Genomic DNA, 55,995 nt, shown 5'->3' with positions numbered 1-55,995 from the left:
GCTGACGTCAGTCTCGACCAACCTGGTTGCCGGCGATCCTTACCTCTCCATTGCGCTGCCGGGGCGTATGTACGCGCCGACCTATCGGGGGCTCGGCTACTCGACCCTCAACCTGTCGAGGGCCATCGAGGAAGGTGGCACACTGGTATCGCCGCTGGTGCCTTGGAACGCTGGCGGGGCCTTCGTGATCAGCGCGCTGGGCTTGGGTATTGCCGATGGTAACGTCGAGAACCTGCTCTATATTCCGCTGGCCTTTGCCTGCTGGATGTCGCCGGTGATCGGGATTCTCTATGCGCAACTGGGGCTCTTCTCGCCCAAGGCCAGCGAGGAGGAACGTGAGCTATGGGCCTCTCAGAATGAAGCCATTGCGACGACGGATGATCTTGGCGCGGCGGCCAAGGCCAGCGTGGACGCCAGCCCGCAGTCCTCGAGCTGACCGGCACGCGTCACACCGCGTGGTCTCGATGGGTCGCTCCGTCCGGTATCGCCGGGCGGAGCGTTTACTTTTCTGGCCGTGAGTCGTGCCGGCATGTTGTGATCGCTCGTTCGGGCTGTTCGACGGCAGGCGAGCAAGGGATAATCCCCTTCCCGTTACCCACCCTGGTGTTAATGAGAGAGCAGCTCCGGTGACCGATACGTGTTCCCCGCCAACCACCAACGCGCGTAGCTTCCACCTGGGGCTCGCCATGTGGGCCAACGAGGACTGGCGCGGCGGGCTCTATCCGCCGCATGGCAGCCAGGGTGACCGCCTGTCGGACTATGCACGGGTGTTCTCTACGGTGGAGGGCAATACGACCTTCTATAGCGGCACGCCGCGTGCCGATACCGTGGCTGCCTGGGCCCGTCAGGCACCGGCGGATTTCCGTTTCTGTTTCAAGTTGCCCGGCGCCCTGACCCATGAACGGCGCCTGACCGGCATCGAGGCTGAAGTCGAGGAATTTCTCGCCGCACTCTCGCCGCTGCACGATCGCCTCGGGCCGGTGATGATTCAGTTGCCACGGGACTTCGGGCTTGAGGAGTTACCGAGCCTCGAGGCATTACTGGAACGATGGCCCGCCGGCATTCCCGCCTGTGTCGAGGTCCGTGACCCGGAGTTTTTCCACAAGGGGAATGCCGAGGCGGCTCTCAACCGATTGTTGATAACTCATGGGATAGACCGAGTCATGCTTGACGTGCGGCCCTTGTTTGCTACGCCCGCGGGGAATGACGCGCGGCTGGCCAGGGCGCAGAGCGAAAAGCCCAAACGCCCATTACACGTGATCTCAACGGCACAGCAGCCGGTAGTGCGCTTCATCGGTCACTTCGATGCGACTATCAATGAGGCCCGTTTTACGCCCTGGGTTGACAGGCTATGCCTGTGGATAAAACAGGGGAAAACCCCTTTTCTCTTTGTGCATACACCCGACAATCGACAGGCGCCGGCCCTTGCAAGAGCCTGTCATGAACGCCTCGCTGCACGGCTTGCACTAACGCCTTTGGCCCCCTTTCCCGGCGAGCGTCAAACGAGCCTTTTCTAGCAGGGCTTTTCTGAGGTTGCGGCCCTTTCCAAGGGCAATCCGCTCTGGCTATCGGGATCATGATCGGATAGTTTTATGGCCTTCATGCCGTTTACCATTCGATATTGTGGAGTTTTGCGTGAAACCCGCACGAATTCTCGCAATATCACGGCATGAAAGTCGTGCCTTGTGCCCAGATCAGGGACCGAGGCGCGGCGGCTAGCGGCGGAGATCCTGCCCGGATCCTGTCATGCCCTTGATTGGCATCGTGTGATCCATGATGCCGCGGACGTGGCAATAACAAGCACAAGCAGCCGTCATCGCATCTGACCGATCGTTGGCGACACGCAACCTCAAGGTGAATCATGTCCAAACTATCCCACGCACATTGGTCATCAAAGCTGACCTTTATCCTCGCGGCCACCGGTTCCGCGGTCGGCCTTGGTAATATCTGGAAATTTCCCTACATGGTGGGCGAAAGCGGCGGTGCTGCCTTCGTGTTGGTGTACCTGCTGTGTATCGCCCTGATCGGGCTGCCCATTTTGACCGCCGAATGGCTGATCGGGCGTCGCGGTCAGGAGAATCCGGTCAACTCGATGGCCGAGTTGGCCAAGAGCGCGGGGCGCAGCAAAGGCTGGGTGATGGTAGGGGTCAGCGGCGTGCTGGGCGCTTTCCTGATCCTGTCCTTCTATAGCGTCATCGGTGGCTGGTCGCTGTCCTACACCCTGAGCTCGGTCACCGGTGACTTCACTGGCCAGGATGCCGATGCCATCGGTGGACTCTTCTCTGGCATGTTGGGCAACCCGGGACAGCTGCTGCTGTGGCACTCGGTCTTCATGCTGCTGGTGATTGGCATCGTGGCTCGCGGCGTGACCAAGGGGCTCGAGGGCGCGGTGCGCACCCTGATGCCGGCGCTTGGCGTGCTGCTGGTGGTGCTGGTGGGTTACGGCATGACGACGGGCTATTTCGGTCAAGCGGCAAGCTACCTGTTCAATCCCGACTGGACCAAGCTCACTGGAGAAGTAGTGCTGGCGGCGCTGGGCCATGCCTTCTTCACCCTGTCGCTGGGGATGGGCATCATGATGGCCTACGGCTCCTACCTCGGTGAGGAGGTCAACCTGCTCAAGACCGCCCGCACCGTGGTGATCATGGATACCGTCATCGCTCTGGGCGCTGGCCTCGCGATCTTCCCTATCGTCTTCGCCAATGGCCTGGACCTGAACTCTGGGCCGGGGCTAATCTTCGTTACCCTGCCACTCGCCTTCGGCAACATGACCGGCGGCATGCTGCTGGGCCTGATGTTCTTCCTGCTCCTGACCTTCGCCGCTCTGACGTCGGCGATCTCGCTGCTGGAGCCGGTCGTGGAATTCGTCGAGGAGCGCACGCCGCTGTCGCGAGTGAGCGCGACCCTGGTCGCCGGCGTGGCTACCTGGGCGCTGGGCATCGCCGCGCTGCTGTCGTTCAACGTCTGGAGTGAGGTGCTGTTCTTCGGCCTGAATATCTTCGACCTGCTCGACAAGCTGACCAGCAAGTTCCTGCTGCCGCTAACCGGCCTTGGCGTCATCATGTTCGTTGCCTGGGGACTCGACAAGGAAGGCGTACGCAAGGAACTGGGGATGGATATCTACGACTTCAGCCTGTGGAACCTGATCACGCGCTATGTCGCGCCGATTGGCGTGCTGGCGGTGTTCGTTTCCAGCCTCTGAGGGTGTAGGCGTCATGGACCGTCATCGAATGCCGGTCCTGCTCCTGTCACAGACCTAGTTACAGGGCTGGTTAAAGAGCTAGCCTGTGACAGCTCAGCGAGCCCCGGTCCTACCGGGGCTCGCGGCGTTTAGCCTGGACGAACGAGGCTACTGGATCAGATCATCGTCGAGATCGGCGAGGTCCTGCTCCAGCCGCTTGAATTCTTTATGCAACTCGATGCCGCGGCGGGCTCTGAGGTTGCGTAACGCAGCGGATTTCTGGCGCTGCTGATGCTCGGCGACTTCCATGCTCATGAAAATATCGAGGAGTTCGCTTTTGACGGAGGACACCTGTTCGACATTACGCATGATCGACTCTCCTGACGGGCGATGATGGTGCCAGCCGCCCTTTGAGTGCTGTCCTGCGACCGGCACCTTCCTGTTTACTATAACCCACTTGACAGGATGATGACGTTCAACGCTAAAGGAACGCGCAGCCCAAGAATGACATCAGCACCTCCGGCTGGGGCATACTGTGGCTATCGGTTATTTACCCACAGTCGCTTTTACGACGCTCCCTATCCACACTGTTACCCACAGCTATACCCACATTTTTCATCACGTTCTTTATCCACACCCCTGCCAAGGAGCCTTCCGTGAGCCGTGCCCTGTTCGATGAATTGAGAAATCGCATGGAGCACTTTCGCCGCTCCGAGCAGAAGGTGGCGCGCTTCGTGCTGCGCAACCCAGAAGAAGTGATCCACATGCGCATCGTCGATCTGGCCACCGAGGCCAAGGTCAGCGAGCCTACGGTGGTACGTTTCTGCCGGGCGCTGGGCTGCAACGGTTTTCAGGACTTCAAGCTCAAGCTGGCGCAGATGCTGGCCTCGGGCAGCCAGTTCGCCCAGTTCTCGATGAACGACAGCGACAGCGTCGCCGAGTTTTCTCACAGCATCTTCGACTCCACCGTCGGCACCCTGCTGTCGGTGCGCGACCGGCTGGACAACGAGGCGCTGAACCAGGCCATCAATGCGTTGGCCATGGCCAACCGGGTCGAGTTCTACGGCTTCGGCGCCTCCGGTGCGGTGGCCGCGGATGCCCAGCACAAGTTCTTTCGCCTGCAGATATCCACAGCGGCCTATACCGACCCGCACATGCAGAACATGTCCGCTGCGACACTCAAGCAGGGCGATGTGGTGGTGGCGATCTCCCAGACCGGACGCACCCGGGCGCTGGTGGATAGCGTCAGGCGCGCCCGCGCGGTGGGGGCCACGGTGATCGGTCTGTGCCCCAGCCACTCGCCGCTGGCCGACGAGGTCAGCATGCCGCTTTATATCGATGTCCACGAGGACACCGAGATCTATACGCCGATGAGTTCACGCATCGCGCATTTGGTACTGATCGACGTGTTGGCGGTGGGGGTGGCCAAGACCCGTGGGCCCAAGCTTGCCGAGCAGCTCAAGGCGGTCAAGAAGAGCCTCAACCCGCTGCGCTTTCCCGAGCAAGAGGATGCGCCGGGCGAGAGTGACGACCCGCAGGACTAGTGGCATGCCGGCCCGTGTTGGCTCCATGATGACTTCCTGAAAAGCACGGCAGCGGCGCCGGCAGACGGCCCGCCCCGGGGCCTGATTATGCTAAGCTAGGCGTCCATTTTTCGACCCGAAGTGCCCCGCTATGGATGACGTCACGGCGATTCTCGATCACCTCAACGCGGCCCAGCGCGAGGCCGTCAGTGCCCCCCAGGGCAACATGCTGGTGCTGGCGGGTGCCGGCTCGGGCAAGACCCGGGTGCTGGTGCATCGAATCGCCTGGCTGATGCGCACCGAGGGCCTGTCGCCCTATGCCATTCTCGCCGTGACCTTTACCAACAAGGCGGCCCGGGAGATGCGCACCCGGCTGGAAGCCTTGCTGGGTCAGTCGCTGCGCAATGTCTGGGTCGGCACCTTCCACTCCATCGCCCATCGGCTGCTGCGCACCCACTGGCAGGACGCGCGCCTGCCCCAGCACTTCCAGATCCTCGACAGCGATGACCAGCTGCGCCTGGTTAAGCGCCTGCTCAAGGACCACAACATCGACGACGAGCGCTTCCCGCCGCGCCAGGTGCAGTACTTCATCTCCGGCTGCAAGGAAGAAGGCCTGCGCCCCCATCAGGTACAGACCCATGGCGATGCTTATCTCGGCCAGATGGTCGAGCTCTACGAGCGCTATCAGCTGACCTGCGAGCGCGGTGGCCTGGTCGATTTCGGCGAACTGCTGCTGCGAAGCCTGGAGCTTCTGCGCGACAACCCGGCGCTGCTCGCCCACTACCGGGAGCGCTTCGCCCATGTGCTGGTCGACGAGTTCCAGGACACCAACACCCTGCAGTACGCCTGGCTGAAGCTGCTCACCGGCGAACAGGCCGGCATCACGGTGGTCGGCGACGATGACCAGTCGATCTATGGCTGGCGCGGCGCCCGGGTCGAGAATATCCGCCGCTTCGAGCAGGAGTTCACGGACACCAAGACGGTGCGTCTGGAACAGAACTATCGCTCGACCAGCGCTATCCTCGAGGCGGCCAACGCCCTGATCAGCCAGAACACCGGGCGCATGGGCAAGGAGCTGTGGACCGACGGCGAGCGCGGCGCGCCGATCTCGTTGTATGCGGGCTTCAATGATCTGGACGAGGCGCGCTACATCGTCGATACCATCGCCTCCCAGGTGAAGGAAGGCACCGCGCGGCGTGAGATCGCTATCCTGTATCGCTCCAACGCTCAGTCGCGGGTGCTCGAGGAGACCCTGATCCGCCAGGGCATGCCGTACCGCATCTACGGCGGCCAGCGTTTCTATGAGCGCCTGGAGATCAAGAACGCCCTGGCTTACCTGCGGCTGCTCTTGAACCGGGAGGATGACGCCTCTCTTGAGCGGGTGATCAACGTGCCGGCTAGGGGCATTGGCACCCGCACCGTGGAGATTCTGCGCGAGCGGGCGCGGATCACCGACGTTTCCCTGTGGCAGGCGCTGCACGACTGCCTCGCTGACGCCACCCTCAAGGGCCGCGCCGGCAATGCGGTGCGGGCCTTCGCGGAGCTGATCGAACGCTTCGACAACGACACCGCCGGCATGGCGCTGCACGAGATCATCACCCACGTCACCCAGCAGTCGGGCCTGGTCGAGCATCACCGCAGCGAGAAGGGCGAGAAAGGTCAGGCTCGGGTCGAGAACCTTGATGAACTGGTCAATGCCGCCCGCGCCTTCACCCAGGGCGATGCCCTGAACGGTCAGGAGGTCGGCGAGGGCGCCGCCGCCATGGAGCCCTTCCTTGCCGAGGCGGCGCTCAATGCCGGCGACCACGAGGCCGACGACTTCGAGGACTGCGTGCAGCTGATGACCCTGCACTCGGCCAAGGGGCTCGAGTTTCCGGTGGTATTCATCGCCGGCGTCGAGGAGGGCCTCTTCCCGCACAAGATGTCGATGGAGGAGCCGGGCCGCCTCGAAGAGGAGCGCCGGCTGTGCTACGTGGGCCTGACGCGGGCCATGACCAAACTCTACCTGACTCATGCCGAGCTGCGCCGCCTGCACGGCAAGGAGACCTTCCAGCGGCCGTCGCGCTTCCTGCGCGAAATTCCGGCGGAGTATCTCGAGGAAGTGCGCCTGCGCGGCCAGATCTCGCGGCCGGTGACCGCTGGCCATGCCCCGTCCCAGTCCTCTGTTGACGGCGGCGACGACCTGCCTTCGCTGTCGCTTGGGCAGCGGGTCAGCCACCCGGTGTTCGGCGAAGGGGTGATCCTCAACGCCGAGGGCGCAGGTGAGCGCGCCCGGGTGCAGGTCAGCTTCGAGGGCGAAGGCGACAAGTGGCTGGTGCTGGGGTTTGCCAAGCTGACGCCGCTATAGGCTAGCGGTGGACGCCAGGCGGGCAATGGAAGTCAGGCAGGCAAGACACAGGTGAAGCGGGCAAGAAAGGCGGGCCATGACAGGTAGACGAGCAGCGGGCTTGCCGGACAATTCGGGCTTCGCGCATACTTTGTGGCGGACACCAGCAACACCATACCGATAATCCGCTAACCGGAGCCGCATTCTTCATGTCACGCCCCCTTCACCGCCGTCACTTCCTTACCGCCCTGGGCGCCGGCGCTGCCGGCATTGCCGCGGCGCCCTTCGTCAACACCGCCAGCGCCCAGGAGACCATTACCTGGAAGATGGTCACCTCCTGGCCCAAGAACTTCCCGGCCCTGGGGACCGGCGCCAACGATTTCGCCAAGCGCATCGAGCAGCTATCCGGCGGGCGCATGCGCGTCGACGTCTACGGGGCCGGCGAGCTGGTCCCGGCGCTGGAAGTGTTCGATGCGGTCTCGTCGGGCACTGCCCAGATGGGCCACTCGGCCTCCTATTACTGGCGTGGCAAGGTACCGGCGGCGCAGATGTTCACCGCCGTGCCCTTCGGCATGACCGCCCAGGAAACCAACTCCTGGCTTTACCAGGGAGAAGGGCAAGCGCTTTGGGATGCGCTCTATGCCAAGTACAACCTCAAGCCCTTCGCCGTGGGTAACACCGGCACCCAGATGGCGGGCTGGTTCAAGCGCGAAATCAATTCGCTGGAGGACATGCAGGGGCTCAAGCTGCGCCTGCCGGGGCTTGCCGGCGAGGCCATGAACGGCATCGGCGTGACCACGCTCAACATGCCGGGGAGCGAGATCTTCACCTCGATGCAGACCGGTGTACTGGATGCCGCGGACTGGGTGGGGCCCTACAACGACCTGGCCTTCGGCCTGCATCAGGTCGCCGACTACTACTACACCTCGGCCTGGAACGAGCCCAGTGCGATTCTCGAGGGCACTGTCAATCTGGATGCCTGGCAGGCGCTGCCGGATGATCTCAAGGTAGTGGTCATGGAAGCGGCGCGTTCCGCCAACCTGGCGATGATCGACGAATTCACGCTGCGCAATGCCGAGGCGCTGAAAACGCTGGTCGAGGATCATGGCGTCAAGCTGCGTCAGTTCCCCGACGAGGTGATCAAGGCGCTTTATACGTCGTCACAGGACGTGCTGGCGAAACAGACCGAGTCCGACGAAGACTCCCGGCAGATCCTCGAGTCTTACCGCGCCTTCCAGTCGCTGGTGCGGCCGTTCAGCGATATCGGCGAGTTTGCCTATCTGAAAACGCGGGAACTGGTCAGCGGCTGATCCATTGTCGATATTGATCAAGCGAGGCTGTTGCTCAATGGCGCTGTGGTGGATCAACGGCCGTCGGGCACGGCGCGTATGCGGCCGTTATCGTCCATTGCCACCATCACGAAGCGCGCCTCGGTCACCTTGTGAAGCTCATCGGGGTTGCGCTCGTGGGGTGGACGGCTCCATACCTCGACGTTGATCTTGATCGAGCTGCGGCCGATTTCGCGGAGTTCGGTGAAGATATTGACCACCGAGCCCTCGCGTACCGGACACAGGAAGTCCATGGCCTCGATGGCCACCGTAGCGGTGCGGCCATGGGCGATGCGGCCCGCGGCCAGCTCGGCGGCCTGATCCATGTGGCTGACCAGCCAGCCGCCGGGAATGTCGCCATAGAGGTTGGTGTCCTGGCGGGTGGCCAGCAGTTTTAGGGTCAGTTGGCCCTGAGGCGTGGGAACGTCATCGATATCGGTCATGGCGGCGTTTCCAGTGGGCTTGTTGTTGTCGAAGGTGTAGTAACATGAAGGCAAGGATGGCCCACGCTGGGCGCGGCCGACGCTGTCATCATATACGCCGGCCCTAGGCGTCACCACCCACGGTCAGGGAGCTCACCGTCATCGTATTGCAACCTGGTTGCGTCATACTCCCAAGGCACGCTATGACACCCTGACGCATTCGCCAGTGACAGGGCTTTCAGTACCGCGGCTCGCGCGGATCCAAGCATACGAACTCGGGCGCAAGGATATGCCGCGCGTCCTCAAGGAGTGTCACCATGGATATCACCAGCGATACCCACAGCCAGCATATTTCCCGCCAGTTCAATCATGAGCTCGAGGATCTCAAGAATCACTTGATGGCCATGGGTGGCCTGGTCGAGAAACAGGTTCAGGATGCCGTCATTGCCCTGCTCGAGGGCGACTCGAGCCTAGCAAGGCAGGTCTCCGAGCAGGACCGGACCGTCAACGACATGCAGATCAAGATCGACGAAGAGTGCACTCGGGTGCTGGCGCGGCGTCAGCCGGCGGCTTCCGACCTGCGCCTGGTGCTGGCGGTCACCCGTGCCGTGTCCGATCTTGAGCGGATCGGTGATGAGGCCACCAAGATCGCCCGCAACGCTCTGTCGCTGAGTGAGTCCGACAATGGCAAGAAGGGCTTCGTCGAAGTGCGGCATATCAGCGAGCGCGTACGCAACATGGTGCGCGACTCGCTGACCAGCTTTGCCCGCTTCGATATCGATCTGGCGCTCAAGGTGGTCCACGAAGACGAGGCCGTCGACAGCGAATACACGACCGCGATGCGCTCGCTGATGACCTTCATGATGGAAGATCCGCGCTCCATCACCTCGGTACTCAGCGTGATGTGGGTGCTGCGCGCCCTGGAACGCATCGGCGATCATGCCAACAACCTGGCCGAGTACGTCATCTACCTGGTTAAAGGGCTGGATATCCGCCATATCAATCCGGACGACCTCGACGAGGAAGCGCTCAAGCAGCGCAAGTGACGATAGCCGCCATGGCGGCATCAAGCAGCCGAAATCGCCGCCGCTTCGTGCGGCGGCGTTGTTTTATCCAGGATGTACACGTCTAGTGACCTGTATATCGAGAGAAGGAGTCGCGAGAGGATGCTCAACGCCCTGACGGCGCTGACCCGAGGAACCCGGCTGGTCTTCAGTCCGGGTCTGAGACGCTATGTGTTTCTGCCGATGCTGGTCAATCTGGTGGTCTATGTCGCCGGGCTTCAGTTCGTACTGAGCCATTTCGGCGGCTGGCTGGATGGCTGGATGACGATGGTCCCGGGCTGGCTTAATTGGCTCGAGTGGCTGATCTGGCCGCTCTTCGTGGTGACTCTGGTGCTGGTGGTGTTCTTCAGTTTCACCCTGGTCACGCACCTGATCGCGGCCCCCTTCTATGGCTTCCTGGCGGCCAAGGTCGAGGCGCAGCAGACCGGCCGACCTCCGCAGGACGAGCGTGGCCTGGTGCGCACCGGCGTCGATGCCCTGGGCCGCGAGCTGGTGAAGCTTGCCTACATTGTGCCGCGCATGGCGCTGTTGTTTGTGCTGAGCTGGGTGCCGGTGGCCAACCTGCTGGCGCCGCCGCTGTGGTTGCTGTTCTCGGCCTGGGTGATGGCGATCACCTATCTTGACTACCCGATGGACAACAACGCCGTCAGCTTCGCCGATATGCGCCGCCGGCTGCGCCGTCGCTGGTGGCCGACCCTGACCTTCGGCGGCTGGGTCACGTTGCTGACCTGGATTCCGCTGGCCAACCTCTTTCTGCTGCCCGGCGCCGTGGCGGGCTCGGTGCTGATGTGGGATCGCCACTATCGCGAGCTTGGCGCTTCAGGAGAGGCGGTAGCGACCCGCCGCTGAGCCCCATGGTGTGGCCCGGCGTGCATGGTTTCCTTGTTTCGCCTTCTTTCCTTGCTGTCGCCTGGCCGTGACGAAAAAAGCCCTGCTATCCGCTAGCGGGGCTTTTTTCGTTCTCAGAGCGACTACTGTCATAGCTACTCATGCCATGGCGACTATTGCCATGGCTATCGTTTGAGGGTGGGGCCTGTCGTGAATGCGGCTAAAGCTGGGGTGTCGCGTCAGGCGTGGGCCGCTTGATCCTCGACCAGGCGCTTGCTGGGGAAAACGCAGCGAAACACTGACCCCTGATCGGGGTAGGAGGAGATTTCCAGGCGGGCGTCGTGGCGCAGCAGTACGTGCTTGACGATGGCCAGTCCCAGGCCGGTACCGCCGGTTGCCGTGCTGCGACCCTTGTCGACCCGATAGAAGCGCTCGGTGAGGCGGGGGATATGCACCGGGTCGATGCCCTCGCCGTCGTCCTCGATTTCCAGGGCGGCGCCCGCCGGGTGATCGCGCCAACGCAGGACAATATGACAGCCTTCGCCGCTATAGCGTACGGCGTTGAAGGCCAGGTTGGAGATGGCGCTGCGCAGCTCCTTGGGGTCGCCGCGCAGTGCCTGGTTCGACTCGATGTCGAGGCTGATCTGGTGACGGCCACCCGACAGGGATTCGGCGTCGTGCTGGATCGCTTCCAGCAGGGGCGGCACGGAGACGCGCTCGCTGTGCGCATTGGGCTGGTCGATCTCCAGGCGCGACAGCATCAGCAGGTCATCGACCAGGTTCTGCATGCGCTTGGCCTGGTCTTGCATCTGGCCAAGGCTCCTGGCCAGGCGCGGCGGCATCAGCTCGGCATGGTCGGCATAGGTCTCCAGGTAGCCGGTCAGCACCGTCAGCGGGGTGCGCAGCTCATGGGAGACGTTGGCCACGAAGTCGCGGCGCATCTGCTCCAGACGATGCAGGCGAGTGATGTCGCGGGCCATCAACAGGCGCTCGTCGTCGCCATACAGCGTCAGCTGGAACTGCAGGACGCGTCGATCGTCGATCGGCGAGGTCAGCGTCAGTGGCTCTCGGTAGGCCCGCTTGTCGAAGTACTCAACGAAGCGCGGGGCACGGATCAGGTTGGTGATGTGCTGGCCGCGATCCTGATGAGTCTTCAGCCCCAGCATGGTTTCGGCGGCGCTGTTCCACCATTCCAGGTCGCCACGGCGGTCGAGCATCACCACGCTGTCGCTCATCGCCTCCGAGGAATCCTGAATGCGTTGCAGGGTGTTACGCAGGCGTCGCTGGGTCTTGGCCTGCGCCTTCTGGTGATGGTGCAGGCGATCGAAGAGCTCACCCCAGATACCGCTGGCCTCGGGTGGGTCACTGTGTCGCGACTGGGTCAGCCAGCGATGCAGGGCGCGCAGCTGGCGCAGATGGAAGAGCAGGTAGATACCGAACCCCAATGCCAGACCCAGACCTGGAGCGCCGAAGATCAGGCCCGCCAGGGTCAGAACGCCGGCCAGCCAAGCCAGGCGCCAGAATTCCAGGGACCAGAGGTTCATAGGTAACTCAGCCCTTGGCAGAGAAGCGGTAGCCCGTGCCGCGCACGGTCTGAATCAGGTGCTGGTGTGCCTCGCCGAGGGCCTTGCGCAGGCGGCGGATGTGCACATCGACGGTGCGCTCCTCGACATAGACGTTGCCGCCCCACACCTGATCGAGCAGCTGACTGCGCGTATAGGCGCGCTCCTGATGGGTCATGAAGAACTGCAGCAGGCGATACTCGGTGGGGCCGATATCCAGCGGAGCGCCGTGGGTGCTGACGCGATGGCTGGCAGGGTCGAGCAGCAGCCCCTCGACCTCGACCGCCTGCTCGACGCCTTTGGGCGTGGCGCGGCGCAGCACCGCCTTGAGGCGGGCCACCAGCTCGCGGGGTGAGAAGGGCTTGGTGATGTAGTCATCCGCCCCGGCTTCGAGCCCCTGAATCTTGTTGTCTTCTTCGCCCTTGGCGGTGAGCAGGATGATCGGCAGCTCGGCGGTAGCTTCGTCGCGCTTCAGGCGGCGGGCCAGCTCGATACCGCTGATGCCCGGCATCATCCAGTCGAGGACCAGCAGGTCGGGTTGATGGTCGACGACCATGGCATGCGCGGTCTGGGCGTTGTCGGCCTCGAGGACCTGGTAGTCGGCCATCTCCAGGGCGATGGCGATCATCTCGCGGATAGAGGCTTCGTCATCGACGATCAGGACGGTCTTGGTGCTCATCTGGCTGGCCTCCTGGCCTTACAAAGATAAGGACAATGACAAGATGATGACGATTCCACCACGCTAACATGACATTGCCATGACAGGCGGCTCTCACCAAGGGGGCTCACCAAGGCCCTTGATCAGGGGCTTAGATCAAGGGCTCTGACCCGGGCGTATCCCTCTTCTTGCTCCGCCCCTTTCTTGGCCCCGACCTCAGGGGGCGCACCTTTCGTCCGGCAGTTGCTTCAGGGCGCCGGCCACAGCGACAGGGCCAGGCCGGCGAACAGGATCAGCCCCGCCCAGTGATTGTTGAGGAAGGCCTGGAAGCAGCGATCCCGGTCGCGGCCGCGAATCAGCGTGTACTGATAGACGAAGATCGCGGCCATGGCGCCAAGCCCCAGCCAGAAGAAGCCGCTTAGTGCCAGGCGGGTACCGATCAGTCCCAGCAACCCAAGGGTCAAGAGCTGCAGCAGCCCGATCATCAGGATATCGGCGCGCCCGAACAGCACCGCCGTGGACTTGATGCCGATCTTGAGGTCATCGTCCCGGTCGACCATCGCGTATTGCGTATCATAGGCCACCGTCCAGCACAGGTTGGCCGCGAACAAGAGCCAGGCCTCCAGCGGTACCGCGCCGGTCACGGCCGAGAAGGCCATCGGAATGGCCATCGAGAAGGCCGCCCCCAGCACGACCTGGGGCAGGTGCGTATAGCGTTTCATGAAGGGATAGACCGCGGCCAGGGCCACGGCGGCCACCGACAGCAGCACGGTCAGGCCGTTGGTGAAGCACACCAGCACGAAGGAGGCAGCGACGAGGACCGCGAACAGCATCTTGGCTTCGCGCTCCGCAATGCGGCCGGTGGCCAGCGGCCGTGCCTTGGTGCGCTTGACGTGACCATCCAGGTGGCGGTCGGCGTAGTCGTTGACCACACAGCCCGCGGCCCGCATCAGGTAGACCCCAGCGATGAAGATCAGCAGCAGGGTGCGGGTGGGCAGGCCCTCGGCGGCGAGCCACAGCGCCCAGAGCGTCGGCCACATCAATAGCCAGGTACCGATGGGACGATTGAGGCGCATCAGTGCCAGAAAGTCGGGCAGGCGAGCCAGGCCACGGGGGCGCTCGACGTGATCCATCTTGGTCTCCAGGTTGTCTCTTCAGGCCCTGCCGCTACGCCCATTCTCCAGGGCCAGGGCACTCTTTTATCGCGCCGGCTCATTTAATGCCATGGCCCATTTATCGTCACGACTCATTTAACGCCATGGGCTAGCTGCGATGGTTTAGGCGCGGCGGCCGGTCAGCGTGGCGGCAGGCCCAGCTCATCGCTCATGGTATCGAGGAAGAACTCCTGAACCAGTACCGCGAAGCGACCGTGGCGAAACACCGAGCGTCGCCCCCATGGGCCGAGGCCGCCGTGAAAGCCTGCTGCGGCTTGGGTGACCTCAATCGGCCCGCGCTCGAGGTCCGGTTGACGAAACAGCCAGTGGCCCAGCGAACGCTCACCAAGGCGATCCAGGCGCTGGCCGTGGAGCCGAGCGAGTGGCACCACCGAGCGAGCCACCACCCAGGGCTGCTCCTCGATGCACAGCGCCACCTCGCGCAGCCAGGCGCGCTCTCGGGGCCTGAGCCCCAGTGCCCGGGCTTCGTCGTGTCCGGGGCGGCCGATGCGCTGGTCCAGCAGGCGCACCCGAAAGGGACGACCGTCGGCGGCAGCGATCAGCCTCGCCGTCAGCGAGTCGCGGCTGGCGACCCAGGTCCACCAGGCGGGGCTCATGGTCGGCCGGGCCACGGCAGCGGGGTACCAGCGGCGCCAGGTGGTGCTCAGAGAGGGAGATGTCGGGCGATCGCGCACCGGGCGCCTCCAGGCCAATATCGGGGCGCATAGTGTACCATGCGGCGTTCACGTTATTGCTCGTCGGGAGCGCCATGACTGCACCCTTGACCATCCTCGGCACCGGCATGGCCGGTATTCAGCTGGCCCGCCAGGTGCGTGCCCGTGACGCCGCGCGGCCGATCACCCTGATCACTGCCGACAGCGGTGACGATTACTCCAAGCCGATGCTCTCCACCGGCTTCGCCAAGGGGCTGCCCCCGTCGCGGCTGGCCAGCCGCGATGCGCTTTCGCTGGCCGAGGGCCTCGACGCCGTGGTGCGCACCCACACCCGGGTCACGTCGATCGATCCGCTGACGAAGTGCCTCGAGATCGGCGCCGAGACGTTGCCCTATGGCGAGCTGGTGTTGGCGACCGGCGCCGCGCCGGTGGCGCCCTTCGCGATTCCGCCCGCGCTGGCATCCAGGGTCTTTGCGATCAATGACCTCGACGACTACCGCGTCTTCCACGCGGCGCTGGCGAGGCTCGCTCGCCCGGCGCGAGTGGCGATCATCGGCAGCGGCCTGGTGGGTTGCGAGTATGCCAATGACCTGGTCGCCGGCGGCCATGGCGTGACGCTGATCACCCCTGAGCCCACGCCGCTGGCGCGGCTGCTGCCCGAGACGCTGGGGGCGGCCTTGAATGATGCCTTCCGGGAGGCCGGCATCGCGCTGCAGACGGGCCGGACCCTGGCGGCGCTTGGCGAGGACGGTGAGCAGCTGGCGCTGACCCTCGACGATGGCCGGTCGCTCGAGGCGGATCTGGTGCTGGTCGCTACCGGCCTATCGCCGCGCACGTCGCTCGCCGAGGCTGCCGGCCTGGCCGTGGGCCCTGAGGGCGTGCATACCGACCGCTACCTGGCCACCTCACAGCCGGGCATCCATGCGCTGGGCGATGTGGCCTGCGTCGACGGCATCAACGCCATGTACGTGCAGCCCCTGCAGGCCGGTGCCAAGGCACTGGCGGCGACCCTCACTGGCACCCCGACGCCGGTGACGTATGGCCCCTGGCCGATACTGGTCAAGACACCGCTGCTGCCGGTGGTGGCGCTGCCGCCGCGTCAGGTGCCGGCCCACTGGCGGATCGATGGGGAAGGGCGTGATTGGAGTGCTCGGGCAGAAGACGAAAACGGACGTATGATTGGTTTTGCGTTGACAGGCGCCTGCGTGCGTCGGAAAGTCGAACTGGCACGAGTCGCCCCAGCATTGCTAATCTAGATTGGTTGCTGCCGGCGTGGTGATTCCGACCACCTCGGCATCTTGGCCAATACCGGCTTGGACTCGACCACCGCGACTCCACCAGAAACCGGCCTCACAACGATCTGAGGCGGCGGATGCCGCCTTGAACCGCACACCAGGAGGGCTATATGCGCAAACCAGAACTCGCCTCGGCGATCGCCGAGCGTGCCGACCTATCCAAGGACAAGGCCAGCCAGGTACTCAACGTTATCCTCGATGAAATTACCGGCAGTGTCGCCAAGGGGCAGGATGTGTCCCTGATCGGCTTCGGCTCTTTCACCGTTCGCGAGCGTGCCGCCCGCACTGGCAAGAACCCCCAGACCGGTCAGCCGTTGACCATCCCCGCCAGCAAGACCGTGGCGTTCAAGCCCGGCAAGGCGCTGAAAGACGCCGTCACCAAGTAAGCGTGGCCGTCACTCGCGCGTTCCCTGTGTGACGCGCTCCACCGGTCGCAGTCCGGCCGGTGGAATGAATTTCCTTCCCTGAGGCATGCCCATGACGCTTCGTTTGATGCTCTGGCTGTTGAGCGTGATGCTCAAGCGCGCCCGGCGTCGCAAGCCACGCTTTCGTGAAGCCCTGTCCGAGCTGGGTCATCTGGACTGGGGGATCGCCACCGAGGATCTCTCGATTGCCCGCCACTACCGAATGACTCCCGACGGCATCACCTCCGGGCCCAGCCTGCCGGTGGATCTTGATCTCGAACTGCGCTTCGACGATCCGGCCACGGCCGTCAAGGTGCTGCGTAAGCCGACGTCTCGTGCCTTCCGCGAGAGCCTGATGGCCGGCAAGCTGCGCCTGGTTGGCGACAGCGGCGATCTCGCCAAGCTGCAGCGTCTGTTCAAGCACCTCTAGCTCTCGACGATAGCAGGTCACGTCGACCCCTCGCCCTGTTGCCCGATGTGCTGACCCGCCTGCTCCCTTCGCAACGTTTCTCTCCATGTAAGTCGCCATGCAAATCGCCATGCAGGAGGCGATGCCTGAGGTGGCGAATGGTGTGGCGAATAGGACATCAAATAGAGTGGCGAGTGGTGTGCATGCGTGGTTAGTCGGGCAGATGGCGTTATACTAAAGTCGAATCATTCGGCCGCTGGGCGTGATCGCCTCGCCGTCGGCTGATCCTGCCGCCAAGTGTGTGCCGTTGCTACCGCCATCATCGATGCCCGCCAGGAGTTATTGAGATTTCCGATTCGTTCTCTCATTCGCTGCGTCGACTGTGGACGCTCGACAAGTTCGCCTACAGCTTCCGCGTCTTCATCGCCTTGAGCGGTGCCATGGCGCTGAGCTGGTATCAGGACCATATGGCGCTGGCCATCCCGCTGTTTCTCGGCATCATCGCCAGTGCGCTGGCGGAGACCGACGATAACTGGGAGGGTCGCGTCAGGGCCCTGTTGGTCACCCTGGCCTGTTTTTTCGTGGCCTCGGTGGCGGTGGAGCTGCTCTTTCCCTGGCCTCTGTTGTTCGCCACGGGGCTGACACTCGCCGCGTTCACCCTGATCATGCTGGGCGCTGTCGAGCAGCGTTACGCGACGATCGCCACGGCGACGCTGATTCTGTCGGTCTACTCGATGATCAATATCGAGCAGCACGGCGGGACCACAGAAGGCAGCTTCTGGTATCAGCCGATGCTGCTGGTCGGCGGCGCTGCCTGGTATGGTTTGATCTCGGTCTTTTGGTGCGCGCTGTTCTCGCGTCAGCCGGTCAAGCAGAGCATGGCGCAGCTATACCGTGAGCTGGGCGAATACCTGGTTATCAAGGCGACGTTCTTCGAGCCGGTCAGAGAGGTGGATGTCGAGAGCCGTCGTTTGGCGTTGGCGCGACAGAATGGACGCGTGGTGATGGCCCTCAACCAAGCCAAGGAGATGATTTTCCGGCGCCTTGAAGGCCAGCGCGGTAACCGTAAGCTCAACCGCTATCTGCGGCTTTATTTCATCGCCCAGGACATCCACGAACGAGTCAGCGCCTCTCACTATCCCTATTCGGCCCTTGCCGAGACGTTTTTTCATTATGACGTGCTGTTCCGCTGCCAGCGGCTGCTTGACCAGCAGGGGCGGGCCTGCAAGCGGCTATCCAAGGCGCTACTGCTGCGTCAGCCGTTCGATCACGGTCCGAGTGAGCAGGCGCTGGATGACCTGCGCGCGTCGATCGGCTACCTGCAGGACCAGGACCATCCCGAATGGGCGCCGCTGCTGCGCTCATTACAGGCGCTCGGGCGCAACCTGACGACCCTCGAGGATCAGTTGGCAAGTGCTTACAATCCTGATGCCAGCGCCGATCAGAAAGACCCCAGCCTGTTCAATCGCTCTCCGCGTAGCGTCAAGGATGCCTGGGAGCGCATTCGCCTCAACCTGACGCCCGGTTCGCCGACCTTTCGTCACGCGCTACGCCTATCGCTTGCCCTGCTGGCGGGCTATGGGGTGCAACATCTTATCCATCCCACCCAGGGCTACTGGATATTGCTGACCACCTTGTTCGTGTGTCGGCCTAATTTCGGCGCCACTCGGCGTTTTCTACGCCAGCGTATTCTGGGCACCATGATCGGACTCTGCTTGGGCTGGGCGTCGATCAGTCTCTTCCCTAGCGCCCTTGTGCAGTGTCTGCTCTCGGTCGTGGCCGGCGTGGTCTTCTTCGCCAATCGCGAAAAACACTATGTCATTGCCACTGTCGCCATCACCATTCTGGTGCTGACCAGCTTCAATCAGGTCGGCGACGGCTTCGATCTTATCCTGCCGCGCCTTATCGATACGCTGATCGGCGGCCTGATCTCGGGGCTGGCGGTCTTCTTGATCTTGCCCGACTGGCAGGGGCGGCGGCTCAACAAGGTGGCGGCGACGGCACTATCGCGCAACAGCGATTATCTGCGCGAGATCATCCATCAATATGAGACCGGCAAGCAGGATGACCTCGCTTACCGCTTGGCGCGACGCAACGCCCACAACGCGGATGCCGCGCTCTCCACGGTGCTCGCCAACATGCTGCAGGAACCAGGGCATTATCGTAAGAAGGATGCCGACGACGGTTTTCGCTTTCTGGTCGTCTCGAATACGCTGCTGGGCTATCTCTCTGCCCTGGGGGCTCACCGCGGCACCCTGGCGGCGAGCGCGGACGACGCGCCTATTTATGCGGCGGCGCGCCGCGTGGCCGATGGCTTCGAGGCGATTGCCGCCAGCCTGATGTCGCGCCAGCAGATCCCGGACCTCAAGGATGAACAGCGCGCGCTGCTGGCGCTCTTCGAGCAAGAGCCCTCCATAGCGCAGGATGACAGCGATGATGCGCGCCGTGTGATTCAGACTCAGCTGTTGCACATCGCGCGACAGCTTGTGCCGATGAGCGAGGCGGCAGAGCGGGTGCTGACCCATCCCAGCGGTGAGTCGAGCGATGCGCCATGCGCCGGTCAGGCCTGAGTCGCCTCAGACTGATTCGGCTCAGGCTGATTCGACTCAGACTTGGCCGTAGCGTCCGGCTTCTTCACCCAGCCAGCGGCGGATCAAGGGCGCGCTTGATTCGGGAGACTCCTCGAGCAGGGCCCTGGCCAGCGGGCCGACCCGTTCGAGCAGATCGCGGTCACGTTCCAGGTCGGCAATCTTCATTGCCGCAAGTCCCGTCTGACGCGTGCCCAGCACCTCGCCGGGCCCGCGAAGCTCCAGGTCTTTCTCGGCGATGCGAAAGCCGTCGGTGGTCTCGCGCATGACGCCCAGCCGCTCCCGTGAGTGGGCCGACAGCGGCGGATGGTAGAGCAGCACGCAGAAGCTCTCGGTGGCACCACGCCCGACCCGGCCGCGCAGCTGATGCAACTGCGAGAGGCCCAGCCGCTCCGGGTTCTCGATGATCATCAGGCTGGCGTTGGGCACGTCGACCCCGACCTCGATCACCGTGGTGGCGATCAGCAGGTCCAGCTCGCCGTCCTTGAAAGCCGCCATTACCTCGGCCTTCTCGCCGGCCTTCATGCGCCCGTGCACCAGCCCGATGGCGAGATCCGGCAGCGCCTCGGTGAGGCTCTCGTGGGTGGCCTCGGCGGCCTGGCACTGCAGGGCCTCGGATTCCTCGATCAGGGTGCAGACCCAGTAGGCCTGGCGGCCCTCGGCGCAGGCGCGCTCGATGCGCGCGACCACCTCGGGACGGCGCTCATCGGGGACGGCCACGGTCTGCACCGGAGTGCGCCCCGGCGGCAGCTCGTCGATCACCGAGACGTCCAGGTCGGCATAGGCGCTCATCGCCAGGGTGCGCGGAATCGGGGTGGCCGTCATCACCAGCTGATGGGGTGTCAGGCCTGCGGCCTCGCCCTTCTCGCGCAATGCCAGGCGCTGGTGAACGCCGAAGCGGTGCTGCTCGTCGATGATGGCAAGCCCCAGGCACTTGAAGTGCACGTCGGCCTGGAAGAGCGCATGGGTACCCACCACCAGCTGCACGCGGCCGTCGGCCAGCGCCGCCTTGGTATCGAGCCGCGCCTTGCCCTTGAGCTTGCCGGCGAGCCAGGCCACCTCGATGCCCAGTGGTTCGAACCAGTCGCGAAAGGTGCGGTAGTGCTGTTCGGCGAGCAGCTCGGTTGGTGCCATCATGGCGACCTGGCAGCCGCCGGCGATGGCGGTGAGCGCCGCCATCGCCGCGACCACCGTCTTGCCCGAGCCCACGTCGCCCTGCACGAGACGCAGCATCGGCACCGCGCGCTCGAGATCCCGGCCGATCTCGTCGAGTACCCGGCGCTGGGCGCCGGTCAGCGAGAACGGCAGTTTCGAGACGAAGCGCGCCTGCAGGCTGCGGCCTGAGGGGAGGGGCGGTGCGCCGTCGGCCTGGATGCGCTGACGCACCACCCGCAGACTGAGCTGGTGGGCCAGCAGCTCTTCCAGCGCCAGACGGCGCTGGGTCGGGTGAGTGCCTTCCCGCAGTTGGTCCAGGTTGGCCTCGGGCGGCGGGTGGTGCAGGTAGTTAAGTGCCGCATGCAGCTCGGGCAGCCGGAAACGCTGGCGCAGGCCTTCCGGAATCCAGTCCGGCAGCGCCGCCGGCGCCTCTTGGAGCAGGCGCATGGCTTGATCGATCAGGCCGCGCAGGCGCGCCTGGTTGAGGCCCTCGGTGGTGGGGTAGAGCGGGGTCAGGTGTTCGTCGACCACCGCCTCACCGGCCTTGAGCAGGCGATATTCCGGATGATAGATCTCGAGCCCGGTGGCGCCGGCCCGGGCCTCGCCGAAGGCGTGGACCCGTGTGCCGGGCTGGAACTGCTGCTGCTGCGCGGGCGAGAAGTGGAAGAAGCGCAGGCTCAGGATGCCGGAACCATCGGTGAGTCGCACCAGCAGGCTGCGTCGGCGACCCTTGATCACGTCGCAGGCCGCCACCTCGCCCTGCACCACCGCCTCGTGACCGGCGCGCAGGGTGCCGACCGGCGTCACCCGGGTGCGGTCCTGGTAGCGCAGCGGCAGGTGGAACAGCAGGTCGGCGATGCTCGCCACCCCGAGCCGGCCAAGCTTGCCCGCGAGCGCCTCGCCGACCCCCTTGAGGGCACTGACGTCCTGGGTCAGCTCGCTCATGAGGTCTCGAGCTGACGGGCCCGGCAGCGCCGGATCGCCTCGGTGAGGGTGTCGATGGCCTTGGGCCGCGGGAAGCTCGCCCGCCAGGCGATCGCGACAGTGCGCGAGGGCACATCACTGGCAAAGGGCCGGGAGGTGAGCACGCCGGCTTCGTAGTGGCCGGTGCCGATCGCCGAATGGGGTAGTACCGTGATGCCGAGCTTCGAGGCCACCATATGACGAATGGTCTCAAGCGAGCCGCCCTCGGCGGTCAGGGTGTTATTGGGGCTGTTGAGCTTGGCGCTGATCGCCGGGCAGGCTTCGAGGATCTGATCGCGGAAACAGTGCCCCTCGCCGAGCAACAGCAGCCGTTCCTGGAGCAGGTCTTCCTTGGCGATGCTGTCCCGCGAACTCCAGGGGTGATCGGCGGGCATCAGCACCTCGAACTCCTCATCGTAGACCGGCTTGGTCAGCACGTCGGTCTCGGTGAAGGGCAGCGCAACGATGATGGCGTCGAGCTCGCCGCTTCTCAGCTTGCGCCGCAGGTCGGCGGTGAAGCCTTCCTCGATGTACAGCGACATCTGCGGCGCGGTGCGGGTCAGTTCCGGGATCAGGTAGGGAAACAGGTAGGGCCCGATGGTATAGATGGCGCCGATGCGCAGCGGGCTCGCCAGTTGGTCCTTGCCGGCGTTGGCCAGCTCGCGGATGACGCTCGACTGCTCGAGTACCCGCTGCGCCTGCTCGACGATTTGCTCGCCCAGGGGCGTGACCTGTACCGTCGACTTGGAGCGCTCGAACAGCGCTACCCCGAGCTCTTCCTCGAGCTTCTTGACCGCCACCGACAGGGTCGGCTGGGAGACGAAACAGCGCTCGGCGGCACGCCCGAAATGGCGCTCCTGCGCCAAGGTTACGATGTAGCGGAGTTCTGTTAGAGTCATGTGATGCCTGGCTGCGCTCTCGCAGTAAATGAACAGGATGGTTCTGATAGCTACTTTTTATCAAGGGGCAGGGCAAAGGTGAAGAAGACGACACTGATTATTGGCTGTGGCGACATCGGCACGACCCTTGGCAAGCGTCTCATCGAGGCCGGCCAGCGGGTGGTGGGCGTGCGCCGCAAGGCCGCGACGCTCGAAGATAGCGGCATCGAACCGCTGTCTCTCGACATTCACGCCGAGGGCGCGGTGGCCGAGCTGCCCGATGCCGACACCCTGGTCTATGTGCTGAGCGCCGACCGCTTCGAGGAAGACGCCTATCGCGCCGCCTATCCGGCCGGTCTCAAGGCGGTGCTCGCCGAGTTCGCCGGTCGCGAGGCACCGCCGCGTCACGTGTTCTTTGTCTCCTCCACCAGCGTCTATGCGCAGCGCGAAGGCGAGCAGGTCGATGAGGATAGCCCCATCGAGCCCAGCGGCTTCTCCGGCCAACTGATGCAGGAGGCCGAAGAGGCGCTGATCGCGCATGAGTTGCCGGGCACCGTGGTGCGTTTCTCGGGCATCTACGGTCCGGGACGCGACCGGCTGATCCGCCAGGCCGGCGAGGGGCGCATCGCCGCCTCCAATCCCCCCATGTATTCCAACCGCATTCACCGCGATGACTGTGCCGGGGTGCTTGAGCACCTGATTCAGCGCGTGCTGGACAAGGCGCCGGTGGAGCCGCTCTATCTTGCCACCGACTGCGAGCCGGCGCCGCTGCACGAGGTGATGACCTGGCTTGCCACCAAACTTAAGGTCGAGTCCACCCAGGTCATCCAGTCGCCGCTGCGCCGCCGGGCCAGCAAGCGCTGCAATAACGCTCGCCTGCTGGCCTCCGGCTATGTCTTCCGCTACCCGAGCTACCGTGAGGGCTATGCCCAGGTGCTCGAGGCTGGCGGCTTCCTGCCCGAGGCCTCACGCTAGCGCCGAGGGCGTTACAGCCGCCAGCGATAGCCCAGTGATAGCACCTCCAGCCCGTTGTTGGGCGGTTTGATGCTGGCATTCGAGTAGTGGGCGATGGCCAGATGGAATGCGCCGCGCCCCCACGGCCAGCCGATGGCCAGGCGGTCCTCGAACTGGCCGGCAGTGCCAAGCTCGCTGTCGCGCAGGTGGGTCTTGAGGAAGATCGCAGCGCCGACGCCACCCTCGACGAAGGTGCCTCCGGCGAAGGTGTAGCGCATCGCGGGGGCCAGGATCAGCGCCGCATTCGACTTCTCGCTGTTGCGCCCGGGCATCAACAGCAAGCGCCCGGATAACTGCAGCGACCACGGCTGCCACTCGCTAGGCAGCCAAGGCGGGGCGGTGAAGCCGTGATGCAGACCAAGCGTCAGCGTCGGGCTCTCCTCACTGCTGACGCCGCCTTCCAGCCCGGGGTCCAGCGACCAGGCGTGTACCTCGACCGTGCTCCACCCGAGTATGAGGGCGATCACCGCCCCTTGGCATTGCCTTGCTATCCTTCGCTTGTCTGCTTGCATGGCTGCCCCTCCCGCAAACTCGCTACTCGCCAGGTGAAGTCGCCAGGCTGTCGAAGCGTGGCCCCTCGTCGGTGGTCACGGACTCGATGAGTATTAGCTGATTATAGCGCCAGCCGAGGGATACGCTGAGGAGCGCGCTCGGACATAGGGGGCTTGGCATGGCGAACGAGGATGGCACGAGGGAGGATTGAATGAGGCAGCGAAGGGTCGGCTTGGGGCCGTCTCTCACTGGCAAGGAGGGAGTGCTAGTGCGAGATAAAAGGACCACCGATCATTCCTCGCGCATGGCCGCTTGGGCCTTGGCGCGAGGAACAGGCGATGGCGTTCGCCATCGGTTCAGTCGCCGATCACCATCACCGCTTCGGCTTCGAACTGGCTGCCCTTGGGCAAGGCCTTGATGCCGACGGCGGCGCGGGCCGGGTAAGGGGTCGCGAAGAACTCTTCCATCACCCGGTTCACGATCGCGAAGTTGTCGAGATCGACCAGGTAAAGGTTGATCTTGACGATGTCCTGCAGTGAACCGGCAGCTTCCTCGCACACCGCGGACAGGTTCTTGAAGACCTGGCGGGCCTGTGCCTCGAAGTCGTCGGAGACCAGCTCCATGGTGGCCGGGTCTAGCGGGATCTGGCCTGAGATATAGACGGTGTTGCCCGCCTTGATGGCCTGGGAATAGGGGCCGATGGCAGCCGGTGCCTTCTCGGTGTTGATGACGGCCTTGTTGCTCATAACAATGCTCCTGTTGTGAATGTGGCGTGGAATAAAACGACAGATATCCCCGCCCGATCTCATCGGACGGGGGGAAAGAAACGGCGTTAATTTCGGACGCGGGTGATCTTGCCGACGTGGGACAGGTTGCGGATCCGCTTCATGATGCTCGCCAGGTGGACGCGGTCATGGACCGACAGGGTCAGGTTGACGATCGACAGTCGGGCGTCGCGCTCTTCGATACCGATGCGCTCGATGTTGGCATCGGCGTCGGTCACCAGACTCGCCAGCTCGGCGACCAGGCCGCGGCGGCTTTCCATGTGGATGCGCAGCGCCACCGGGAAGTCTTCCTGAATGTTCTCCGACCAGGAGAGGCTGAAGAGCTTGTCCGGATCGCTCCTCAGTTCCACCAGATTGCGGCATTCGGTGCGGTGCACGACGATACCCTTGCCCACCGAAAGGTGGCCGATCACCGGATCACCGGGTAACGGGTGGCAGCAGCGGGCGAAGTTGATCACCATGCCGTCGGCGCCACTGATGACGATCGAGCCTTCGGCATTGCCGGGGCCGATGTCACCGCCACTGGCCGGCTGGTCGTCGGGCAGCCTGCTGGCGAGCCGGTGGGCGACGGCGTGGGCCATGCGGTTGCCAAGGCCAATCGATTCCAGCAGTTCATCGCTGCGCTTGAGCGACAGCTCCTCGAGCAGCGACGGCAGCGCGTCCTGGGGCAGTTCCTCGAGGCTGAGTTCGTAATCGGCAAGCGCTTTGTTGAGCAGGCGATGGCCGAGCTGGACGGACTCGGTATGCTGCTGATGCTTGAGCGCATGGCGGATCGCCGAGCGTGCCTTGGCGGTCATCACGAACGACAGCCAGGCGGTGTTGGGCCGGGCCCCGGGCGCGGTGATGATCTCAAGGGTCTGGCCGCTTTCCAGGCGGCTCGAAAGCGGCGCCAGGTGGCGGTCGATGCGACAGGCGATGCAGCTGTTGCCGATGTCGGTATGCACGCTGTAGGCGAAGTCGATCACCGTGGCGCCCTGGGGCAGCTCCATGATGTCGCCTTTTGGCGTGAATACATAAATATCGTCAGGGAACAGGTCGTTCTTGACGTGCTCGATGAACTCCAGCGAATTGCCCGCCTGGCGCTGCATCTCGAGCAGGCCGCGCACCCATTCCCGCGCCCTGGCGTGGCTGCCGGCGGCGATTGGCCGCTCGGTCTGGCCGGCCTTGTAGAGCCAGTGGGCGGCGATGCCGTTGTTGGCCATGGCCTCCATCTCGCGGGTGCGGATCTGCACCTCGATGGGCATGCCGCCGGTGCCGAACAGGGTGGTATGCAGGCTCTGGTAGCCGTTGGCCTTAGGGATGGCGATGTAGTCTTTGAAGCGCCCCGGTACCGGCTTGTAGAGATTGTGTACCGCACCGAGGATGCGATAACAGCTGTCGACATCGTCGGTGATGATGCGAAACCCGAACACGTCCATGATCTCGGCAAACGGCTTACGCTGGTCGCGCATCTTGCGATAGATCGACAGCAGGTGCTTCTGGCGCCCGACCACCGTGCCCGGCAGACCGTCGTCGTCGAGGCATTTCTGCAGGCTCGACTGGACCTGGCGGATGGTGGTGCGACGGTTGCCGCGGGCCTTGCCCACCGCGCGCTTGATGCGCTCGGCGCGCATCGGGTGCAGGGCCTGGAAGGACAGGTCCTCGAGCTCGACGCGAATGGTGTTGATGCCTAGCCGCCCGGCGATGCGGGCGTAGATTTCAAGGGTCTCGCGGGCGATGCGGCGCTTCTTGTCCGGGCGCAGAGCGCCCAGGGTGCGCATGTTGTGCAGGCGGTCGGCGAGCTTGACGATGATCACCCGGATGTCCCGGGACATCGCCAGCACCATCTTCTGAAAATTCTCGGCCTGGGCGACGGCCTTGTCTTCGAAGGTGATCTGGGTCAGCTTCGAGACGCCGTCGACCAGCTCCGCTACCGGTTCGCCGAACTGTTCGGCGAGGGCCTTCTTGGAGACGCCGGTATCTTCGATCACATCATGCAGCATGGCCGCCATCAGGGCCTGATGGTCCATGTGCATGTTGGCGAGAATGTTGGCGACCGCCAGCGGATGGGTCACATAGGGCTCGCCTGAGCGGCGGCGCTGGCCGTCATGGGCCTGCTCGGCGTAGTAGAAGGCGCGCTTGACCTGGCGGATTTCCTCCGAGGGAAGATAGCCGCCTAGGCGGTCGGCCAGGTCATCGATGGTGAACATGCAGCACGCCTATACCCTGAACGCAAAGGAAAGGTTGACGATATCAGAATTCAGCGCGGTTGCGTCATTCCTCGCCCATTTCGGGCTCGCGACGGGGGCGTACCGCTGCCTCGATCGGCTCGTTGAGCACGTTTTCGTTGATCTTCTGGGCGGCGATCTCACGCAGCGCCATGACGGTGGGCTTGTCGTTTTCCCAGGGCAGCAGGGCATCGCGGGAGCCGCGGGCCAGCTGACGCGCACGCTGGGTGGAGATCATCACCAGCTTGAAACGGTTTTCGACGTGTTCCAGACAATCTTCGACGGTGACTCGCGCCATGATCAGGTACCTGAGTTCGAGGGATGGGAAAGATAAATCGTTCGAAGGCCCCGCCGACGGGCACGCTGCGGGACCGTGCAGTCTACTGTAGCCCTTCGTCCTGTGACAAGAGTGACGCCAGCAGCAGGCCCTGGCGCTCGCGTACCCGGGCAAGCCGAGTGCGCTGACCGCGCACCAGCGCTTCGAGCTCGGCCAGGGCGGTGGCGAAGTCGTCGTTGATGATCACGTGGGCATATTCGTCAAAGTGCGACATCTCGCTGATGGCGTCGCGCATGCGCCGCTCGATGATCGCCTCGTCGTCGGTGCCGCGGCCGGCCAGCCGTGCACGCAGCGCGGCCCGGGACGGCGGCAGGATGAACACGGATTCGGCCTCGGGCATCTGGGCGCGGACCTGACGGGCGCCCTGCCAGTCGATCTCCAGGATCACGTCTTCGCCGGCTGCCAGGCGGGCTTCCACCGCCGGACGCGAGGTGCCGTAGTAGTTGTCGAAGACGCGGGCATGCTCGAAGAACTCGCCGCGCTCGATCATCTCCTCGAAGCGTTCGCGGTCGACGAAGTGGTAGTTGACGCCGTCGACCTCGCCCGGGCGCTTCTCGCGGGTGGTGTGCGAGACCGAGACGCCGATGCCGTCTAGATGCTCGAGCAGGGCCTTGACCAGGCTGGTCTTGCCGGCTCCGGAGGGAGCGGAAACGATATAGAGAGTGCCTTGGGGCATGAGCGAGGTCCCTGACGTTGACGGCTGAAGAGCGAGCGGCTCGGAAAGGCGCGAAGTATCGCATAGATTGGCCTTCGCTCTACAGCATCCAGGTTCGGCCATCCTGCCTCAGGTGGCGAGGGACCCCGGCCCCGTGGCCCATATCATCGGCGAGGAGTTCGAGGACGTACTGAGCGGCCACCGAGTTGCCGCGCTCATCCAGCGCCGGTGACCAGGCGCAGACCGAGAAGCAGCCCGGGACGATGGCGATGATTCCGCCGCCGACCCCACTCTTGGCCGGTAGGCCGGCCCGGTAGGCGAAGTCGCCCGCCGCGTCGTACATGCCGCAGGTGAACAGCAGCGAATTGATCCGCCGTGACAGGTCGGGCGCGATGAACTGCTCGCCCAGGGATCGGGCGTATCCCCCGGCGGCCAGGAAATTGAAAGTCCGGGCGAGGTCGACGCAGCTCATGGACAGCGCACAGCAGGAGAAATAGGCCTGCAGGACGGCGTCCACGTCGTTGTCCAGATGGCCGAAGGCCTGCATCAGGTAGGCCATGGCGGCGTTGCGGGCTCGATGCTGCCACTCGGAGGCCTGCACGCCTTCGTCGATGTGGATCGTCGGGTTGGCGGACAGTCGGCGGGCGACGTCGCGAAGATGTTTCGACGGCGTGGCGAAGGCGCTGACCAGGCGATCGGTGACCGCGATGGCGCCGGCGTTGATGAAGGGGTTACGGGGCTTGCCGCCCTCCACCTCAAGTTGAGTCAGGGAATTGAAGGGCATTCCCGAGGGATTGCGGCCCACCCGTGTCCACAGGGCATCGCCGTGCACGCGCAAGGCCAGGGTCAGCAGCAGCGTCTTGGCGATGCTCTGAATCGAGAACGGCTCCTGTGCCTCGCCGGCGTGGTAGATCTCCCCGTCATTGGTGCAGATGGCGATGCCGAAGCGGTCGGCCCGCCGTTGCGCCAGCGCGGGAATATAGTTGGCGACGCGGCCGCTGCCCAGCCGGGTTCTGGCGCGTCGTTCCAGGCTTTCCACCCATTCCTGCATCGTTTCCATGAGAACTCTCTGGCTGGTCGTCGCGAAGGGAGCCAGGACGCGACGGCCCGGCGGCGGCAGATGCCGCGGCCGGGCCGATGACGTCTGGAAGCAGAAACCCGGCTAGGGAGTGGTCGGCGATGCCGCCTGGGCGCGGCGCACGCGCTCACGATCCTCGGGTTCGATCTCCCAGGCTGCTGGGTCGACGTTGAGGTCGCTGAACTTGTCGGCCTCGAAGATCGGTTGCCCGACGCCGGCCTGGATCTGGTCGTCGAAGTCGCGCAAGATGCGCCGCCCCGGCTTGAAGAGCAGGATCAGTGCGACCAGGTTGGCCAGAGCCAGGAAGCCCATGGTGGTGTCGGCGAAGGCGAAGACGGTGCCCAGGTCGGTCATCGCCCCCCAGATGCACAGGCCGATGATGGCGAGGCGAAAGACGTTGAACAGGGTACGATTGCCGCGGCTGAAGAAGTCGAGGCTGTTCTCGCCCAGGTAGTAGTTGTAGAGGATGGTGCTGAAGCCGAACAGCAGCAGCGCAACGCTGACGAAGCTACGGCCCCACTCCCCGACATGATCGGCCAGGGAGGCCTGAGTCAGGGCGATGCCGTCGATGCCGGCGCCGAGGGCCGGATCATAGGCCCCGCCGAGCAGGATGATGAAGGCAGTGGCGGAGCAGATGATCAGGGTGTCGATGAACACCGAGAAGGCCTGCACGATGCCCTGGTTGACCGGGTGCGGCACGTAGGCGACGGCGGCGACGTTGGGTGCGCTGCCCAGCCCCGCCTCATTGGAGAACAGGCCGCGCTTGACGCCCATCAGGATCGCCGCGCCGATGCCGCCGCCGATGGCCGGCTCGAGGCCGAAGGCGCTCTTGACGATCAGCGCGATCACGTCCGGGATCTGGGTGATGTTCAGGCCCAGCACCACCAGGGCGATCAGCAGGTAGCCGCCCGCCATCACCGGAACCAGCACCTCGGTGACCCGGGCGATGCGCTTGACGCCACCGAACACGATCAGCCCCACCACCAGGGCTAGGCCGAGGCCGGTGATGTGAGCCGGGATGCCGAAGGCATCGTCGAAGGAGGTGGCCACGGCGTAGGACTGCAGGGCGGTGAAGGCGAAGCCGAAGGTGGCCAGCAGCAGCACCGAGTAGAGGCCGGCCAGCCAGGTCCAGCGGCGCCCGAGCCCGCGGGCGATGTAGCGGGCCGGGCCGCCGCGGTAGGTGCCGTCGGGCTCGGCGGTCTTGTAGGCCTGGGCCAGGGTGCACTCGAGGAAGCTGGTGGCCATGCCCATCAGGCCGACCACCCACATCCAGAACACCGCGCCCGGACCACCCAGGGTGATGGCCACGGCGACGCCGGCGATGTTGCCGCCGCCGACTCGCCCGGCCACCGACAGCAGCAACGCCTGGAAGGAACTCAGGTGGCCGTGTTGGTCCTTCTTGAAGGCCTGGCTGGCGCTGAGGATGCGGAACATGCGGCCGAAATAGCGGAACTGTACGCAGCGCGAGGCCAGGGTGAAGCCGACCCCGACGGCGATCAGCAGGGCGATCAGAACCTTGCCCCACAGCAGGTCGTTGATCAACGCGAGCATGCGGCACCTCCCTCGTGGATCGTCGACTCGGTAGGGGAGACGCTTGCGGCGGGTAAGGCCGCCTTGATTATGGTGGGCATCGGTCGTTGAACCTCTTGTTCTTGGAATGTCGCGGCTCTCGTCATGGAGCCACCTCATCAAGAGCAAGGGGCATGCCAGGTGGTGATATATCGGTTACATGATTGTTTTTTCTTGCGTTTCTGTCGGGGCTTGGCCTCGGTGGCGAGGGTTAAGGGGTATAACCTCCAGACGCCCTGGGGCGTCGATGATCTGTAAGCAATTGAAATTAATAGACTATGTGGCGCTATAACCCTAGTTATCCCGTCGCCGGGGTTATAGGGGTTCCGCGCCGGACGCGCGCAGCTTCTTCACCCGCTTGCTCAGTGCCGGCTGGGAGATGCCCAGCAACTTTGAGGCAATCGACTGGTTGCCCTCGGCCCGTTGCATGGCCTCGCGGACCAGCAGGTCGGCGACCTCATGCAGCGTCGGCAGGGGCTCGTCCGGGGCGAAGACGTGGCGTTCGATGGACGCCTCGGCCGACGGCTCGGGGCCGGCAAGGCCTGGATCGATGGCGCGCCTGAAGGCCGCCATGGACAGCGTTCGCGAGCGGTGGACGCTCATGGCATCGTAGGCCATGGCGCGCAGCTCGCGCACGTTGCCGGGAAAGGCGTAGGTGCCCAGCAGCACCGGCAGCTCGGGCGGGTAGGTCGGGCGTGGCTTGCCGAGCTCGTCGGCGGCCTCGGCGAGGAAGTGGTCCAGTAGCAGCGGGATGTCGCCACGGCGACGGCGCAGCGGGGGAATCTGAACCTGATGGGTACGCAGCCGGTAGTAGAGATCCTTGCGAAAGCCGCCTTCTCGCTGACACGCCTCGAGGTCGTGATGGGTCGCCACCACGATACGCGCCCTTGCCCGCTTGGGACGATCGCTGCCCAGCGGATAGTACTCGCCGTCCTGCAGCAGGCGCAGCAGCTTCACCTGGGACGCCGGGTTCAGGTCGCCGATCTCGTCGAGAAACAGGGTGCCGTCCGCGGCCTGTTCGACCATGCCGGCACGGGGGCGATCGGCCCCGGTGAAGGCCCCTCGCTCATGCCCGAATAGGGTGTCGGCGAAGACGCCCTCGTCGAGCCCCGCCGCGTTGACGCAGACCAGTGGGCCGCGGCGGCCGCTCAGATCATGGGCGGCCCGAGCGATCAGTTCCTTGCCGACCCCGCTCTCGCCGCCGATCAGCAAGGGCTGACTGGAGGGCGCCACCGACTCGAGGTACTGGAAGACCGAGCGCATGCCCTTGTCGTCGGTGATGATGTCGGCGAAGGCTTCGGGGTGCTCCAGGGTGTCGTCGAGGAAGCGTTGACGCAGCGCCAGGTTCTCCTGGCGCAGTTCCTGCAGGCGGATGGCGCGCTTGATGCCTTCGATCAGCCGGCTCTGCTCGTCGGTCTTGACGAAGTAGTCGAAGGCGCCTCGCTTGATGCACTCGACGGCGGTCTCCACCTGGTTCAGGCCGCTGATCACGATCACCCCGACATCGGGATGTTCCTCGACGATACGCCGCAGCAACTCCTCGCCCGACAGGTGGGGCATGGTCAGGTCCAGGGTGACCAGGCCGATGTTCTCGCGCGCCAGGATGTCCATCACCTGGCGGCTGTCCTGGCAGTGGTGGAGATGGTTGATGCCGCCACTGCGCTCCAGGGCGATGCTCAGGCTGCGCAGGTAGGAGGGTTCGTCATCGACCAGCAGCAGGCCGAAGGCGGGATAGAGGTTCATGCTCATCGATCATCCTGGTGGGAGGTGGCAGCGTCGTCGGCCGAGGCCACGGGCAGCGTCAGGGTGACGGTGGTGCCGCGGCCGGGGTGAGACGCGAAGTCCAGCTGGCCGTGGTGCTCGCGGACGATGCCGGCGGAGACCGACAGCCCCAGACCGGTGCCGCCGCACTCGCGCCGGGTGGTGAAGAAGGGGTCGGTCAGCCGGGTGAGCGCCGCCGGGTCGATGCCGCGTCCCTCGTCGTGTACCTCCAGGATCACGGCCTGGTCGTCGGCAAGGTGCCGGGTGGTCAGGCGGATGCCCTGGTCGCGCCCCTCCAGGGCCTGGCAGGCGTTGAGCACCAGGTTGATGACCACCTGCTCGATGCGCTGAGCGTTGCCCCACACGGCGGGTAGGTCGCCGGCGTAGTCGGTCTCGAAGCGGCCGGTGGCCTGGCGGATCGAGTTGTCGACCAGACGCACCGCGGTCTTGACCACCTCGTCGAGGTCGAGGCGCTCGCCGAGCTCGGGGCTGCCCTGGCGGGCGAAGTCCTTGAGATCGCCGACGATCCGCTTGATGCGCTGGGTACCCTCCAGCATTTCGTCGAGCATCGAGGGCACCTCGTCGCGCATGCGCGAGTAGGGCAGGCCGCCGAACGGGAAGTCGCCGTGGTCGCGATAGTAGGCCTCGAGGATCGGGCGGGCATCGTCGTGGGCATCCCGCAGCACCGGCAGGTTCAGCAGCAGCAGGCCGCTGGGGTTATTGATCTCGTGGGCGACGCCGGAGACCAGCACGCCCAGCGAGGACATCTTGTCGGCCTGGATCAGCTGCTGCTGCTGGCGGCGTAGCTCCTCGGTGCGGCTCGCTACCTCGCGCTTGAGCAGGCGGTTCCAGACCACGATGCCGCCGAGGATCAGCAGCAGCAGCCCCGAGGCGAGGGCGCCAATCAGTCCGAGCCGTTTCCAGGGCAGGCCCTGCCCCTGCTCCAGGGGCCCCAGCCACTTGTCGTAGATGGCCTGATGGCGGCCGGTGTTCTTGAGGATCGCCAGGCCCTCGCTGAACTGGGCCAGCACGTCGGCGTTGCCCTCCTTGACGGCATAGCCGTAGCGCAGCGAGAACGGGCGGGCGACCGGCACCAGGTTAGTCAGCCCCAGCTCGCGGCTGAGGTACAGCGCCGGCAGGTTGGCCACCAGGGCATAGTCATGCTGGCCGGCGGCAAGGGCGCGCAGGGCGTCGGCATGGGTGTCGGTGGTGAACAGCTTGGCCCCCAGATCCCGCTCGATCAGCATGTCCTGCATGATATCGCCGCGCTGGACGATGACCTCCTGGCCGCGAAGATCCTCCAGGCGCTCCACGGGTGGGGTGCCGCGGCGGGCGAAGATGGACTGGTGGACGATGGCGTGGGGTGGAGCGAAGTCGAAGGTGGCGTCGCGGGCCTCGGAGTACGACATGCCTTCCAGGACATCGATCTCACCGCTTTCCAGCTTGCGGCGCATCTCGCTCCAGGGGCCCAGTTCGATGCGCACCTTGATGCCCATCACCTCGGCGATGGCTCGGGACAGCTCGACGTCATAGCCGGCGGGACGGCCGTCTTCGTCGAGGAACTCGTAGGGGGGATGGTAGTGGTCGCCGCCGACCACGATGACCCGGTCGTCGCCGGCGGAGGGCGGCGCGGCTCGGCCGATGGCCGGCAGCGCGACCAGGCAGGCCACGAACAGCAGGAGCAACCACCGACGTGCGGCGATGATGCGGATGGGGCGAAGTGTGTCGGTCGGCGTCACGGGCATCACCGGAGTCTACGTGATTTGTTGGCTCAACTCGCGGTTCTACTTTGCTGGTGCCGGCGGCAATGCCGCTGGGAGTGCCAGGGGCATCAAAAACCCTTCGATGCGCCGGGGGCGCCCCGATGATCCGTCGCACAATAAAAGACCGATTATCGCATACCGTGCCGGCCTCTGGGATAATAGCCTGCTAATTTCGCGCCGCCTGACGGTTGCGTCACCACTGTCTCAGGGAGCGTGATATGACAATGGACTCGACTCGTCCATCTTCGAACCCCCACCTGGCCGAGAAGGCCCTGGCGCTGGGGGGCTTTGCCATCGGCACCACCGAATTCGTGATCATGGGCCTGATGCAGCGCATCGCCACCGATTACGGCATCGCGGTCCAGGACGTGGGCCTGGCGATCAGTGCCTATGCGCTGGGCGTGGTGGTCGGTGCACCGTTGATCTCAGCGATCGGCGCACGCATTCCCCGTCGTCGGCTGCTGATCGGCCTGATGGTAATGTTCGCCGCCAGTAATCTCCTGACCCTGCTGGCCCCTTCCTTCTATGGCTTTGTTGCCTTGCGCTTCTTTGCCGGGTTGCCACACGGGGTCTACCTGGGAGTGGCGGCGCTGGTGGCCGCCAATGTCGCCGAACCCCACGAGCGGGGCCGTGCCGTCGGCCGGGTGCTGGTGGGGCTGACCCTGGCGATCCTCGCCGGGGCGCCGCTGGCTACCTGGGTCGGCAGCCTGTTGGGCTGGAAGGCCGCCTTCGTGATGGTGGGGGCGCTGGGGCTTTGCACGGCGCTGCTGGTGAGGCTGTGGGTGCCGGTTCAGCCTGCGAATGAGGGCGCGTCGCTGCGCTCCGAGCTTTCGGCCATCACCAAGCCGCGAGTGCTCTATACCCTGGCTGTCGCCTGCGTCGGCTTTGCGGGCATGTTCAGCGTGTTCAGCTATGCGATGCCGACCCTGACTCACCAGGCCGGCATGCCCGAGGCGCTGGGCCCGCTGGTGCTGGCGGTATTTGGAGTGGGCGCCGTCATCGGCAACTATGCGGGCGGGCGGCTGGCCGACGCTAACCAGAGCCTTGCCATCGGGGGGGCCCTGGTCTGGGCTGCGCTTTGCCAACTGGGCTTCTTCCTGGCCGCCGATCAGATCTGGAGCGGCATGCTGTTCGTCGGCCTGGTGGGCACCTGCGGTGCCCTGGTGCCGCCGCTCCAGACTCGGCTGATGGATGTCGCTGGAGAGGCCCAGACCATGGCCGCGACCCTCAATCACGCCGCCTTCAACATCGCCAATGGCCTCGGCGCCTGGCTGGGCGGCATGGCGGTGACGGTGGGTCTGGGCTGGTCGGCCACTGGGCTGGTGGGTATGGCCATGGCGTTGGGCGGTCTAGTGATCTTCCTTGTTGCCCTGGCGCGGGAGCGCGCCACACAGGTGCCGGCCTGATCTGGCGCGAATCTTTTTATTACGAGGAGAGACCATGACGACTGCTGGCGATAGCCGCACCCAGGCATCGGCGCTGCCTTTCCTGGGTGTGGCGCTTGCGTTTCTGATCACCATGCTGGGTACCACCCTGCCCACGCCTCTGTACCCAGTTTATCAGGCGCGCTTCGATTTCTCGCAGCTGACCATCACGGTGATCTTCGCCGTCTATGCACTGGGTGTGATGGGCGCCCTGGTGGCCACCGGACGCTGGTCGGATCAGCTCGGGCGGCGCCCCATGCTGGGCGCCGGTCTGGCGGCGGCGGCCATCAGTGACCTGGTTTTCCTGTCCAGCGATGGCCTTGCAAGCCTGTTGGTCGGCCGCTTCATCTCGGGGGTGTCGGCCGGCATTTTTACGGCGACCGCCACCGTGGCGGTGATGGAGCTGGCGCCGGCGGCCTGGCCGCGTCGGGCGGCTTTCCTGGCGACCGCCGTCAACATGGGCGGCCTGGGACTGGGGCCGATCGTGGCCGGCCTGCTGGTGGAATATCTGCCCTGGCCGCTGCGTCTTGCCTATGGGGTGCACCTGGTGCTGGCCGCCCTGGCGGCGCTGGCGGTGCTCAAGGCGCCGGAGACCGTGACCCGTCCGGCTCGGCCGACTCTCACGCTACAGCGGCTGCAGGTGCCGGAGGAGGTTCGCGATATCTTCCTGCCCGCGGCGATCGCCGGCTTCGCAGGTTTTGCGCTGCTGGGGTTCTTCACCGCCACGGCACCGGCCTTCATGATCGGTGTGCTCGGCTATGACAACCTGGCGCTCAGCGGGCTTACCGCGGGCTCAGTATTCTTCGCCTCGACCCTCGGCCAGCTTCTGCAGGAACGCTTCTCTCCATCCTGGCGACTGCCGCTGGGCTGCGCCGGAGTGATTCTCGGCGCCTCGCTGGTCGGTGTCGGCATCGGGCTCGCCTCGCTTGCGTTCTTTCTGTTCGGCGCCCTGGTGGCGGGCATTGGTCAGGGCATGGCCTTTCGTGCCGGCCTGGGGGCCGTCGTGCAGGCAAGCCCCGGCAGTCAGCGCGGCGGAGTCGCCGCCACCTTCTTCATCGTGGCCTATATCGCCCTGTCGATCCCGGTGGTGGGTATCGGGCTTGCGGTCCGCGCCTTCGGTCTGGCACCCGCCGGCATGGCGTTCGCCGGCGGCGTCGCACTGCTGGCGGGCACTTCGCTGGTGAGCCTCTTGTGGATGAGGCAGCGCAAGGCGCAGGGCTAACCCCCTCCACACCTCCCTTCTTATGAACCAACAACGCCGGTCGATTGGCCCGGCGTTGATGCGTGACGTCGTGTGCTGCTGTCCGCAGACAGCCCGTCGCGATAAGCATCACCGCACCCCGTTGTCCTCGATCAGACCTCGACGTTGAGGGTCACATCGATGTTGCCGCGGGTAGCGTTGGAGTAGGGGCAGACCTGATGGGCCGCGTCGACCAGTGCCTGGGCTGCAGCCTGATCCATGCCCGGCAGCGAGACGTTGAGGGCGACTTCAATGCCGAAGCCGGCGGGAATCTGGCCGATGCCGACCTGGCCGACCACCTGAGTCGCCTCGGGCAGCTTGACCTGCTGCTGACTGGCGGCGTGCTTCATGGCGCCGATGAAACAGGCGGAATAACCGGCGGCGAACAGCTGTTCGGGGTTGGTGCCGTTCCCGCCGGCGCCACCGAGTTCTTTCGGCGTACTCAGTGGCACTGACAGGGCGCCATCGGATGTCTGGGAGGCGCCGTCGCGGCCGCCCGTCGTGGTGGCTTCGGCTCGGTAGAGGACCTTTTCGATCGACATGGCAATTCTCCAGGTGGTGGGGTCTTTGCAGTGAATGATTGATTGCTATTTAATAGCGCACGATATAAATGAACAAAAAAACTTAGCCGTCGGCCTCGAGCTTCTTGCGCAGGGCATTGAGCTCATCGCGCAGCTTTCCCAGCTCCTGCGGTTCGCAGTGGGTGGCACAGATAGCGGCCTTGGGCACGTCGCGGGCGCGGTCTTTAAGTGCTTCGCCGGCAGTACTTAGGCTGACATCGACCCGGCGCTCATCCTCGCTTGAGCGCTGGCGCTTGACCAGACCGTGCGCCTCGAGCCGCTTGAGCAGTGGCGTCAGGGTCGCTGAGTCGAGGCCCAGGTGCTCACCGATCTTCGACACCGACAACTGACCATGCTGCCAAAGCACCAACATGACTAGGTACTGCGGGTAGGTCAGGCCAAGTTCGTTGAGCAGCCGCCGATAGAGCTTGTTCATCGCCAACTGAGTCGAATACAGCGCGAAACAAAGCTGGTTGTCGAGTGTCAGCAGGCTGTCGTCATCGGCGGCGTGATCAGTCATGTCCAAGCTCAATTTAGATAGTGTGCGATTATTTAGCAAGCGATAGCTTCAGGCATAGCGTAAGTTGCTGCCGATCCGCTCTACTGGAAAGGGTAACAGAAAAGCATGGCTAGTCATTCTATAACAAGGTGTTACGCCGAACCGACGAGCTCTGGGAGGCTACCGTCAATACTGGCACATGTAAGATGATTCAGAGGCGGCCAATGATCAAAAAAAGCGATGATATGGGCGTTACTCAAGCCTCATCACTATACGCAAGAGCCCAGTCCGTTGCGACGAGCGGGCCAAGGTGTTGATTTTTTTCGGCACTGCCACGCCAACCACTCATGCCAAGAGCATGTCATGTCTGCTTGCCACTTTTCGTGCCGTGATCGGGTCACGCAGCACGGCAGCACGGTTAGATCTATAGGGCAGCGCTACCAGGCCGATATTGCTGTGTCGGAACGTCTTTATCGCTAGGGATGGTCCGGGCGTGGTCCGTCAGGCCATGGTCACGACAGGGTAGTTGTTTTGTCGGTATAGCCTGTGATTAGCGGGGCTTGGCCGTGACGGCGTGGCGTTGTGAGGCAGCGAGAATCACTCGATATTCTGGATCTGTTCGCGCATTTGCTCGATCAGGACCTTGAGCTCCACGGCGCTGCGGGTCGTCTCGGCGACCACCGACTTGGAGGACAGGGTGTTGGCCTCGCGGTTGAGCTCTTGCATCAGGAAATCCAGGCGCCTCCCCACCGGCCCCTTGAGGGTGAGCTGGCGCTCGACCTCGTCCACATGCGTTGCCAGGCGGTCGAGTTCTTCGTCGACGTCGGCCTTCTGGGCCATCAGGGTCAGTTCGGCTTCCAGCCGCTGCGGCTCGAGTTCGGCACGCACCGTGTCCAATCGTGCAAGCAGCTGGTCCCGCTGGCGCTTGAGGATGTCGGGCAGTTGCGCTTTCACCTCGCTGACCTGCTGGCGAACGGCGGCCAGGCGGCTTCTGATGAGCGTGGCGAGCTCGGCGCCCTCTCTGGCGCGCGCCTCTAGCAGGGCATCCAGCGCCTCTTTGAACAGCGTCTGAGCGCTGTCTGTCACTACGTCGATGTCCGGGCCGCTGGATTCGAGCACTCCGGGATGGTCGAGCAGCGACAGGGCATCGGGCATGGCGGCCTCGGGCACTGTGCGACGCAGCTCGCCGAGGGCAGCGGCCAGGCCGGCCAGACGCTCGGCGTTGATGCTCAGGGTCTCGCCACTGGTCGGCACGAAGCGCAGGGTGCATTCGACCTTGCCTCGGTTCAGCCGCTGGCGCAGGGCGTCGCGGTAGCCGGGCTCCAGGCTGCGCAGGGTCTCGGGCAGGCGGAAATGCAGATCGAGATAGCGCTGATTGACCGAGCGCAACTCGAGCTCGAGGCTGCCCCAGTCGGCTTCCTGGCTGGCCCGCGCGAAGGCGGTCATGCTGTGCACCATGTCGACTCCTGACGATATACCTGAGATGTAATAAGGCGAGTCTAGCGTAACCGATTCCCGCTGGGGAGCGTGTAGAATGGCGACCAGGTGTCGGCGCTTGCCGGCCTTTGTTCTGATTTCCCGCAACGAGAGATGTCATGTCCACCACACCCCTGCGCCCCAGCGGCCGCCAGCCCGATCAGCCCCGCGATATTCGTCTGACTCGCGACTACACGCGCCATGCCGAAGGCTCGGTGCTCGTCGAGTTCGGCGATACCAAGGTGCTGTGCAATGCCAGCGTCGAAGCCGGCGTGCCGCGCTGGCTGCGTGGCAAGAACCAGGGCTGGGTGACCGCCGAGTACGGCATGCTGCCGCGGGCCACGCATTCCCGCAGTGGCCGTGAGGCGACTCGCGGCAAGCAGGGCGGTCGTACGCTGGAAATTCAGCGTCTGATCGGCCGTTCACTGCGCGCGGCGGTGGATCTCAAGCAGCTTGGCGAGTTCACCATCACCGTCGACTGCGACGTGATCCAGGCCGATGGCGGCACCCGCACCGCTTCGATCACCGGCGGCTGCGTGGCGCTGGTCGATGCCATCCGCTACCTGCAGCGTGAGAAGAAGCTCAAGAAAGACCCGCTCAAGCAGCTGGTCAGCTCGGTCTCGGTGGGGCTCTTCAAGGGCACTCCGGTGGTCGATCTCGATTACCCGGAGGACAGCCGTGCCGACACCGACATGAATGTGGTGATGACCGAGCAGGGTGGGCTGATCGAGGTGCAGGGCACCGCCGAGGCGGGTGCCTTCTCCCGCGCCGAGCTCAACGCCATGCTGGACCTGGCGGAAGACGCGGGCTCGACGCTCTTCGATCATCAGCGCGAGGCGCTGGGCATTCGCAAGTAGCGGTGTCGATCAGGGCATGATGGCCCCAACACGCAAGACGCCGGCTCAGGGCCGGCGTCTTGCGTTGCGGGGGCATGAGCGCCTGGCGCGACAGGCGCGAGCGACGGGCATACTAAGGGCGTACTAAGGGATCGAGGCGCTCAGATCTCCAGGTCGTACTCGACGATCAGTGGCGCAAACTCCGAGAAGGTCGCGTCACGGTCAATCCAGGCGTCGACCACATTGCGGCGGAGGTTGGGGCCGACCAACTGATAGTCGAGGCGCCAGCCTTCCTGCCGGGAGCGCGGCTGGTGTTGGTCGAGGGCCGGCCACCAGGTGTACTCGCCTGCGTCGCGGTTGACCTCGCGGAAGGTGTCGATAAAGCCGATCGGCCCGAACACCTGATCCATCCAGGCCCGTTCCTCGGGCTTGAAGCCCGGCGTGGTCTGGTTGTCGGCCCAGTTGGCCAGATCGATGGTCTTGTGAGCCACGTGCCAGGTACCGCAGATGATGTACTCGCGACGCTTGCGCGCCATTTTGCCAAGGTAATCCTGGTACTGGCTCATGAAGTCCTGCTTGGCGGTCGGATCACTGCCGTCCGGCATCAGGAAGCTGGCGATGCTGAAACGATCGTAGTCGGCCTGCAGGAAGCGGCCCTCATTGTCGCACTGGGGGAAGCCCAGCCCGTACATGATGGCCTTGGGAATCTTGCGGCAATAAAGCCCCACGCCGGAAAAGCCGTCTTCCTCGGCGTCGAGGAAATAGCCTTCATAGCCTTCCGGGTAAAGAATGCTGTCGTCCAGTTCGAAGCTCTTTGCCTTGAGATTCTGGACGCAGACGACATCGGCATCCTGACCGGCCAGCCAGTCGAGAAAGCCTCGCTCGACCGCTTCGCGGATACCGTTGACGTTGATGCTGGCGATTTTCATTACGTGGTCCCTTTTCCGTCGCGCGTGTATGATACCCGACGTTTCGACGTTTGGGTAAATGGCCGTGCGGCCAGGGCAGTCAGGAGATCCGAAGATGGCAGCGAGCGGGACGGTAAGCATGCAGGACTATCAGCGCGAGTTCATTGAATTCGCCATCGAACAGGGCGTGCTCAAGTTCGGTGAGTTCACCCTCAAGTCCGGCCGTGTCAGCCCCTACTTCTTCAATGCTGGCCTCTTCAAGAGCGGCTCGGCGCTGGCCCGGCTCGGTCGCTTCTACGCCCAGGCCATCGCCGACAGCGGCCTTGAGATAGATGTGCTGTTCGGCCCCGCCTACAAGGGCATTCCGCTGGCGGCCAGCACCGCCGTGGCGCTCGCCGACCACCATCAGCGCGACCTGCCGTTCTCCTTCAACCGCAAGGAAGCCAAGGCCCATGGCGAGGGCGGCAACATCGTCGGCGCCGCCCTCGAGGGCCGGGTGCTGATCATCGATGACGTGATCACCGCCGGCACCGCGATCCGCGAAGTAATGACCCTGATCGACGACGCTGGCGCCCAGGCGGCCGGCGTGGTGATCGCCCTGGATCGCCAGGAGTGCGGCAGCGTCGAGCAGGGCACTGAACGGCGCAGCGCCATCCAGGAAGTCGAGGCTCGCTATGATATGCCGGTCGTCAGTATCGTGACGCTGGACATGGTGCTGGCCTACCTGGAAGAGTACGCCTCCGAGGCCATGCAGGGCCATGCCCAGGCCATTCGCGACTACCGCGCCCGCTACGGCGTAAGCGCAGCCGGTGCCGTCGCTGAGTGACGTTTTGACCTTGAAACACGCGCTGGATACACAATCTGGACACACGATCTAGACCTAGGGATTTTCCGATGAAACTGACTCCTCTGCTCATCAGCGGTACCGCTCTGCTGGCAGCCACCCTGACCTGCCAGGCAGGCAGCCTGGATCTGAACTTAAGCAATGAGGCCGTGCAGTTCGAGGGGGCTGCTGAAATTGCTCCGGGCATCGCCCTGGGTGGCGGCGTGCTGGACAGCGATGACCATGGCGACACCACCGAAGGCCATGTCCAGGTCTTGGGCGTGGATCGCAACAGCCGCTACGACATGGGTATCGGCGCCCGCTGGACGCAGCTCGACACCGACGTCGGTGACGGTGGTGGCCTGGGGCTGGGTGGCTACGGCTACGCCTACGTCCCGAGCCTGCCGGCCATGTCAGTGGGCGGCTACGCCTTCTATACCCCGGATGTGGTCACCGCCGGCGATCTCGAGGATAACGCCGAGTATGGCGTGCGGGCGCGCTATGCCTTCGCCCCGAACGTCGACGGCTATGTCGGCTATCGTCGCCTGCGCGGCGACTTCGACGGCACCGGTGGTGCCCGCACCCTGGACAGCGGCGCCAACATCGGCGTGCGGTTGAACTTCTAAGGCGGTCTCGTACCGTCTGCGTCGTCGGGCCCCGCATGGGGCCCGACTGCGTTATGGCCCTTATTCGATCAGGATGTTCGCATGCTCGACGTGGTGCTCTTTGAACCCGAGATTCCGCCCAATACCGGCAACCTGATCCGACTGTGCGCCAACACCGGCTTCCGGCTACATCTGATCGAGCCGCTGGGCTTCGTGCTCGACGACAAGCGCCTGCGCCGCGCCGGGCTCGACTACCATGAATGGGCGCGTGTTCGGGTGCATGCGAATTGGCAGGCCTATCTCGAGGCCTGTCGCCCGGCCCGGGTGTTCGCCGTCTCGACCCGTGGACGCACCGGCTATCACGAGCCCGCCTACCGGGAAGGTGACGCTCTGGTGTTTGGCCCCGAGACCCGCGGCTTGCCTCAGGCGTTGCTCGATGCCTTGCCCGCCGAGCAGCGCCTGCGCATTCCCATGCTGCCCGAGAGCCGCAGCCTCAACCTGTCCAACGCCGGTGCCGTGCTGGTCTTCGAGGCCTGGCGACAGCTGGGCTTTGTTGGGGCCGGCCTTCCGGGGGCCGGGCTTCCGGGGGCCGGCCTTCCTGGAACCGGCGATCCGGAGAGCAGCCCGATGGGCGAAAGCCAGCCCACCGATCCCTCCGCCGCGCCGCGTGCCGATCAGGAGTAAACCATGTCGATCCAGCAACGCCTCACCAAGTTGAACCCGCGTCAGCAGGAAGCGGTGCGCTTCATCGACGGCCCCTGCCTGGTGCTGGCCGGCGCCGGTTCTGGCAAGACCAGCGTGATCACCACCAAGATCGCCTATCTGGTCCAGGAATGCGGTATGAGCGCGCGCAAGATCGCCGCGGTGACCTTCACCAACAAGGCCGCTCGCGAGATGAAGGAGCGTGTCGGGCAGCTGCTCAAGGGCCGCGAGGGCCACGGCCTGACCGTCTCGACCTTCCACACCCTGGGGCTCAACATCATCCGCGGCGAGCTCAAGACGCTCGGCTACAAGCCGGGCTTCTCGTTGTTCGACCCGGAAGATGCCAAGGCGCTGCTGCGCGACCTGATGCAGAAGGACGCCCAGATCGATGCCGATCAGATCAACCGGGTGCAGGGCCAGATCTCGACCTGGAAGAACGACCTGGTGCTGCCGGGCGATGCCCTCTCGCATGCCGCCGATGACGACGAGCAGTTCGCCGCTCGGGTCTACGAGGCCTACAACCGTCACCTCAAGGCCTACAACGCGGTGGACTTCGATGACCTGATCCTGCTGCCGGTGGTATTGCTGCGCGACGACCCGGAAGTGCTGGCGCGCTGGCGGCGCAAGATCCACTACATGCTGGTCGACGAATATCAGGACACCAACGTGTCCCAGTATCTGCTGGTCAAGCTGCTGATGGCCGAGCGCGCCACCTTTACCGTGGTGGGTGACGACGACCAGTCGATCTACGCCTGGCGCGGCGCGCGGCCAGAGAACCTGGTGACGCTCGGCGAAGATTTCCCACGCCTCAATGTCATCAAGCTCGAGCAGAACTATCGCTCGACCGGCACTATTCTGCGCGCCGCCAACACCCTGATCGCCAACAACCCCCACGTCTACGAGAAGGCGCTTTGGTCGGAGCTCGGCCCGGGGGATGCGATCCGGGTGGTGGTCAATCGCCACGAGGAAGCCGAGGCGGATCGGGTGGCCAGCGAGATCCTGACCCGGCGCATCAAGGAGCGCGCCGAGTGGCGCGACTTCGCGGTGCTCTATCGCGGCAACTTCCAGGCCCGCCTGCTGGAGCTCAAGCTGCAGCACTACCAGATTCCCTACAAGCTCTCCGGCGGCACCTCCTTCTTCTCGCGCAACGAGATCAAGGACGCCATGGCCTACCTGCGGCTGCTGATCAACCCGGCCGACGACAATGCCTTCCTGCGTATCGTCAACGTGCCGCGCCGGGAGATCGGCCCCGGGACGCTTGAGAAGCTCGCCAACTATGCCAACGACCAGGCCACCGGGCGCGGCATCTCGCTGTTCGCCGCCTGCCATGAAATCGGCCTCGAGCAGGTGCTGCCGGCGCGCGCGGTCGACCGCCTGGGCCGCTTCACCCACTTTATCGACGGCGTGCGCCGGCGCATGGACGGGGGCGATGCCATCGCCGCGATTCGCGACATGCTGCGCGAGATGGACTACGAGGCCTGGCTGCACCAGAACGCCAGCGCGCCCACCGTCGCCGAGCGGCGCATGGCCAACGTCTGGACGCTGATCGACCAGCTCGAGAAGTCGATGGAGCGCAGCGCCGAGGATAGCGCCACGGAGGACAGCGACAGCCTCGAGACCGAGACCGACGGCGTCGAGGCCGCCATCTCAAGGCTGGTACTGCGCGACATCCTCGAGCAGCAGGCCGAGGAGGACGACTCCGACCGGGTGCAGCTCTTGACCATGCATGCCTCCAAGGGCCTGGAGTTTCCCCACGTCTACCTGATGGGCCTGGAAGAAGACCTGCTGCCGCACCGCAACGCCGTCGAGGCCGGTACCGTCGAGGAGGAGCGCCGACTCGCCTATGTCGGCATCACCCGGGCCCGGCGGACCCTGACGCTGACCCTGGCCCGCCAGCGCAAGGCCTATGGCGAGCTGCTCGACTGCACGCCGAGTCGCTTTCTCGACGAGCTGCCGCCGGACGATCTCGACTGGGAAGGTCGCGCCGACAAGGAAGACCCCGAGAAGAAGCAGGCCCGGGGCAAGGACGCCATCGCCGGCCTGCGCTCGTTATTGGGCTGAAGGTTCTTATTGGGCTGAGGGGCTTTGTTTTATTGAGCGGAGGGCGCTTTACCGGGCTGATCGCGGATAGGGCGAGCGTCGTCACGCGCGCAGAGGCAACGCAAAAAAGGAGGGGGCGCCATTGGCGCCCCCTCTTTTATTTTTATGCTGCGTGCCGTTGTTGCGACGTTGTTGCGACGTTGTTGCGACGTAGTTGCGACGTTGTTGCGAGCAGCTATTGTGAACAGTTGCCGCGAGCAAAAGTAGCGAGCAGTCGTTGCAAGTCTGGACCATGCCCCATCCGCGCCAGCACTGCCTACTGGCTGGCGTCCACCAGATGATCGACGGCGGCCTTGACCTCATCATCGGACAGGCTCGGGTTGCCGCCCTTGGCCGGCATCGCATTGAAGCCGTTGATGGCGTGGCTGTAGAGGGTCTCGGTGCCCTGCTCAAGGCGCGGCGCCCAGGCGCCGGCATCGCCCTTCTTGGGGGCACCGGCAGCGCCGGTATCGTGACAGGCGGTGCAGACCTGACCGTAGATGGCGGCGCCGTCGATCTCGGCGCCCTGGCTATCACCGCCGCTGCTGGCAGTTGTGGAGGCCATGGCGGCCGTGCCGCAGTCCTCACCGGCCATACATAGCTTGCCGACCGGTTCGAGGCGCTCGGCGATGGCATCGTGGCTCATGTCGCTTTGGGCCGACGCGGCGCTGGTCGCGGCCAGACTAAGGGCGGTCAGGCCGCCCATGATCAGTTTGCTGACGTTCACTCTCACCACCTCTTACGTTCTTGTCATCGAACGCCCGCATCGGCGCCTGAAAATCAGTATAACGGCAACCTCTGAAGTGGGAAACGCTGTGGCGCGAGTGGCCCCTTCCATCAGGCTGGACAGCCGCGCAGTGGGCGGGTAGGATTGTGGCCGCCCGATCGGGCACTGCTGATAAGGCAGTCGCGCGCCCATAGCTCAGCTGGATAGAGTACTGCCCTCCGAAGGCAGGGGTCGAAGGTTCGAATCCTTCTGGGCGCGCCAAGAACATCGAAAAAGGGCCTGCGAGCAATCGCAGGCCTTTTTTTGTGCCCCCTTTCCTTTGTCACCTGCTTTTGTTTGTAACTCCTCCTGTTCCTGCTTCTTCCGTGGCACCCTGCGACCGCATCATGCGACGCCTCCTCAGATGCTGGTCACCCCGGGGACATAGGTTCGGCGCTCGAGCCACCCCAGCAGGCTTGCCACCGTGGAGGTCAGTGCCAGATAGATCAGCCCCGCCCAGAGGAAGATCAGGAAGAAGTCCAGGGTCCGTGAGCCGACATCGTAGGCGATGGCGGTGATCTCCACCACGCCGATGGTATAGGCGATGGAGGTGAACTTGAGCTCGATGATCGCCTCGTTGGACCACTGCGGGATCACCCGTCGCAGTGCCTGGGGAAGCATGATGTGGCGAATCGCCTGCCACTGGGTCATGCCGCAGGCGCGGGCGGCCACTATCTGACCCTTTGGCACCGACAGTACCGAGCCACGGAAGTACTCGGCCTGGTAGGCGGCACTGTTGAGGGTGATGGCGATCACCGCCGCTGTGAAGGCGTCGAAGACGATGCCTACCTGGGGAAGCCCCAAATAGATGAAGAACATCTGAACCAGCATCGGCGTGCCGCGAAAAAGCTCCACATAGACGGTGCTGAGCCAGTAGAAGAGCCGGTTGCCGTAGACCCTTGCCCAGCACAGCGCCAGGCCGAGAAAGAAGCCCAGGGTGATCGCGACGATCCATAGCGACAGGGTGATCGGAACGCCCTTGAGCAGCTCAGGCAGCCACTTGATACCGAAGGAGATAAATTCCTGCATGGCTTACCCGTGCTCCGCGATAACGTTGAGGAAGGCCCTTGTCCGCTCGTGTACGGAGTCAGTGAACATCGCGTCCGGTGTCCCCTGCTCGACGATATGGCCGTTCTCCATGAAGATGATCTCGTCGGCGGCCTGGCGGGCAAAGCTCATTTCGTGGGTCACCACCACCATGGTCATGCCCTCGGTGGCCAGCTGCTGCATCACGCGCACGACCTCGCCGGTCAGCTCGGGGTCCAGCGCCGAGGTCGGTTCATCGAACAGCAGCACATCGGGGTCCATGGCCAGGGCGCGGGCGATGGAGACGCGCTGCTGCTGGCCGCCGGAGAGCTCTGCCGGGTAGGCGTCGGCCTTGTCACCAAGGCCGACCCGTTCCAGCTCGCGCTTGGCGCGCTGGGTAGCGGTCTCCTTATCGGTGCCGTTGACCTTGATCTGGCAGATGCGCACGTTGTCGAGCACGGACAGATGCGAGAAGAGGTTGAAGTCCTGGAAGACGAAGCCCATTCGCGCCCGCATCGCGTCGATGTTGTTATCCAGCACTTCATGGCCGTTGAGATAGATGCGCCCGGCATCCGGCACCGTGAGGTGGTTAATGCAACGTAGCAGGGTGCTTTTCCCCGAGCCGGAGGGCCCGATCAACACCTTGGTCTCGCCCTTGCGTAGCCCGAAGCTGATGCCCTTGAGCACCTCCAGGCCGTCGTAGGCTTTCTTCACATCCTGCACGTCCAGAATCAGATCGTCGGCCATTCTTGGCGTTCCTCTCGCGTTATTCTCGCGTTATTTTTCGAAGCCCGGCACGGCCAGCTTGCGTTCAAAGGCATACAGCAGGCTGTTGCCCGCTCGATTGAGGATGAAATACAAAAGCGCCACGACGGCAAATACGGTCAGCACGTTGCCCTGGGTGCTGGTGATGATGTAATGCGCCTGGCGAGTCAGCTCGACCACCCCGATGACATAGGCCAGGGAGGTCTCCTTGATTTCCGAGGAGAACTCGTTGGTCCAGGGCCCAATCGCATGCCTTGCTGCTTGGGGGAAGATGATATGGCGAATCGTCTTGGCCTTGGACATGCCCATGGCTCTGGCCGCCATCATCTGACCGGCTGGCACGGACTGGAAGGCGCTGCGAAATATCTGTGACTGGTAGGCCGCGGAACGCAGGCCCATGGCCAATATCGCGGCAGTAAAGGCCGAGATATCAAGGATGCCGGAGAGACCGTAGAAGAAGATGAACAACATGATAATGACAGGAACGCCTCGGAAGACGCGCTCGTACACGACCAGCGGCCATTGCACCAAACGTGTCCTGGGGCCATAGAGTTTTACTAGGCAGATGGCCATGCCCAGCAGGAAACCAATCGCCAAGAGGGCGGCCAACAGCACGATGGCTACGCCCAACCCCTTCAATAGGAAGGGGAAGTCGCGAAGTAGTACGTCGTAGATATTCATGCCGATTTCCCTTGCGTGACGGGCACCTTCCCTTGGCTGGAAGGTGCCCGCCGTCAGATCGGTTTATTCGTTGCCGAGCTCGGGAAGGCCAGCGACCGGTTTCTGGTAGGTGTCGACGAAATCAGGCATATGGCCCGGGATGGAAGGCACGGTGACGCCAGGAATGTACTCCCCGACAATTTTTTCCCATTCCCCGGATTCGTAGATGGCCAGAATGCCCTGGTTTAGGTCGCCCAGGATGTTCTGAGGGTCGTCCTTGGCCACGGCCAGCGCCAGCGGAGCGCGAATGTAAATCTTGCCAGCCATCTTCACCGCCTTGCCGGCGTTGATGTACTCCTGGGCGGACGTATCGTCGACGATGACCGAGGAGATGCGGCCGATTGCCATATCGTCCACTGCCGTGACGTAGTTATCGTATTTGGCCAATTCAACGTCAATGTCGCTGGAGTTCAGCACGTTTTCTTCCATCCACGCCTGCTGAGAGGAGCCACCCTGCACGCCGACCTTGGCGCCACAGCACACGGCGGTAAAGACGTTGAGGTCGGAGTCCTCGGGTACCAGCACGACGTCGTTGGTTTCCCACCAAGGGATGGTGAAGTCGATGTTTTGGCTACGCTCTTCGGTGACGGTAAGGCCGGTGGCGAGTATGTCGATCTTCTCCGCTGCCAGAGCGGGGATCAGCGAGGGGAAGGGCATATCCTGGAATTCAATCTCGATGCCCGCTTGCTCGGCAATCGCTTCCATTGCGTCAATAGCGATACCCTTGAATTCGCCACCTTCTACGTAGGCCCAGGGGGGGAAAGAGGCCTCGACGCCAACGGTGTAAGGGTCTTGTGCATATGCAGTGGTCGCCAGACCGCTGCCGAGTACCATGGTGCCCATCATGACGGCAGGCAGGATTGATGCTGTTATTCCTTTCATGATCATCTCGCTTGGTGGTGTGTTTTTATTATTCCGCTGAACCAATATGGGCGCCTCGTTTCTAGGCTGTCAAATGAATATGGGCCGCCCTTTGCGTGACTTTATCGTGGAATTTTCCCGTTCCCATTCATGAGGGGATAACAAGGCATATCGTTAAATGCGTTTTGTTCTAAGGGCGGTATTTTTGCTTCATGTTGGTGAATGTATTGTTCAACGCCTTTTTTATAAGATGTTTTTAATATCACTTTCAGTTGGCGTTGTGCCTGAACGCCCGGTGTTGCATGTCTCTCGCCTATTGATACTGATGTATCAGTCAGCGGACGTTTTAGACATCATCATGCGTTGCAATATCGTCAGCGCTTTTGCTTTATTAATTCTTCATTACTCGCCGTTAAGGACCTGGCATGCTCCCTGAATACTCCCCTATCGCCTGGCTGTTGATCGTTTTTTCCGTTTATCTGACGGGCGTCTCGAAAGGGGGATTTGCAGGGGGCTTCGGTACGCTCTCGGTGCCGCTGATGGCACTCGCCATTAGCCCTACCCATGCGGCAGGCCTGCTGCTACCGCTGCTGCTGGTCATGGATGTCTTTGCGGTGAAGGCATGGTGGGGAAAGCAGGCAACTGCGGAAGTGTGGCGCTTCGTGCCGGGGCTGTTTGTCGGTGTGGGAGTAGGAACGGTGCTGTTTGGTAGCTTGAGTGAACAGGGCGTGCGCCTGGTGCTCGGCGTAATCACCCTGCTGTTCGCCGCTTATATGCTGTTGAAGCCCGTTGCCAGAAAGCCCATTTCAACTCGCTGGGCCCTGCCTGCCGCCAGTGTCTGCGGCTTTACCAGCTTTATGGCTCATTCTGGTGCGCCGCCGATAAACGTGTACCTGCTTCCGCGCAAATATCCTAAAAAGACCTTTATTGCCACCTGCGCCGTGTCGTTCGCGGTGGTCAACGTAATCAAACTAGGCCCCTACATATGGCTTGGCGAGGTGAATGTGACCAGCGCCTGGGCATCGCTGTTGCTGGTGCCTATCGCCTGGGCCGGCGTGCGCAGTGGCCTGTGGCTCCAGAGCCGCGTCAACGAAACACTTTTCTTCCGGCTGGTGATTCTGGCGATGTTCGTCGTCGGCTTTAATCTGATGTGGCAGGCGCTGACCTAGTCGTTGTCGCCCGCCTCGTGATTAGCCGAACCGCGACTGCGTCGCTAGGCCGGTCTATTTAGCCATCCAGTTAGCCATCCAGCGCGTGGCGGCGCAGTTCCTCGATTGTTACCACGTCCAGCGCTCGCTGATCGGTCGAGGCCAGAATGACCGGCGGTGCAAGGCCGACGGCAAGTGCCTCCTGCCAGCGGCCAGTGCACAGACACCAGCGATCGCCGGGGGCGAGGCCGGGAAAGCCGAAGTCCGGGCGCGGCGTGACCAGATCGTTGCCCCGGGCGCGGCTGAAGACCAGAAATTGCTCGGTGACCTCGGCGCAGATGGCGTGTACGCCGATGTCTTCGGGGCCCACCCGGCAGAAGCCGTCACGGTAAAAGCCGCTGGCGTTCTCGTGGCAGCAGGGGGCCAGCGGCTCACCCAGCACGTTGCGCGGGCGCTGAGGCGTAGTAGTCGACTCGGTCATGGCGTGTTCTCGGCGGATCGCTATCTGAGGAGGCTCGCCCAAGAGGCTCGCGGAGTAGCCTCGTGGGCAACGGGATATCTTGTGCAACCTTACGGCATATTCGGTCGAGGCGTCACACCGCCCTTATACCTCCACCCACATCCGCAGCAGGTTGGCGTAGCTCTTGGAGAGTGCCTTGAAGGCATCGGTGTTGCCGCTCTCGTCGAACAGCTGGCGACGAGTGGTGTCCAGGTCGAACAACACCTCGCGCTGGCCTGGATCGCGCACCTGACTCTGAGCCCAGCCTACCGCGGCGAGTCGCTCCCCGCGGGTGACTTCCTCGACCCTATGCAGGCTCGAAGAGGGATAAAGCACCAGCGAGCCCGCCGGCAGCTTGAAGGTCTGCTCGCCGGCGGTGGACTCGATCAGCAGCTCACCGCCGTCATAGCTCGCGGGATCTCCCAGAAACAGGGTGTAGGAGATATCCGTGCGCAGCGCGCCCTGGGGGCTGCCCATCACGGCGTCATCGACGTGGTTGCCGTAGGCCATACCGACATCATAGCGGCTGAACATCAGCGGCTTCATACGTGCCGGACGCACCGCCATCTGGAACAGCGGGTGGCGAGTGAGCGCCTGAGTGAGCTCCTCGCGCAGCGTCGCTACCTCCGGGTCGCGCCCATCGGCCTGTTGGTTGCGCTTGACCGTGCGGGCATGCCAGCCGGCGGTCTCGCGCCCGTCCTTGAAGGGCACCCCGGCCAGGGTGGCGCGGGCCCGCTCAAGCAGCTCGGGAGGGATGATGTCGGCGATGCAGAGGATCACGGCGGGCTCCTGTGAGATGAGAAATCAGGATCAAATGTTAATCGTTTGTATTTCGGCGTAATAGCCGGCATCCTACCAGCATCGGCAAGGCAGGCGCACGTCACTCGTCGCTGCGAGCTGGCTGCCGCTTCTCACACAAGACAATAGCGCAACAGCATGGAGATCATCATGTCCACCACGCGTACGAAGGTTTGGGTCGGGATCGGAGCCAGTGTCTTTCTGGGCGCTAGCAGCGCCGCTTGGGCGAGCGGTGACGAAGAGGCCGTCGGCAGCAGCGACGCCCAACAGATGGAAAGCGCGGGCGAAGGTGGCGAAGGACACGGCAGCCATCATGGCGGCGAGCCGGGAGAAGGCGGTGAGTCCGGTGCCCATCACGGCGATGAGTCGGGAGAAGGCGGTGAATCCGGCGCGCATCACGGTGGTGAAAGCGGCGAAGGTGGCGAAGGCGGCGAAGGCGGCGGCAATAGCGCCTTTAGCGTCTTCGATTACCTGAGCGCTGATGCCGGAGGCGAAGGCGGTGAAGGTGGTGAAAGCGGCAGCAGCTACTCGTCCACCAACCCGGGCGTCTACGTCACTACCCTGGCGCTGATGGAAGGCCACCTGCGGGTGGCAAGCGAGCTGTACCGCGAAGGCGCCAAGGACAATGCTCTGGCGCACTTCTATCACCCCGTCGCCGAGTACTACACCTCGCTGGAAGCGGGGCTGGATGCCCGCGGCGTCGAGGGCCTCAAGCCGGTCCTGCTGAAGGTAGCCGAAGAAGCCTCGAAAGGCGGCGACTGGTCCGATCTGGAAGGCGACTACGAAGCGGCGCGCAAGGCGATCCACGACGCCCAGGCCGCGATCGACCCGTCCCTGAAGCAGGACGCGACCTTCCAGAGCCGGGTGCTGCTGGCGCTGACCAACACCGCCTTGGACGAGTACATCGAGGCCATCGATGGCGAACAGTTCGTCAACGGCCCCGAGTATCAGGACGGCCACGGCTTCATGCTGGTCGGCCGCGATATGCTCTCGGCACAGGAAGCAAGCCTGAGTGCCGCGGACGGCCCGGCCTACCCGGAAGTGGTAGAAGCCTATGAGGACATGATGACCGCTTGGCCGAGCGCCGCCGTGCCCGACACCCCAGCAGTGAGCTTCGGCGAGCTGTCAGGCGACGCCTTTGCCCTCGAGGTGCTGCTCAAGGATTACTGAGCCGACGGCGCACGACAAGCACGGCACAGGTAGTCCGGCATAAACTGCCCGGACAAACAGGAAGGCCCGCAACGCCAGGCGTTGCGGGCCTTTTGCCGTCTGGGGCCAGGCGTTCGAAGGTGATAGGTCCCTCGCCCCCCCAGGGCCGTCGATCAGGCGACCGTGGAGCCGGTGGCCTCCTGTGCACGGTGTGGTTGAGCAGGCGCCTCGATCCCCAGGCGGCGCAATTCGGCGCGCCAGGCGAGCTCGAGACCGTAGTCGCTGTCGTTCCACTTGTCGTACTGGTTCGCTACGTGATCGCATAGCTCTAGGCTTGCATGGCGCAGCGGCTGCCCGGTGGCCTGAGCCGCCAGCTGGGTCTGACAGCTGCGCTCGAGATCGCGCATGCGCAGGAAGGCATCGCCCACCGAGTTGCCACAGGTCAGCAGGCCGTGCTGGCGCATGATCATGGCGTTGTGCGACCCCAGATGAGCGACCAGCCGGCGCCGCTCGTCCAGGTCCAAGGCAATCCCCTCGTAGTCGTGATAGCCGATGCGCTGGTGGAACTGCATGGCCCACTGGTTGAGTGGTAGCAGGCCCTCTTCCAGGCAGGACACCGCCACCCCGGCCACGGTGTGGGCATGCAGCACGCAGCCAACGTCCGGGCGTGCCGCGTGAATGGCACTGTGGATGGTGAAGCCGGCAGGGTTTATGCCAAGCCCAGTGGGGTCATCCAGCACCTCACCCTCGGCGTCCACCGTCACCAGGCTGTCGGCGGTGACTTCCTCGAAGCGCAGCCCGAAGGCATTGAGCAGGAAGCGCTCGCCGGGCAGGCGCGCCGAGATGTGGGTCGAGATGCCGTCGTCCATGCCATCCCGCGCCATCAGCCGATAGGCGGCGGCCAAGTCACGGCGGATGGCCTGCTCCTCTGCAGGGCGGGTCGGTGCGCTCATTACAGGCTGGCCTCCACCGCGGGCAGGGCGGGTTTGCCGTCGCGAGTCGTCACGCCTTCGAGGAACTCGGCCACCTTCTCAGGGTGTGCGACCAGCCAGTCATGCGCCACGGTTTCCAGCTTGCGTTCCTTGAGGCTGTATTCACGGATGAAATCGCTTTGGTCGTCGGCCGAGAACGTGAACTGATCGAGCAGCTGGCGCATGTTGGGATTGGCGTCGCTGTAGGCCTTGGAGACGATGGTCTTGACGTCGTTGCGGCCGTTGTTGGCGCCATAGACGCTTTCCGGGTCGTCGAGGATACGGCTGTCGTATTCCGGCACCATCCAGTGCGGCGTCCAGCCGTAGAACACGATCCAGCGCTCGTCTCTCGCGGCGGCGTCGACTTCACTGAGCATGCCGGGTGTCGAGGAGGACATGCCTTCCCAGTTGCCGAGGCCGTAAGTGTTGGCCTCAATGGCGCTGTTCAGCATGTCGGTCACGTTGGAGCCGCTCTCGATGCTGTAGACGGTATAACCGAAGCGCTCGGCGACTTCAGGGTCCGCCAGCTGCTCGGCGCTGGTAATGCCGGCCTCATAGACGTAGCCCGGCACGGCGAAGCCCATGCGCGCGCCGCTGATATTGCTGCCCAGGTCGACGATGGTGCCCTTGGCCATGGCGGCGTCGTAGATGGTGGTCTGGGACGGCATCCAGCCGGCCAGGAAAACATCGCTCTCGTTGGTTCCGAGCGTCTGATAGGCCACCGTTGAGCTGAGCTCCTGCTTGTCGGCGGTATACCCCAGCGGCTCGATGAGCTGTGAGAGCATTTCGCTCTTGACGGTGACACCGGGCCAGGGCGGCACGACGATCCGCAGCGTATCGTCACGGTCGCCGGCGGCGGCCAGGGCCTGGCCGGCCAGGCTCAGCCCTGCCAGCAGGGTCAGGCTGATGGCGGTCAATCGGAACATTTTCATATCGTTGTATCTCCTTTGCGGTTGGCCGGCCGCCGGGTGGCGGTCACGGTGTCATCGGTCTTGCGAGGCCGGTTCGGGCCTCGCAAGACCGGGTTGGAGGTTATGCGTTTCTGGGGATCAGCCCGTTAATCCACCAGCTAATCCACCAGTTCGGGCAGGCCATCGAAGGGCGTCCGGGCCAGCACGCGCTCGACCATCGGCACGAAGGTATCGAGTGGCAGGGTGTCGTAGTCCTTATCGAAACTGGTCTGATCCCACTCGTCACAGAAGCGCACGGTGCGCTCGAACGCCGGGTGGTCGCGGTAGGCGTCACGGGCGTGTGGGTCGAGCCCGAAGAAATGGCGATAGTGATAACCCTGGAAGAGCTCGTGGTGGCGAATCATCCAGGTGTTCAGCGGGTCGATGAACGGCTCGAGGATGCCGGCCGCGATCTCGGCATGGTTGGCCGGCGACAGATCGTCGCCGATGTCATGCAGCAGCGCGCAGACCACCATTTCCTCGTCGGCGCCGGCCCGCAGGGCGCGGGTCGCGGTCTGCAGGCAGTGCTCATAGCGATCCACCGGGTAGCCATGGTGGTCGCCATGCAGGCGCTCCAGATGCACAAGCACCCGGCGGCTGGCATCGGCCTGATAGGCCCTGAAGTGTGAATCGATCAGGGCCCATTCCTCGCGGCGGCTCTCATCGAAGCGACGAAAGCGGGCTTGGGTCATCGTGGCTGAGTGGTCGGCGGTATGGCTCATGCAGTGGCTCCTAGCGATGTGGACAGCTGGTCGCGCAGCACCAGGCGGCGGCTCGCGGTGCTGTCCTCCCGCCTCATTCACGAGGGCTCTGAATCGGGCAGTCTGAAGCTACTGTCCGGAGGCAGGTCTCATCAGGATCCGTATCTCCGGCGTCAGAGCCCACTGATTTATGCCTGAAGAGTGCTCCTCTTTCGGCTTTATATAGCGGTATGGAATCAATCGCCGCCGTCAATGCAGCCATGAGCGCCGGTCGTCGTTGCGGCCGCTCGGTTCCTGGTGCTGTAGTGGTCTCGCTGGGGTGTCAGCTCAGCGCGGTCAGTCTCGGCAGCCCCTTCAGCAAGGTGGGCCACCACTTGTCGGCGGCATCACCGAGGTGCACGGTGATGCGCCGGGCG

Annotated in this window: 52 protein-coding genes, 1 tRNA gene and 1 pseudogene (1 of these 54 only partly in view); 23 read left to right on the top strand and 31 right to left on the bottom strand. The window is 64.1% G+C overall.

Annotated elements, in window-relative coordinates:
• The 3 genes from nhaC to BCL93_RS12610 form a co-directional block, all read left to right on the top strand.
• Positions 1-436, top strand: the end of a protein-coding gene (gene nhaC / locus BCL93_RS12620; protein WP_112055626.1) for a Na+/H+ antiporter NhaC. 1,094 nt of this gene lie to the left of the window's left edge; the window shows 436 of its 1,530 coding nt (coding positions 1,095-1,530); its start codon lies off the left edge, out of view; its stop codon occupies positions 434-436.
• 250 nt (positions 437-686) lie between these two features.
• The gene (locus BCL93_RS12615; protein ID WP_112055735.1) at positions 687-1,517 is read left to right on the top strand and encodes a DUF72 domain-containing protein; all 831 of its coding nucleotides are present in this window, start codon (positions 687-689) and stop codon (positions 1,515-1,517) included.
• A gap of 344 nt (positions 1,518-1,861) precedes the next feature.
• The gene (locus tag BCL93_RS12610; protein ID WP_112055625.1) at positions 1,862-3,202 is read left to right on the top strand and encodes a sodium-dependent transporter; all 1,341 of its coding nucleotides are present in this window, start codon (positions 1,862-1,864) and stop codon (positions 3,200-3,202) included.
• 147 nt (positions 3,203-3,349) lie between these two features.
• Here the strand turns inward: BCL93_RS12610 and BCL93_RS12605 are convergent, their stop codons facing one another.
• Positions 3,350-3,550 carry a PA3496 family putative envelope integrity protein gene (locus tag BCL93_RS12605; protein ID WP_112055624.1) on the bottom strand — a complete coding sequence of 67 codons (201 nt, stop codon included), beginning with the start codon at positions 3,548-3,550 and terminating at the stop codon, positions 3,350-3,352.
• 287 nt (positions 3,551-3,837) lie between these two features.
• On the opposite strand from BCL93_RS12605, the gene hexR reads away from it, so the two are divergent.
• From hexR to BCL93_RS12590, 3 genes are all read left to right on the top strand, one after another.
• Positions 3,838-4,725, top strand: a complete 888-nt coding sequence (gene hexR, locus BCL93_RS12600) for a transcriptional regulator HexR (protein ID WP_112055623.1) — start codon at positions 3,838-3,840, stop codon at positions 4,723-4,725.
• A gap of 130 nt (positions 4,726-4,855) precedes the next feature.
• Entirely contained in the window at positions 4,856-7,051 is a 2,196-nt protein-coding gene (gene uvrD, locus BCL93_RS12595) for a DNA helicase II (RefSeq protein ID WP_112055622.1), read from the top strand.
• A gap of 188 nt (positions 7,052-7,239) precedes the next feature.
• Positions 7,240-8,340 carry a TRAP transporter substrate-binding protein gene (locus BCL93_RS12590; protein ID WP_112055621.1) on the top strand — a complete coding sequence of 367 codons (1,101 nt, stop codon included), beginning with the start codon at positions 7,240-7,242 and terminating at the stop codon, positions 8,338-8,340.
• A 53-nt stretch (positions 8,341-8,393) separates the two neighbouring features.
• Here the strand turns inward: BCL93_RS12590 and BCL93_RS12585 are convergent, their stop codons facing one another.
• Positions 8,394-8,801, bottom strand: a complete 408-nt coding sequence (locus BCL93_RS12585; protein ID WP_112055620.1) for an acyl-CoA thioesterase — start codon at positions 8,799-8,801, stop codon at positions 8,394-8,396.
• 296 nt (positions 8,802-9,097) lie between these two features.
• Between BCL93_RS12585 and phoU the strand changes: the two genes are divergently transcribed.
• Positions 9,098-9,826, top strand: coding sequence for a phosphate signaling complex protein PhoU (gene phoU / locus BCL93_RS12580; protein ID WP_112055619.1), 729 nt, complete (start codon positions 9,098-9,100; stop codon positions 9,824-9,826).
• A 120-nt stretch (positions 9,827-9,946) separates the two neighbouring features.
• On the top strand, positions 9,947-10,693 hold the full coding sequence (gene cysZ / locus BCL93_RS12575) for a sulfate transporter CysZ (RefSeq protein ID WP_112055618.1): 747 nt from the start codon (positions 9,947-9,949) through the stop codon (positions 10,691-10,693).
• A gap of 218 nt (positions 10,694-10,911) precedes the next feature.
• Here cysZ and phoR read toward each other — a convergent pair whose 3' ends face one another.
• From phoR to BCL93_RS12555, 4 genes are all read right to left on the bottom strand, one after another.
• Positions 10,912-12,216 (bottom strand): phosphate regulon sensor histidine kinase PhoR, encoded by a 1,305-nt coding sequence (phoR, locus tag BCL93_RS12570; protein ID WP_112055617.1) that lies wholly within the window; start codon positions 12,214-12,216, stop codon positions 10,912-10,914.
• A 7-nt stretch (positions 12,217-12,223) separates the two neighbouring features.
• A complete protein-coding gene (phoB, locus tag BCL93_RS12565; RefSeq protein ID WP_112055616.1) occupies positions 12,224-12,913 on the bottom strand; it encodes a phosphate regulon transcriptional regulator PhoB in 690 nt (229 codons plus the stop codon).
• Positions 12,914-13,140: 227 nt separating this feature from the next.
• Positions 13,141-14,025, bottom strand: coding sequence for a 4-hydroxybenzoate octaprenyltransferase (ubiA, locus tag BCL93_RS12560; protein WP_112055615.1), 885 nt, complete (start codon positions 14,023-14,025; stop codon positions 13,141-13,143).
• 161 nt (positions 14,026-14,186) lie between these two features.
• Complete coding sequence (locus tag BCL93_RS12555) at positions 14,187-14,741, bottom strand: chorismate--pyruvate lyase family protein (RefSeq protein WP_425339121.1); 555 nt, start codon at positions 14,739-14,741, stop codon at positions 14,187-14,189.
• A 74-nt stretch (positions 14,742-14,815) separates the two neighbouring features.
• On the opposite strand from BCL93_RS12555, the gene BCL93_RS12550 reads away from it, so the two are divergent.
• The 4 genes from BCL93_RS12550 to yccS all read left to right on the top strand — a co-directional run bounded on the left by BCL93_RS12550 (position 14,816) and on the right by yccS (position 19,398).
• A complete protein-coding gene (locus tag BCL93_RS12550) occupies positions 14,816-15,976 on the top strand; it encodes an FAD-dependent oxidoreductase (RefSeq protein WP_112055614.1) in 1,161 nt (386 codons plus the stop codon).
• A gap of 149 nt (positions 15,977-16,125) precedes the next feature.
• The gene (locus BCL93_RS12545) at positions 16,126-16,401 is read left to right on the top strand and encodes an HU family DNA-binding protein (protein WP_092525168.1); all 276 of its coding nucleotides are present in this window, start codon (positions 16,126-16,128) and stop codon (positions 16,399-16,401) included.
• A 91-nt stretch (positions 16,402-16,492) separates the two neighbouring features.
• A complete protein-coding gene (locus tag BCL93_RS12540; protein WP_112055733.1) occupies positions 16,493-16,849 on the top strand; it encodes a hypothetical protein in 357 nt (118 codons plus the stop codon).
• A gap of 326 nt (positions 16,850-17,175) precedes the next feature.
• Positions 17,176-19,398: a YccS family putative transporter gene (yccS, locus tag BCL93_RS12535; RefSeq protein WP_112055732.1), complete on the top strand. Its 2,223-nt coding sequence runs from the start codon at positions 17,176-17,178 to the stop codon at positions 19,396-19,398.
• 36 nt (positions 19,399-19,434) lie between these two features.
• Here yccS and recG read toward each other — a convergent pair whose 3' ends face one another.
• Both recG and BCL93_RS12525 read right to left on the bottom strand, forming a co-directional pair.
• On the bottom strand, positions 19,435-21,516 hold the full coding sequence (recG, locus tag BCL93_RS12530; protein ID WP_112055613.1) for an ATP-dependent DNA helicase RecG: 2,082 nt from the start codon (positions 21,514-21,516) through the stop codon (positions 19,435-19,437).
• Complete coding sequence (locus BCL93_RS12525) at positions 21,513-22,433, bottom strand: LysR substrate-binding domain-containing protein (protein ID WP_112055612.1); 921 nt, start codon at positions 22,431-22,433, stop codon at positions 21,513-21,515. Before BCL93_RS12525 ends, recG begins: the two co-directional genes overlap by 4 nt.
• A 78-nt stretch (positions 22,434-22,511) precedes the next feature.
• Between BCL93_RS12525 and BCL93_RS12520 the strand changes: the two genes are divergently transcribed.
• A complete protein-coding gene (locus BCL93_RS12520) occupies positions 22,512-23,387 on the top strand; it encodes an SDR family oxidoreductase (protein ID WP_112055611.1) in 876 nt (291 codons plus the stop codon).
• Positions 23,388-23,398: 11 nt separating this feature from the next.
• Here the strand turns inward: BCL93_RS12520 and BCL93_RS12515 are convergent, their stop codons facing one another.
• From BCL93_RS12515 to BCL93_RS12475, 9 genes are all read right to left on the bottom strand, one after another.
• On the bottom strand, positions 23,399-23,938 hold the full coding sequence (locus tag BCL93_RS12515; protein WP_112055610.1) for an acyloxyacyl hydrolase: 540 nt from the start codon (positions 23,936-23,938) through the stop codon (positions 23,399-23,401).
• Between the two features lie 336 nt (positions 23,939-24,274).
• The gene (locus BCL93_RS12510) at positions 24,275-24,664 is read right to left on the bottom strand and encodes a RidA family protein (RefSeq protein ID WP_112055609.1); all 390 of its coding nucleotides are present in this window, start codon (positions 24,662-24,664) and stop codon (positions 24,275-24,277) included.
• An 86-nt stretch (positions 24,665-24,750) separates the two neighbouring features.
• A complete protein-coding gene (gene spoT, locus BCL93_RS12505; protein WP_112055608.1) occupies positions 24,751-26,892 on the bottom strand; it encodes a bifunctional GTP diphosphokinase/guanosine-3',5'-bis pyrophosphate 3'-pyrophosphohydrolase in 2,142 nt (713 codons plus the stop codon).
• 64 nt (positions 26,893-26,956) lie between these two features.
• Complete coding sequence (gene rpoZ / locus BCL93_RS12500; RefSeq protein ID WP_112055607.1) at positions 26,957-27,208, bottom strand: DNA-directed RNA polymerase subunit omega; 252 nt, start codon at positions 27,206-27,208, stop codon at positions 26,957-26,959.
• An 82-nt stretch (positions 27,209-27,290) separates the two neighbouring features.
• Positions 27,291-27,923, bottom strand: a complete 633-nt coding sequence (gene gmk, locus BCL93_RS12495) for a guanylate kinase (protein ID WP_112055606.1) — start codon at positions 27,921-27,923, stop codon at positions 27,291-27,293.
• A 79-nt stretch (positions 27,924-28,002) separates the two neighbouring features.
• Positions 28,003-28,962, bottom strand: coding sequence for a glutaminase B (glsB, locus tag BCL93_RS12490; protein ID WP_309251232.1), 960 nt, complete (start codon positions 28,960-28,962; stop codon positions 28,003-28,005).
• A 102-nt stretch (positions 28,963-29,064) separates the two neighbouring features.
• Positions 29,065-30,531: an alanine/glycine:cation symporter family protein gene (locus tag BCL93_RS12485; protein WP_112055605.1), complete on the bottom strand. Its 1,467-nt coding sequence runs from the start codon at positions 30,529-30,531 to the stop codon at positions 29,065-29,067.
• A 333-nt stretch (positions 30,532-30,864) separates the two neighbouring features.
• Positions 30,865-32,298: a sigma-54-dependent transcriptional regulator gene (locus tag BCL93_RS12480; protein ID WP_112055604.1), complete on the bottom strand. Its 1,434-nt coding sequence runs from the start codon at positions 32,296-32,298 to the stop codon at positions 30,865-30,867.
• The gene (locus BCL93_RS12475; RefSeq protein ID WP_258396508.1) at positions 32,295-34,049 is read right to left on the bottom strand and encodes a transporter substrate-binding domain-containing protein; all 1,755 of its coding nucleotides are present in this window, start codon (positions 34,047-34,049) and stop codon (positions 32,295-32,297) included. Before BCL93_RS12475 ends, BCL93_RS12480 begins: the two co-directional genes overlap by 4 nt.
• A 242-nt stretch (positions 34,050-34,291) precedes the next feature.
• Here BCL93_RS12475 and BCL93_RS12470 point away from each other — a divergent pair, with 242 nt between their 5' ends.
• Positions 34,292-35,479 (top strand): MFS transporter, encoded by a 1,188-nt coding sequence (locus tag BCL93_RS12470; protein ID WP_112055602.1) that lies wholly within the window; start codon positions 34,292-34,294, stop codon positions 35,477-35,479.
• 34 nt (positions 35,480-35,513) lie between these two features.
• Positions 35,514-36,719 carry an MFS transporter gene (locus BCL93_RS12465; protein ID WP_112055601.1) on the top strand — a complete coding sequence of 402 codons (1,206 nt, stop codon included), beginning with the start codon at positions 35,514-35,516 and terminating at the stop codon, positions 36,717-36,719.
• 131 nt (positions 36,720-36,850) lie between these two features.
• Here the strand turns inward: BCL93_RS12465 and BCL93_RS12460 are convergent, their stop codons facing one another.
• From BCL93_RS12460 to BCL93_RS12450, 3 genes are all read right to left on the bottom strand, one after another.
• Complete coding sequence (locus BCL93_RS12460) at positions 36,851-37,279, bottom strand: organic hydroperoxide resistance protein (RefSeq protein WP_112055600.1); 429 nt, start codon at positions 37,277-37,279, stop codon at positions 36,851-36,853.
• 82 nt (positions 37,280-37,361) lie between these two features.
• Complete coding sequence (locus tag BCL93_RS12455; RefSeq protein ID WP_112055599.1) at positions 37,362-37,817, bottom strand: MarR family winged helix-turn-helix transcriptional regulator; 456 nt, start codon at positions 37,815-37,817, stop codon at positions 37,362-37,364.
• A gap of 576 nt (positions 37,818-38,393) precedes the next feature.
• Positions 38,394-39,254 (bottom strand): YicC/YloC family endoribonuclease, encoded by an 861-nt coding sequence (locus BCL93_RS12450; RefSeq protein ID WP_112055598.1) that lies wholly within the window; start codon positions 39,252-39,254, stop codon positions 38,394-38,396.
• A gap of 137 nt (positions 39,255-39,391) precedes the next feature.
• Between BCL93_RS12450 and rph the strand changes: the two genes are divergently transcribed.
• A complete protein-coding gene (gene rph / locus BCL93_RS12445; protein ID WP_112055597.1) occupies positions 39,392-40,129 on the top strand; it encodes a ribonuclease PH in 738 nt (245 codons plus the stop codon).
• 140 nt (positions 40,130-40,269) lie between these two features.
• Here the strand turns inward: rph and BCL93_RS12440 are convergent, their stop codons facing one another.
• Positions 40,270-41,037 (bottom strand): exodeoxyribonuclease III, encoded by a 768-nt coding sequence (locus tag BCL93_RS12440; protein ID WP_112055596.1) that lies wholly within the window; start codon positions 41,035-41,037, stop codon positions 40,270-40,272.
• A gap of 94 nt (positions 41,038-41,131) precedes the next feature.
• Here BCL93_RS12440 and pyrE point away from each other — a divergent pair, with 94 nt between their 5' ends.
• From pyrE to rep, 4 genes and pseudogenes are all read left to right on the top strand, one after another.
• Positions 41,132-41,842, top strand: a complete 711-nt coding sequence (gene pyrE / locus BCL93_RS12435) for an orotate phosphoribosyltransferase (protein WP_258396507.1) — start codon at positions 41,132-41,134, stop codon at positions 41,840-41,842.
• A gap of 68 nt (positions 41,843-41,910) precedes the next feature.
• Positions 41,911-42,465 (top strand): YfaZ family outer membrane protein, encoded by a 555-nt coding sequence (locus BCL93_RS12430; protein ID WP_112055594.1) that lies wholly within the window; start codon positions 41,911-41,913, stop codon positions 42,463-42,465.
• Between the two features lie 81 nt (positions 42,466-42,546).
• Positions 42,547-43,020, top strand: a pseudogene (gene trmL, locus BCL93_RS12425) (tRNA (uridine(34)/cytosine(34)/5-carboxymethylaminomethyluridine(34)-2'-O)-methyltransferase TrmL); the annotation flags it as partial.
• 111 nt (positions 43,021-43,131) lie between these two features.
• On the top strand, positions 43,132-45,207 hold the full coding sequence (rep, locus tag BCL93_RS12420; protein WP_112055592.1) for a DNA helicase Rep: 2,076 nt from the start codon (positions 43,132-43,134) through the stop codon (positions 45,205-45,207).
• 295 nt (positions 45,208-45,502) lie between these two features.
• On the opposite strand, the gene BCL93_RS12415 is transcribed toward rep, so the two are convergent.
• Positions 45,503-45,952 (bottom strand): c-type cytochrome, encoded by a 450-nt coding sequence (locus tag BCL93_RS12415; RefSeq protein WP_258396505.1) that lies wholly within the window; start codon positions 45,950-45,952, stop codon positions 45,503-45,505.
• Between the two features lie 184 nt (positions 45,953-46,136).
• Here BCL93_RS12415 and BCL93_RS12410 point away from each other — a divergent pair.
• Positions 46,137-46,213 (top strand) — tRNA-Arg (locus tag BCL93_RS12410).
• A gap of 138 nt (positions 46,214-46,351) precedes the next feature.
• On the opposite strand, the gene BCL93_RS12405 is transcribed toward BCL93_RS12410, so the two are convergent.
• The 4 genes from BCL93_RS12405 to BCL93_RS12390 form a co-directional block, all read right to left on the bottom strand.
• Positions 46,352-47,020: an amino acid ABC transporter permease gene (locus BCL93_RS12405; RefSeq protein WP_112055590.1), complete on the bottom strand. Its 669-nt coding sequence runs from the start codon at positions 47,018-47,020 to the stop codon at positions 46,352-46,354.
• A 3-nt stretch (positions 47,021-47,023) separates the two neighbouring features.
• Positions 47,024-47,764, bottom strand: a complete 741-nt coding sequence (locus BCL93_RS12400) for an amino acid ABC transporter ATP-binding protein (protein ID WP_112055589.1) — start codon at positions 47,762-47,764, stop codon at positions 47,024-47,026.
• A 30-nt stretch (positions 47,765-47,794) separates the two neighbouring features.
• Positions 47,795-48,463, bottom strand: a complete 669-nt coding sequence (locus BCL93_RS12395; RefSeq protein WP_112055588.1) for an amino acid ABC transporter permease — start codon at positions 48,461-48,463, stop codon at positions 47,795-47,797.
• Between the two features lie 63 nt (positions 48,464-48,526).
• The gene (locus BCL93_RS12390; RefSeq protein WP_146742493.1) at positions 48,527-49,429 is read right to left on the bottom strand and encodes an ABC transporter substrate-binding protein; all 903 of its coding nucleotides are present in this window, start codon (positions 49,427-49,429) and stop codon (positions 48,527-48,529) included.
• A 359-nt stretch (positions 49,430-49,788) separates the two neighbouring features.
• Here BCL93_RS12390 and BCL93_RS12385 point away from each other — a divergent pair, with 359 nt between their 5' ends.
• Positions 49,789-50,532 carry a sulfite exporter TauE/SafE family protein gene (locus tag BCL93_RS12385; protein WP_112055586.1) on the top strand — a complete coding sequence of 248 codons (744 nt, stop codon included), beginning with the start codon at positions 49,789-49,791 and terminating at the stop codon, positions 50,530-50,532.
• Between the two features lie 70 nt (positions 50,533-50,602).
• Here the strand turns inward: BCL93_RS12385 and BCL93_RS12380 are convergent, their stop codons facing one another.
• Positions 50,603-50,992 carry a DUF2237 family protein gene (locus BCL93_RS12380; RefSeq protein ID WP_112055585.1) on the bottom strand — a complete coding sequence of 130 codons (390 nt, stop codon included), beginning with the start codon at positions 50,990-50,992 and terminating at the stop codon, positions 50,603-50,605.
• 123 nt (positions 50,993-51,115) lie between these two features.
• The gene (locus tag BCL93_RS12375; RefSeq protein WP_112055584.1) at positions 51,116-51,790 is read right to left on the bottom strand and encodes a Fe2+-dependent dioxygenase; all 675 of its coding nucleotides are present in this window, start codon (positions 51,788-51,790) and stop codon (positions 51,116-51,118) included.
• Between the two features lie 168 nt (positions 51,791-51,958).
• Here BCL93_RS12375 and BCL93_RS12370 point away from each other — a divergent pair, with 168 nt between their 5' ends.
• The gene (locus BCL93_RS12370) at positions 51,959-52,978 is read left to right on the top strand and encodes a hypothetical protein (protein WP_112055583.1); all 1,020 of its coding nucleotides are present in this window, start codon (positions 51,959-51,961) and stop codon (positions 52,976-52,978) included.
• Between the two features lie 152 nt (positions 52,979-53,130).
• Here the strand turns inward: BCL93_RS12370 and BCL93_RS12365 are convergent, their stop codons facing one another.
• The 3 genes from BCL93_RS12365 to BCL93_RS12355 all read right to left on the bottom strand — a co-directional run bounded on the left by BCL93_RS12365 (position 53,131) and on the right by BCL93_RS12355 (position 55,570).
• Positions 53,131-53,910: a class II aldolase/adducin family protein gene (locus BCL93_RS12365; protein ID WP_112055582.1), complete on the bottom strand. Its 780-nt coding sequence runs from the start codon at positions 53,908-53,910 to the stop codon at positions 53,131-53,133.
• Entirely contained in the window at positions 53,910-54,854 is a 945-nt protein-coding gene (locus tag BCL93_RS12360; protein ID WP_112055730.1) for an ABC transporter substrate-binding protein, read from the bottom strand. Before BCL93_RS12360 ends, BCL93_RS12365 begins: the two co-directional genes overlap by 1 nt.
• Positions 54,855-54,997: 143 nt before the next feature.
• On the bottom strand, positions 54,998-55,570 hold the full coding sequence (locus tag BCL93_RS12355) for an HD domain-containing protein (RefSeq protein ID WP_112055729.1): 573 nt from the start codon (positions 55,568-55,570) through the stop codon (positions 54,998-55,000).
• Positions 55,571-55,995: the final 425 nt, after the last annotated feature.

This window comes from Onishia taeanensis, from assembly GCF_003268885.1.
In the GTDB taxonomy this organism is placed as follows: Bacteria; Pseudomonadota; Gammaproteobacteria; order Pseudomonadales; family Halomonadaceae; genus Onishia; species Onishia taeanensis_A.
This window is presented reverse-complemented; position numbering and strand designations above follow the sequence as displayed.

What these genes read in the sequence shown, in the direction of transcription:
- gmk (WP_112055606.1), bottom strand. Translation starts at nt 27,923, where the DNA reads ATGCCCCAAGGCACTCTCTATATCGTTTCCGCTCCCTCCGGAGCCGGC.
- BCL93_RS12540 (WP_112055733.1), top strand. Translation starts at nt 16,493, where the DNA reads ATGACGCTTCGTTTGATGCTCTGGCTGTTGAGCGTGATGCTCAAGCGC.
- BCL93_RS12605 (WP_112055624.1), bottom strand. Translation starts at nt 3,550, where the DNA reads ATGCGTAATGTCGAACAGGTGTCCTCCGTCAAAAGCGAACTCCTCGAT.
- BCL93_RS12400 (WP_112055589.1), bottom strand. Translation starts at nt 47,764, where the DNA reads ATGGCCGACGATCTGATTCTGGACGTGCAGGATGTGAAGAAAGCCTAC.
- glsB (WP_309251232.1), bottom strand. Translation starts at nt 28,962, where the DNA reads ATGGAAACGATGCAGGAATGGGTGGAAAGCCTGGAACGACGCGCCAGA.
- cysZ (WP_112055618.1), top strand. Translation starts at nt 9,947, where the DNA reads ATGCTCAACGCCCTGACGGCGCTGACCCGAGGAACCCGGCTGGTCTTC.
- BCL93_RS12615 (WP_112055735.1), top strand. Translation starts at nt 687, where the DNA reads ATGTGGGCCAACGAGGACTGGCGCGGCGGGCTCTATCCGCCGCATGGC.
- BCL93_RS12460 (WP_112055600.1), bottom strand. Translation starts at nt 37,279, where the DNA reads ATGTCGATCGAAAAGGTCCTCTACCGAGCCGAAGCCACCACGACGGGC.
- BCL93_RS12465 (WP_112055601.1), top strand. Translation starts at nt 35,514, where the DNA reads ATGACGACTGCTGGCGATAGCCGCACCCAGGCATCGGCGCTGCCTTTC.
- BCL93_RS12405 (WP_112055590.1), bottom strand. Translation starts at nt 47,020, where the DNA reads ATGCAGGAATTTATCTCCTTCGGTATCAAGTGGCTGCCTGAGCTGCTC.
- BCL93_RS12355 (WP_112055729.1), bottom strand. Translation starts at nt 55,570, where the DNA reads ATGACCCAAGCCCGCTTTCGTCGCTTCGATGAGAGCCGCCGCGAGGAA.
- BCL93_RS12610 (WP_112055625.1), top strand. Translation starts at nt 1,862, where the DNA reads ATGTCCAAACTATCCCACGCACATTGGTCATCAAAGCTGACCTTTATC.
- recG (WP_112055613.1), bottom strand. Translation starts at nt 21,516, where the DNA reads ATGAGCGAGCTGACCCAGGACGTCAGTGCCCTCAAGGGGGTCGGCGAG.
- BCL93_RS12585 (WP_112055620.1), bottom strand. Translation starts at nt 8,801, where the DNA reads ATGACCGATATCGATGACGTTCCCACGCCTCAGGGCCAACTGACCCTA.
- rph (WP_112055597.1), top strand. Translation starts at nt 39,392, where the DNA reads ATGTCCACCACACCCCTGCGCCCCAGCGGCCGCCAGCCCGATCAGCCC.
- spoT (WP_112055608.1), bottom strand. Translation starts at nt 26,892, where the DNA reads ATGTTCACCATCGATGACCTGGCCGACCGCCTAGGCGGCTATCTTCCC.
- BCL93_RS12370 (WP_112055583.1), top strand. Translation starts at nt 51,959, where the DNA reads ATGTCCACCACGCGTACGAAGGTTTGGGTCGGGATCGGAGCCAGTGTC.
- BCL93_RS12545 (WP_092525168.1), top strand. Translation starts at nt 16,126, where the DNA reads ATGCGCAAACCAGAACTCGCCTCGGCGATCGCCGAGCGTGCCGACCTA.
- BCL93_RS12510 (WP_112055609.1), bottom strand. Translation starts at nt 24,664, where the DNA reads ATGAGCAACAAGGCCGTCATCAACACCGAGAAGGCACCGGCTGCCATC.
- BCL93_RS12395 (WP_112055588.1), bottom strand. Translation starts at nt 48,463, where the DNA reads ATGAATATCTACGACGTACTACTTCGCGACTTCCCCTTCCTATTGAAG.
- phoU (WP_112055619.1), top strand. Translation starts at nt 9,098, where the DNA reads ATGGATATCACCAGCGATACCCACAGCCAGCATATTTCCCGCCAGTTC.
- BCL93_RS12380 (WP_112055585.1), bottom strand. Translation starts at nt 50,992, where the DNA reads ATGACCGAGTCGACTACTACGCCTCAGCGCCCGCGCAACGTGCTGGGT.
- BCL93_RS12365 (WP_112055582.1), bottom strand. Translation starts at nt 53,910, where the DNA reads ATGAGCGCACCGACCCGCCCTGCAGAGGAGCAGGCCATCCGCCGTGAC.
- BCL93_RS12455 (WP_112055599.1), bottom strand. Translation starts at nt 37,817, where the DNA reads ATGACTGATCACGCCGCCGATGACGACAGCCTGCTGACACTCGACAAC.
- BCL93_RS12360 (WP_112055730.1), bottom strand. Translation starts at nt 54,854, where the DNA reads ATGTTCCGATTGACCGCCATCAGCCTGACCCTGCTGGCAGGGCTGAGC.
- BCL93_RS12485 (WP_112055605.1), bottom strand. Translation starts at nt 30,531, where the DNA reads ATGCTCGCGTTGATCAACGACCTGCTGTGGGGCAAGGTTCTGATCGCC.
- BCL93_RS12480 (WP_112055604.1), bottom strand. Translation starts at nt 32,298, where the DNA reads ATGAGCATGAACCTCTATCCCGCCTTCGGCCTGCTGCTGGTCGATGAC.
- ubiA (WP_112055615.1), bottom strand. Translation starts at nt 14,025, where the DNA reads ATGGATCACGTCGAGCGCCCCCGTGGCCTGGCTCGCCTGCCCGACTTT.
- pyrE (WP_258396507.1), top strand. Translation starts at nt 41,132, where the DNA reads ATGGCAGCGAGCGGGACGGTAAGCATGCAGGACTATCAGCGCGAGTTC.
- rep (WP_112055592.1), top strand. Translation starts at nt 43,132, where the DNA reads ATGTCGATCCAGCAACGCCTCACCAAGTTGAACCCGCGTCAGCAGGAA.
- BCL93_RS12515 (WP_112055610.1), bottom strand. Translation starts at nt 23,938, where the DNA reads ATGCAAGCAGACAAGCGAAGGATAGCAAGGCAATGCCAAGGGGCGGTG.
- BCL93_RS12590 (WP_112055621.1), top strand. Translation starts at nt 7,240, where the DNA reads ATGTCACGCCCCCTTCACCGCCGTCACTTCCTTACCGCCCTGGGCGCC.
- BCL93_RS12385 (WP_112055586.1), top strand. Translation starts at nt 49,789, where the DNA reads ATGCTCCCTGAATACTCCCCTATCGCCTGGCTGTTGATCGTTTTTTCC.
- BCL93_RS12525 (WP_112055612.1), bottom strand. Translation starts at nt 22,433, where the DNA reads ATGACTCTAACAGAACTCCGCTACATCGTAACCTTGGCGCAGGAGCGC.
- BCL93_RS12440 (WP_112055596.1), bottom strand. Translation starts at nt 41,037, where the DNA reads ATGAAAATCGCCAGCATCAACGTCAACGGTATCCGCGAAGCGGTCGAG.
- BCL93_RS12470 (WP_112055602.1), top strand. Translation starts at nt 34,292, where the DNA reads ATGACAATGGACTCGACTCGTCCATCTTCGAACCCCCACCTGGCCGAG.
- BCL93_RS12450 (WP_112055598.1), bottom strand. Translation starts at nt 39,254, where the DNA reads ATGGTGCACAGCATGACCGCCTTCGCGCGGGCCAGCCAGGAAGCCGAC.
- phoB (WP_112055616.1), bottom strand. Translation starts at nt 12,913, where the DNA reads ATGAGCACCAAGACCGTCCTGATCGTCGATGACGAAGCCTCTATCCGC.
- phoR (WP_112055617.1), bottom strand. Translation starts at nt 12,216, where the DNA reads ATGAACCTCTGGTCCCTGGAATTCTGGCGCCTGGCTTGGCTGGCCGGC.
- uvrD (WP_112055622.1), top strand. Translation starts at nt 4,856, where the DNA reads ATGGATGACGTCACGGCGATTCTCGATCACCTCAACGCGGCCCAGCGC.
- BCL93_RS12430 (WP_112055594.1), top strand. Translation starts at nt 41,911, where the DNA reads ATGAAACTGACTCCTCTGCTCATCAGCGGTACCGCTCTGCTGGCAGCC.
- BCL93_RS12550 (WP_112055614.1), top strand. Translation starts at nt 14,816, where the DNA reads ATGACTGCACCCTTGACCATCCTCGGCACCGGCATGGCCGGTATTCAG.
- rpoZ (WP_112055607.1), bottom strand. Translation starts at nt 27,208, where the DNA reads ATGGCGCGAGTCACCGTCGAAGATTGTCTGGAACACGTCGAAAACCGT.